Here is a 42372-nt window from a genome sequence, read left to right as displayed (position 1 = left end):
AAAAGCAACAATCTAAAATCTGGATGAAAAACTACTATTCTGAAATTGCAGCATAAAAAAAGAGACCGCCTTTTTGGACAGCCTCTTTTTTTATTATAGGCGCTAAGCGGTTCGAAACCGCTAAGCGCCTGGGCCTCTTCGGTCTGCGAGCAACGTAAAACTTGCGTCATCAGCGTTCCATCCTCTTTCGCTTACTAAAATGCTTCGAATCGCCCCACTCGTTGTAACCAATTTCGGAGCCGGCCATATGAATTCGTGCCTCCAGACAATTACGGCACAACTCAGCATCCTCATCCAGGCAGGGTTTATTTTCGTAAAGCTGATACTCTTCGCGGTAAGCCGTTGGCGTCAGGTTCGGCATAATTACATTGGCGCCAACAGCCAGCGCTTTTTCGCGGCCGGCCGGATCGATGGCTTGTAAAGCTGTTGCAGCGGCAATATTGATATCGGGCATTAACAGGCGCAAAACGGCAATCATATTCAGTGCCAGATCAAAACGTTCCTGCTTTGTTTTTAGCAAATGCCGGTGCTGGTATAAGGGCGTGTCTTCGTGCTCGATATAAGGCCCCATTCCACACATGTCGATATCCAGTTTTTTGAAAAACAACAGATCGTCGGCAAGGTGTTCATAGGTTTGAAACGGCAAGCCAATCATTACTCCGGTACCAACCTGGTAGCCTGCAGTTTTTAAGCTGCCCAGTGCTTCAATTCGATTTTCGAATGAATGGCTAGCATTCTCAGGATGAATTTTGTAGTAAAGCTCGCGTGTTGCCGATTCGATGCGCAATAAATAACGATGCGCCCCACTCTCGAACCAACGACGATAGGTATCCAGACTTTGCTCGCCACAACTGAGTGTGACTCCCAGCTCTCCGTTCGACAGCTGTTTGATTTTTTTCAGCAAAGCATCTACCCGGTTTACAAATGCCGGCGACGACAATTCGCCCGATTGCAATACCACCGACGCAAAACGATTTTCCCAGGCAAAACGGCACGATTCCAGTATCTCGTCATCGCTTACATCGTAACGAAGAACTTTGTCGTTTCCTTTCCGGATACCGCAATACAAACAGTCTTTGGCGCAGATATTCGAGAACTCCACCAATCCACGGAAATAAACTTTGTTCCCGGTTTCTTTTACCTTCACCGCCTGCGCACGTTTTAAAAGCGCGGTGCGCTCCTCGCCGGTGGTTTTTAGTAATTGTATGATTTCCTGTTTATCCAAAGCAATCATTTTGAGTCATAAAAATATACTTTTCTCCGCAATAAAGCTCAAGTACAAAACGCTCTGTTATGTTTTAGAGCTACGTTGCATAACATTGTCACTTTACAACAATTCTCATGTTCTGTAACTGAAATTAAAGTTACATTTGTGACACAATCCTGCGGGAAGGCCACGGCTGACTTTAGGGAGAGAACAAGGCAAAAGAACCAGGTAGAAAGGCAAAAGTCTTTCAAATCCTTTATCTCCATTATTTCCCGTAGAATTTATTTGTATAACTTATGTTGATGTTTGTTGACTGAAGAAAACTTCGGTCTTCCAACTGCTGACTACTAACTTTTAAAAATGAAACGACTGGGTTTTGTGGGCATAATAATTGAAAACCGCGAGAAATCATCGGGGAGTGTAAACCAGGTTTTGAGTCAGTTTTCAGAACTCATTCTGGCACGCACCGGTTTGCCCAATGCCAAAGAAAACTATTCCGTTATTACACTGGTTATCGATGCCACCACCGACGAACTGGGCACGCTAACCGGCAAGCTGGGAAATATCCCTGGAGTGACGGTGAAATCAGGACTGGCAAAAAAATAAAGAATAGAAACTGATCTTTCAACTAAAAAAATATGTACAACGTACCTGCCGATTTTATCAACGAAGCCAAAGTTTGGGAAACATTGGAGCAAAACAAAAATCCCGAACCTGCAAAAATTAAAGAAGTACTGTCCAAAGCTGCCGAAATGAAAGGTTTAAACCTCGCTGATGTGGCGGTTTTAACCTCAATCAGCGATCCGGAAATGCTTGCCGAACTCTTCAACATGGCCAACACCGTTAAAGAAACCATTTATGGCAAACGGCTGGTGTTGTTTGCGCCGCTCTACATTTCCAACCTGTGCGCAAACGAATGTTTGTACTGTGCTTTCAGGGCTACCAACAAAGCAATCGACCGCCATGCCCTGTCGCAGGAACATATTGCCCGCGAGGTAGAAGTGCTCATTAACCAGGGGCACAAACGAGTGCTGTTGGTTGCCGGCGAATCGTACCCGAAAAAGGGCTTCGATTATGTGTTGGAATCGATACGCACCATTTACAGCGTAAAAAGCGAGCACGGTGAAATTCGCCGCGTAAACATTAATGTGGCTCCGCTAACCGTCGACGAGTTTAAGCTGGCCAAAGCCGAAGGTATTGGAACGTATCAGATTTTTCAGGAAACCTACCACCGCGAAACCTACAAAAAAGTACACGTTGGCGGCAAAAAGCGCGATTACAACTGGCGTGTTTGGGCTTTGCACCGCGCCATGGAAGCCGGAATCGACGATGTGGGAATTGGCGTTTTGTTTGGCCTGTTCGATTATCGTTTCGAGATAATGGCCATGATGCAGCATATTTTTGAGCTGGAAGATAAATTTGGAGTTGGCCCGCACACCATCAGTGTTCCGCGGATGGAGCCGGCAACCAACAGTGATATAGCATCGCACCCGCCATTCCCGGTTTCTGATATCGATTTTCGAAAAATTGTTGCCATTCTTCGTTTGGCCGTTCCTTACACCGGAATTATTATGTCGACCCGTGAAACCGCCAAAATGCGCCGCGATACTTTTGCCCTGGGCGTGAGCCAGATTTCGGCAGGAAGTAAAACCAACCCGGGAGGTTACGAGGAAGACGACGAAATCTCTGGCCAGTTTAGTTTGGGCGATCACCGTCTGCTGGATGAAGTCATCCGCGATGTGGCATCAATGGGTTATATTCCGTCGTTTTGTACCGCTTGTTATCGTTTGGGCAGAACCGGACAGGATTTTATGGATCTGGCAAAACCCGGCGACATAAGGTTACACTGTGGCCCTAACGGACTCAGCTCGTTTAAAGAATATTTGCAAAACTATGCATCGCCGGAAACCCGCGAAATTGGCGACCAGTTAATTCGCGAAACAATTGCAGGATTAACCGGCGTAGCCAAACAACGTGCCGAAAAACTGGTAAAACGCGTGGAAGCCGGTCGGGATGATGTTTATTGTTAAAATGACAGCACCTTGATTTCTAGGATTTTTATGATTACCTGATTCCATAATTAATTGTATTTTAGTGGGTAAACTTGTAGCTCAACAAATACAAATATGGAATTTGAAGAATTAACGCACAAAATTACCTGGAAGCTTATCATATGAGAATCGGGTTACTAATAAACTTCGGAAGCAAAAGCCTGACATTTAAACGAATCCACAACAACAAAATCATGATTACCTGATTCCATAATTAATTGTATTTTAGTGGGTAAACTTATAGCTCAACAAATACAAATATGGAATTTGAAGAATTAACGCACAAAATTATCGGCTGTGCTATGCAGGTTCACCGAACCTTAGGAAATGGCTTTCAGGAAGTAATCTACCAACGGGCACTGGCGCTTGAATTTGACCATCAGGGAATAGAATATGACAGGGAAAAAGTTATGTCTATTTACTACCGAAATTTAGAAATTGGTAAACGCAGGGTAGATTTTTTTGTTGAAAATAAAATCATGGTAGAATTAAAAGCAGTTATAAAACTTGAAGATGTACATCTGGCTCAGGCAATGAACTACCTGGAAGCGTATCAGATGAAAATTGGTCTTCTTATAAATTTTGGCAGTAAGAGTTTAACATTTAAGCGTGTTCACAATAACAAAATCAAGTAATCCAATAATCAAGCAAATCATGGTCAACACAAGAGAAGAAAGTGACTTTATTGGAAAGAAGCAAATCCCGGCCACTGCACTCTGGGGAATCCATACGGCTCGCGCGGTTGAAAACTTCTCCATCTCCGGGCAGCTGGTTCATCCGGAGCTTATTAAAGCGTACGGCGAAGTAAAACTAGCCTGCGCACAAACCAATAATGCACTTGACTTTTGGGAAGATAAAACAAAAGCTGAAGCCATTGAGAAGGTCGCTTTTGAAATGAGCCAGGGATTACTGAATAAACACATTCTGGTGGACGCTTTACAAGGGGGTGCTGGAACTTCAACCAATATGAATGTGAATGAGGTGCTGGCCAATCGTGCACTTCAAATTCTGGGAAAAGAATTGGGAGATTATAAAGCAGTTTCTCCGCTCGACGACATCAACCTGCACCAAAGCACCAACGACACTTACCCAACAGCACTTAAAGTGGCTGCGATACGTTTGTTACGCGAACTGGAACAACAAGTACTGAACCTTCAAGAGGCTTTTCAGCAAAAAGAAAAGGAATTTGCACACATTGTAAAAATTGGCCGTACGCAATTGCAAGATGCAGTTTTAACAACTTTAGGCCGCGAAATGAGTGCATATGCCGAAGCCCTGAACCGCGACAGATGGCGCATATACAAATGCGAAGAACGATTGCGCGTGGTAAACCTTGGCGGAACAGCAATCGGCACCGGACTGGGAGCACCCAAGCAGTTTATTTTCAGGGTGGTTGATAAACTGCGCGAAAACACAAACATTGGCCTCGCACGCAGCGAAAACCTGATTGACGGCACGCAAAACGCAGATGTGTTTGTGGAAGTGTCGGGCATATTAAAAGCTTGCGCGGTTAATTTGCTAAAAATCAGCAACGACCTCCGCTTGTTATCCAGTGGGCCACATGCCGGTCTGGGAGAAATTAACCTGCCTCAACTACAGGCCGGTTCGTCGATTATGCCGGGAAAAGTAAATCCGGTTATTCCCGAAGCAGTGGTGCAGGCCGCCATGAAAGTTATGGGAAACGATCAGGTAATTGCACAAGCCTGCGGAGCCGGGAATCTGGAGCTGAATCCGTTTATGCCGCTTATTGCCAACAGTCTGCTCGAGTCGATCGATTTACTAAAAAATGCGAGTAAGTTATTCAACGAAAAATGTGTGTCGTACGTAACTGCCAATGCAGATGTTTGCAGAATGCGTGTACACAACTCAACCGCCACCATTACTGCATTGGTTCCTAAAATTGGTTACGAGCGTTGTTCAGAGATTGTAAAAATGGTTGAAAACAGCGGTTTATCCATTAAGGAAGCAGCTTTAAAATCAGGGCATTTAACTGCCTGTGAGTTTGATGAATTGATTACTCCCGAAGCCGTTTGCCGCTTAGGAAACTAAGTCTCAACATTTTTAACAACACATTAACACATTCCTAAAACACTGCCTATGTGAGCATTGCACACTTTGAGTAAAATAAATACTGATTTATCTCATATTCAACTTGCTTTTAATTATTTTAGTTATTAATATTGAGTCTAAATAAACATTGAGACAAAAAATTTCTTTAATAACTAAAATTGTAAATCATGAAAAAAGTATTATTTCTATTAGCATTTGTTGCTGTTTACGGAGTATCATTAGCAATGACTGAAACTACAGTTGTTACCAACGATGAAATCGTGCAGGTTGTAGATAAAGTAGAAAAAGAGAAAAAAGAAGATGGCAAGAAAGCCGCAAAGTCTGAAGCTAAAGGCGAAGGATGTTCAGGAGGTGAAGCAAAAGCAAAAGCTGATGGATGCTCAGGAGAAAAATCAGCAGAAAAGAAAAGCGACTGCAGCAAAACCTGCGGTGGCGAAAAATCAGGCAAATCCTAGTAGATTAACCGAGTATAAAGAGAAGTCGTTCATTAATGAGCGACTTTTTTTCTGAAAGTCCCCACCTTTTTATGTTTATTTCCTTTTGAGTTTCGTCCGGGAGCACCATCTGGCTTCGATCTGCTTTCTTCGCCGGACGATTTCGCTTTGGTCATTTCATCCCAGCGCTACGCACCGGGTTACCTGCCTGTCGGTAGTCTACCTAATATCATCCTCCGGCTTCCTTCGTCAGCCACCTCCTTGAAAAGGAGGATTCACAACAAAACACTACAGTGGCTTAATACGAATTACCCTACGAAGGGGAACAAAAAGGAGATGATAAAAACTCAGATTCTGATTGGTGATCCCGGTGAATAAAGAATGCGCTTTGCTAGCAATGTAAAATGTACCCCACTTTCACCACATTTTCGATAGAAATTGATGGGTCTCCGGCAAAATATTTTCTGAGTTTCGAAATGAATACATCGAGGCTTCTTCCGGCAAAATAATCGTTTTCGCCCCAAATGGCAGTTAAGATCTGCTCGCGCCGAACCACATTCTTTTTCTCCTTGCAAAGCATACGCAACACTTCGGCCTCGCGTGTTGTAAGGCGTTTTATATTTCCATCCAAACTAAGCGAAAGATTTTCATAATCGAATTCGTACGCCCCAACCTGGTAAATGGTTTCGGTTTCTTCCTGGATAAAATCGCTGCGTTTACTAATGGCCACAATTTTACACCACAACTCGTCCTCATCAAATGGTTTGGTAATGTAATCGTCGGCGCCAATCGTATAGCCTTTCATTTTATCCTCTTTCATGGCGCGCGCCGTAAGAAAAACCACGGGAATTTCGGGCTGAACAGCTTTTACCTTTTTGGCCAGCGTAAAGCCATCCATTTTCGGAAGCATCACATCGAAAATGCAAAAGTTAAAACCGCCGTTGGTTTTGAATCCTTCCAGGCCTTCTTCTCCGTCGCGATAAAGCGTAACTCCTACTCCACGGCTTTTCAAAAAATCCTCCAGCAAAAAGCCAAGATTAAGGTCGTCCTCAACCAAAATAATGTTTAAGTTTTTTTCGTCCATCTTTACGATTTTTCCAGTGGTAATTGAATTCTAAAAACAGTCCCTTCATCGCTGGTGCTTTCAACTACAATGGTTCCGTTATGCGCTTCTACAATTTGTTTTACGTAGGCCAGCCCAATTCCGAAACCTTTGGCGTTGTGCACATCGCCCGTTGGCACGCGGTAATACTTATCAAAAATATACTTTTGAAATTTAACCGGAATACCAATTCCGTTATCTTTTACCCAAATTACCAGGCTATGGTTTTCAGTGCGGGTAACGATTTCAACAGCAGGATTGCGCTTTGAGTATTTTATCGCATTTGAAAGTAAGTTAACGAATACATTTATAAAATGCAGGCGATCGATAAAAACCGGCGTACTCCCGGCCTCAAAATCGTAAGTAATTTGTCCGTACCTTTCGTTCAGTAACATTTCGCAGGTTGATGCCGCTTCTTTTACCACATCCTCTATCGCTGTTTCTTCTTTGTTGTAATCAAATTCGTTTCGCTCCACTGCTTCCAGGCGCAATAAACTTTCAACCAGGTTTTGCAGTTTGCGGTTTTCTTTGCTTATCAGCTCGGCGTAACTGGTCAGTTTTTGCTCATCTTCGCCATAGCGCTTTTTACGAATCATATTCGATGCCAGGGCAATCGACGACAACGGCGTTTTAAACTCGTGACTCACGTTATTCAGCAGCTCTTTGGTATGTTTGGCAATACGAATCTCGCGGTTGTAAATGCGCAACAGGTATAAAAGCGAAAGAATAAGCAGGAAAATCAGAATTACCGAACCAAGGAACATCGTTCCGGCCGTGGCAAAGAAAAAGCGGGTTCGCGACGGGAATTCCACTACCAGCTGATAGCCGGTTTGCCCAATTATTCCGCCCATACAACGCGAATAATATAAGCCCTTGTTGTATTCGGCCTTTATTACCTTAAGTTCTTCCGAACCATCTTCCAGAATGTACATTTCAAAATCCAGGTCGATGTCGTACGATTCTAGTTCGTTTTGAATGGCATCGTGAATTTTTTGCCAAACACCTGATGAAGCTAACTGTGCTTTCAGGCGGATGGAGTCACAATCAACACAAGCTTTCACTTTATTACACAATGGTTTATCGGCTGTAAGATTTGTCATGGTCTCGCTCAATGCCAGCTCCACACTTTTCTCAAACACCTTGTCCTGAAAGCGAATAGAGTAAACAATCCATTTTATTTGTGTTGCCAGCAATGCCAGAATAATCAGCAACGCTAACAAAAATGTATATTTTCGGAATACTGTTTTCACGTATAAATTTTCCTGATCCTAAAAGAAGAAATCATTACTACCATAACCCCATTGATAACCAATTGTTTTATGGTGTTTAAAAAACTCAAAAATAACCATTAAATCAACATGGGCTCCGGCCGTTAAATCCATTAACCTCGCATTAACGCATAGTTTAATCAGCAAACAATATATTTGTGTCACGATCACAAAAAAACGAAAAAATCATGAAACGAATTCTTATTGTAATCACTCTTATTGCCACTTACTGTGTTGCTTTAGCAAGCACAAGTGCAAAGGTTAATACCGTAAAAAAATCGGAAGTTACTGTTGTTGCCGACGATAACCATGGCACTGTAATCAGTAACGAGGACGAAAAAAAGAAGAAAACAGAAAAGAAAGCCACAACCGCTAAAAAAGCCGACAAAAAGGCGGCAGGTTGCACCGAGGCACAAAAGAAAAGTTGTGCAGCATCGGGCAAAACCTGTGGTGACGCAAAAGCCACCACTGAGAAAAAAAGTTGTTGTGGTGAAAAGAAGTAAAATCAACTTCAAATAAATCAATTAAAGGGTGCCTTGGCGCCCTTTTTTTATGGCATTAATTGCTGAAATTGGTTTGAATTTGTACTTTCAGTCGCGCAAAACACAATACATGAGAGCACCAAAATCGTTTCGTTTACACATTGGAATTTTTGGCCGCAGAAATGCCGGCAAATCAAGCCTGTTAAATGCACTAACACAGCAAGATGTATCCATCGTTTCGGAGGTTGCCGGAACAACTACCGATCCGGTTGAAAAACCAATGGAACTGCTTCCGTTGGGGCCTGTTCTTTTTATCGACACGGCCGGCATCGACGATGTTGGCGCACTTGGCGAAAAACGAATTGCCAAAACACTTGCCGTATTCGACCGAACAGATTTAGGTGTAATTGTATCGAATTTTAACGATTGGGGAGAATACGAAGAATCACTGATCGGCGAGTTCAACGAACGGGAAATACCCTTTGTGGTAGTGTTTAACAAGTGCGATCTGTACGAAGAAAATTTTGAAATTATCGGCGCTCTCGACGGCAAAAAAATAAAGCTGGTGCAGACTTCGGTAACTGAAAATAAGGGTTTACTTGATCTTCGGCAGTTGTTGTTGAACTCAGCCCCTGCTGATTTTATAAATCGCCCCAGCATTTTGGGCGACCTTGTTGGTGCCGGAGAAGCTGCGGTTTTGGTGGTTCCCATCGATAAGGAAGCGCCAAAGGGCCGACTGATTTTGCCGCAGGTGCAAAGCATCCGCGACTTGCTCGACAACGATGCATTTTGTATGGTCGTAAAAGAACGTGAACTGCGCGAAGCCTTATCGCGGTTTAACAAACCACCCAAACTGGTGGTTACCGATTCGCAGGCCTTTTTAAAAGTGGCTGCCGACACACCACCAGATATTCCGTTAACCTCATTTTCCATTCTGTTTGCCCGCCACCAGGGCGATCTGAACGAAATGGTACGCGGAGCCATGGCCATCGACAAGCTAAAAACCGGCGACAAAGTTTTAATTGCCGAAGCCTGCTCGCACCATCCCATTGGCGAAGATATTGGCACCGTAAAAATTCCGCGCTGGTTAACTCAATATGTGGGTGGTAAATTGCAAATCGACAGTACGCGCGGACACGGTTTCCCGCCAAATATTTCGGAGTATAAACTCATCATTCATTGCGGAGCCTGCATGTGGAACCGCCGCGAAATGCTGAGCCGCATAATGAAAGCCAAACAAGCCGGAGTTCCGATTACCAATTACGGATTGACCATTGCTTATTCGCTGGGAATTTTTGAGCGTGCTTTAGAACCTTTTCCGGGCGCACTGGACATTTTTAAAAATGGCATTGGAAATTAGCGTTTAAAATTTTTACGGCTTTTTCAAACCCGGAACCGGCCAGAGTTGTTGAAAGAATAAAAGAGAGAAATGAGCCGGATACTTTTTATATTTTTGATTTTTGCAGGACTGGCCTGCACCGATAAAGAAAATCCTGTAATTATGAATGTAATACCTGAACCGAGTGAATTTAACGAAAACGACAATCAGGATTCTACCTTTTATTACCTTGCTTTGGGCGATTCGTACACCATTGGCGAAAGCGTAGAGGAAAATGAACGTTTTCCGGTGCAGTTGGTTACACAATTAAAAGCTGCAGGTTTTGGAATGCAACCTGCAAAAATTGTTGCACGTACCGGTTGGACAACCGATGAATTGGCCGCCGCCATCGAAAATGAAAATTTAAAAGAATCATACAACCTGGTAACTTTATTAATCGGCGTAAACAACCAATACCGGGGAAGAGGTGCCGATGACTACCGGGGCGAATTCAGGAATAATTTGCAAACTGCAATTAAATATGCCGGCAACAAAGCTCAAAATGTTATTGTAATTTCAATACCCGATTACGGCGTAACACCTTTTGGACAAAACCTTAATCCAGAGAAGATTGCCAAAGAAATAGATGAATACAACGCGATAAATTTCCAGGAAACGCTGCAGGCAAATGCGCGCTATGTGGAAATAACAGCCATTTCGCGCGAAGCACTTAACGATGAAATGCTGGTAGCTTCCGATGGTCTGCATCCGTCGGGCGAAATGTACCGGCGCTGGGTAGATAAAATTCTTTCTGAAGCCAAAGAAATACTCGAAAACCAAAAATAAATGACAACCGACCAAAACTTTACTTTAGCCGAACAACTTGACAGAGACGATCCGTTGCATAAATTCAGAAGCCGGTTTTACATCGAATCCGAGAATACGATTTACCTCGATGGCAACTCACTTGGCCGCCTTCCATTAAGAACCAAAGAGTTGCTTTCTGAAGTGATAGAAAAAGAATGGGGCACCGAACTGATTGAAAGCTGGAACCGACACTGGTATCAAAAAACCACACAGCTTGGCGATAAAATCGCACCAATGATAGGCGCTTCAAATGGAGAAGTAATTATTTCGGATAGTACATCAATAAATCTATACAAACTGTCGCACGCGGCTTTGAATTTGCAAAAAGGAAAAACGACAATTGTAAGCGATGCACTTAATTTCCCAACCGACCTATATATTTTGCAAGGCCTGTTAAAAGAGTTTGGCCCGGAGTACAAGCTTAATTTGGCGCAAACAAACGACGGTATTTCAATTGAAACGGAAGAGCTAAAATCGAAGATTACAGAAAATACGGCTTTGGTCGTGTTATCATTGGTGGCATTTAAAAGTGCTTTTATGTATCAGTTGGAGGAAATAACGGAATACGCTCACAAAATGGGAGCGCTTGTTCTTTGGGATCTGAGTCATGCTGCCGGTGCCGTTGAAATTGAGCTGAACAAAAGCAATGCCGACCTGGCTGTGGGTTGCACCTACAAATACATGAATGGAGGTCCGGGTTCGCCGGCTTTTTTATACGTTCGGAAAGATTTACAGGATAAATTGTCATCACCAATTCAGGGCTGGTTTGGCGATGCTTTACCTTTTGAATTCGATTTAAACTACCGGCCGGCACAAGGAATTCGCAGATTCCTCGCAGGAACACCTCCGGTACTGAACCTTATGGCCATTGAACCCGGAATTGAAATGATCAACGAAGCCGGGATGGCAACCATTCATCAAAAAAGTATCCGTCTTTCCGAATTCTTTCATTCCATGGTAGCGTCACAATTAAAGAATTATGGTTTTGAGGCTGGCTCTCCAACAGAGCCCGAAAAAAGAGGATCGCACATTTCGTTAAAACACGTTGAAGCTTACCGAATTTGCCAGGCATTGATTCAGCCCAAAACATCAACAATAAAAATCATTCCTGATTTTCGCGAACCTGACAATATTCGTTTTGGCTTTACACCGTTGTACACCACTTACAAAGAAGTTTGGCAAACAGTACACCGGCTTCGGGAAATAATTGAGAACAAAGAATACGAACAATTTTCAACGCAAAGATCAGACGTTACCTAGGATTTTTGTTTTGATGCGTGGAAGAAACCAAAAAACTCGATCTTGCCCAAGGCATCCTTTTTTAGCAATTTCAGATTTCCTTTCTCAAAGGCAAACTGAAACTCGATATTGTTTCTGAAATCCTTCGGGTTGATTAAAGTGATAAAGTTTCGGGCAACGCTCCATTTCCCTTGCGTTGTTTCCTCCAGCAGTTTTACCGGTGCATTGCCGGCCACTGTAAATTCATGATTCTCGAGAAACGACAACACAAACAACACTTTGTCTTTTTTCAGCGCATCTTCATCAAAATGTAACAGCTCTTCCCCCTCATCCTCATAATACTCAAACAAATGCCACGTGCCCGGAATAAGTTTCTTTTTACTGCCAAACACTTCGGGCGATTTTAGCCACTCGATAAATATTGAAAAAATCGATTTTAATTTCATAACGAGCCTGTTACGTTTGGTAAGACCCCAACCCGGGAAAAAAGTTTAATGCTACAAATAATTTTAATCCGAAGCTCTGATCTGAAGAATACAAGTAGTGTTTCAAACGCAACAATAATCGGCTTCCAACGTATTTTGAGGTATGTAAAAAACCGCTAATTCATACCTTAATTCAAATGGATCATGATTTTATTCAAAAGCTCACCCAAATCGTTCAGGACAACCTGGGGAACGAGCATTTTGGCCCTGAGTAATTGGCTGAAATCATTGGAAAAAGTCACTCCACCCTTCACCGACGGGTTAAAGAATATTCAGGGCAATCCACTAGTCAGTTTATACGGGCAATACGATTGAATACTGCCAAAGAACTACTTTTAAACGAAGATGATACAATTGCCGAAATTTCATACAAGGTTGGTTTTGGGAGCCCCGCCTATTTCAATAAATGTTTTCATGATGAATTTGGAATGCCTCCCGGAGAGTTTAAAAAGAAATTCAGGTCGGAAAAAACAAGGAACCGGTACTATCGTCTTATTTACCTTCTGCCTGCTTTGCTGCTTCTCCTTTTTTTTCTAATTCCCAACCACCGTTTTTCGTTATTTGCCAACAAAAGCACCACCGAAAAAACGATTGCCGTATTGCCTTTTTACTACGTAGGAGCGGAAAAAGACAAGGAACACCTCGCCTATGTAATGATGCTTGAAATTACAAGCAAACTCTCGATGGTGGAGAACCTGGTAGTACTTTCAATCCCGTCGGTTACTACTGACAATAAAAAAACTGACAGCCATATGGCGAAAAAACTGGGCGCAAATTATCTACTCGAAGGCAACCTGCATACTGAAGACAATAAAATGAAACTGATTGTTAACCGAACCAATACAAAAAGCGGAGAAATTGAATGGTCGGACACCTTTAACTCCGGCCTTGAGAACATTCTGCAAATGGAAAGCAATATTTCTCAGGCAGTAGCTCAGCAGCTAAACGCTTTTATTACGCCTGGTGAAAAAGCGCGTATGCAAAAGGTACCTACTCTTAGTTCTGAAGCCAACGATTTTTACCAAATGGGGCGGGCTGCACATATGGAATACTGGAAAAACAACACCGATCTTGAATCGCTAAACAAGGCCGAAGATTATTATCAAAAAGCACTAAACAACGACTCTGCTTTTGCGCAGGCCTATGTTGGATTGGCCCAAATTGCTTACGATAAAACCACGTGGTCCGACATTTTTAAAAACACTTATCTCGACACTGTTTTAAGTCTCGCGAACCAAGCTTTGTCGTTCGACAATACGTTATCGGATGCCTATACACTACGAGGCGATTATTACCGCGCTCGCTTTTCGGATAAAGCGGTTGTGCAATACGAAAAGGCTTTGCACTTTAATCCAAATAACTGGCAGGCTTACTATGGCTTAGGCAACTTCTATATATTGAAAAACAGCATCAAATCGGCGCAGAATATTCTTGAAGCAACAAAACGACGCAGAGGACCGGAATACCCCATAATGCTCGACAACCTGGCTTTTATATTTATTCTGAACGGATTATTCGACGAGGGACAAGAACTAATTAACCGAAAACTATCGTGGGACACCGACTCGCTGTACTATTACCGGCGATTAGCGCTCATTGAAGAATATAAAGAGCATTTTGAAAAAGCCGCCGGGTATGCCCTAAAAGCCCGGGCAATCGATTCAACAAACTTAAATACAAATAGCCTGTTGGCTTTCAATTATGTTTTACTGAAAGAGTATAAGAAAGCCACCTATTATAACGAACGAATTGTACAAATCTCCAACAATATCAATTTTAAGCTGAACAACGAACACCATCGGATAGGCTATGTTTACCTGGTAAATGGCGATAAGCAAAACGCAACAAAATACTTTCACCGGCAAATTGATGCCAGCCAAAAGTTAATTGCAATGGGCAATGCCGAAGAAGCGCTTTACGACCTGGCCGCAACTTACGCCATTTTAAACGAAAATGATAAAGCCTTCGAAAACCTGAAAAAAGTACAACAACAAAATACCAACCTATGGTTTATCTATTTCTACATGAAAAATGACCCGCTATTAAATACTATTCGTAATGAACCTGCGTTTCAGGAAATTTTAAACCGGGTAAAAACCAAAGCCGAAACAGAACGTGACAAACTTAAAACCTGGGCCGACCAACAAGAATTATTTCGCCCGCCATTAGCTGACGCATAATCGAAACTTTTGAACTATACATCCAACCTTCCCATATATAGTTGCTATGCCTTGCAACCTTAAATTTCAGAATTTGTAGCCACTATTAACTTTAAAAATTTCACCATGAAACGCATCATCTTTTTATTGATCGGAATATTCATCGTGGCTACTGCTTGCCAGGATGATTTTGTAGAAACAGACGACAATCTTAAAAGTGCCAAATTCGGAAAAACCCAAACGTTTCAAATTAAAGGTTGGGCGGAGGTTATACCTGACTGGGACTCTGGGATGTTCACATGTACCCCGGAAGAATATGAAATTGCATTTTGTACCAGAGGCTGGGTAACCGGACATGAAAACATTTTAGGAACAGTTGTACAGGAAGAAAGCACTTACGAAAAAGTTTCGTGCGATGTAACAATGACATCAGAAGGACCTGTGGCGCATAATGTTGTTAGCGCAGATGTTCTCAGAACAAATGGAAACAGAACCTACGTAATTTGCCATATGTATATTAATGTTGCCACCGGCGATATTTGGGGACACAACGAACTTGTTGGTGGAACAGGCCGGTTTGAAGGAATCACCGGTAGCACACAAATTCTGCAGGCAAGTATGGTTCCTGAAACCGGAGGCATTAGTTGGATTGAAGAAGGCGAAATCACCCTGGTTCTTAAATAAGAAATATACGAACATGGTTATGCTTGAACCACCTCTTGTTTGCGGGGTGGTTTTCTTTTTCCGCAAAAAAGAAAAAGGGCAGCCCAACGACCACCCCCCACATTCGTAATGTATAATGATAAAAAATAAGGGTACAACAAGTTTAAGAATTCAAAACAGGAATGTTCATTTTTTAATTCGCTACTTATCAACACTTTCCCGTGAATAGCGGTCCAATCCATCGTTCTGTTGCGCCAATTTTCTGTAATTTGAAAGTCCTTATCCCTGTTATTAACATATTAAACTTTGGGTGCAAAACTTGTTTTATGTGGCACTTATGCCCTGCTTAACTACTATTAATCAGCAAAAAACACCAAATCTTTGTCAATCAGAAATCTTTTAATTACTTTTGCGGCCAATTAATTTTATGCCGTTTCTATTGAAAGCGATGTTGCGGCGTAAACATTGTATAACAAATAGTTCTTTAAAAAATGTATTTAACATCAGAAAAAAAACAAGAGCTTTTCGCCAAACATGGCCAATCAGCTCAAGACACAGGTAGTGCAGAAGGTCAAATTGCTTTGTTCTCGTTAAGAATTAACCACTTAACTGAACACCTGAAAAAAAACAAGAAAGACCACAGCACTCGTCGTGCATTGATTAAATTAGTAGGTAAGCGTCGTAGCTTACTCGATTACCTCATCAAAAAAGATATCGAACGTTACCGCTCGATCATCAAAGAGTTGAACTTACGTAAGTAAATTATATTGAAAGGCAATGCATTGGTATTGCCTTTCTTTTTTGTAAATTGCAAAACCTCACCACCCATTGTAATTAACAAAGGCCGCATACAGGCCGCAAAAATTATTGATTTAAATTATGGTAAACGCTACAGTTAAAACAATCGAACTTGCCGATGGCAGGACGATTACCATTGAAACCGGAAAATTGGCAAAACAAGCCGATGGCTCGGTAGTGGTTCGAATGGGTGACACCATGTTGCTGGCAACAGTTGTGTCGGCAAAAGAAGCGAAAGAAGATGTAGATTTCATGCCGGTATCAGTTGATTACCGCGAAAAATTTTCAGCCGCAGGACGTTTCCCGGGAGGTTTCCTGAAAAGAGAAGCCCGTCCGAGCGATGAAGAAATTTTGGTTGCACGTTTAGTTGACCGAGCACTTCGTCCACTATTCCCGGAAGATTACCACGCTGAAACCGCGGTAATGATCTCACTGATCTCATCAGGAAAAGATGAAATGCCCGACTGTTTAGCCGGTTTGGCAGCATCAGCAGCAATCGCTGTTTCAGATGTTCCTTTCACTACTCCGATCTCGGAAGTTCGCGTAGCCCGTATTGATGGCGAATTCGTTATCAACCCGTCACTGGAAATGTTAGCACAAGCCGATCTTGACATTATGGTTGGTGCATCGTACGAAAACATTATGATGGTTGAAGGCGAAATGAATGAAGTTTCGGAAGAAGTAATGTTGGAAGCGATCAAAATTGCGCACGAAGAAATTAAAAAGCACTGTAAAGTTCAGGAAGAACTGGCTGCAGAACTGGGAGTTGTAAAACGTGAATATTGCCACGAAAACAACAACGAAGAATTGCGTGCTCAGGTTAAAGCCGATCTTTACGAAAAAGCATACGCTATTGCGAAACAACAAATTACCAACAAAAGCCTGCGTATGGAGTCTTTTGCTGCTGTTGTTGACGAATATGTTGCAGCTTACCTTGAGGCTAATGCCGAAAATGAGGAGATTGACCTTGTGGCCAACGAAAAACTCATTCGCCGTTACTACCACGATGTGGAAAAAGAAGCCATGCGCCGCATGATTCTCGACGATGCAATTCGTTTAGATGGCCGTAAAACGAACGAAATCCGTCCTATCTGGGGCGAGGTTGATTACCTTCCCGGTGCACACGGATCATCAATTTTCACCCGTGGCGAAACTCAATCGTTAACTTCGGTTACATTGGGTACCAAAATGGATGAGAAAATTATCGACCAGGTAACTGTTCAGGGAAAAGAGAAGTTTTTGTTACACTACAACTTCCCTCCATTCTGTGTTGGCGACCCTAAAACGCCACGCGGAACCAGCCGTCGCGAGATCGGTCACGGAAACCTTGCACACCGCGCATTAAAGAAAATGCTTCCTGCCGATTCACCTTATGTAGTTCGTATTGTTTCTGATATTCTGGAATCAAACGGATCATCATCGATGGCAACTGTTTGTGCCGGAACAATGGGATTGATGGACTGCGGATTAAAAATCAAAAAACCGGTATCGGGTATCGCAATGGGATTGATTACCGATAAAGGTGCTGAAAAATACGCCGTTCTTTCTGACATTTTAGGTGACGAAGACCACCTGGGCGACATGGACTTTAAAGTAACCGGTACTGCCGATGGTATTACCGCTACTCAAATGGATATTAAAGTTGACGGACTGCCATACGAAGTGCTTGCACAAGCATTGCAACAGGCAAAAGAAGGCCGTTTACACATTTTGGGCGAAATGCTGAAAGTGATTCCTGAAGTACGCGAAGACTTTAAACCGAATGTTCCACGTATCGAAACCGTTCAGATTCCGAAAGATATGATCGGTGCGGTAATCGGACCTGGTGGAAAAGTGATTCAGGCTATCCAGGAAGAAACTCAAACCGTAATCGTTATCGAAGAAGTTGACGATGCAGGTTTGGTTCAGATTTCAGGAGCCGGACTGGAGCCAATTGAAGCTGCAAAAGCTAAAATTAAGGCAATCACTGCACTTCCTGAAGTGGGTGAAATTTACCAGGGAAAAGTAAAATCGGTAGTTTCTTTCGGAGCATTTATCGAGATTATTCCTGGAAAAGAAGGTCTGTTGCACGTATCGGAAATGGCTTGGGAACGCGTTGAAAACGCAGAAGACTTTGCCAAAGAAGGCGAGATTGTTGAAGTTAAACTGATCGGTGTTGACGAAAAAACCGGCAAACTGAAACTTTCGCGCAAAGTGTTGTTGCCAAAACCTGAAGGTTATGTAGAGCGCCCGCCAAGAGAAAACCGCGGACCTCGTGGAGATAACCGTGGTGGTGATCGTCGACGCGATGATCGCAGAGGTGGAGACAGAAGACGTGATGACCGCAGAGGTGGAGATCGCAGAGAATTCCGTCCTCGTCGCGATAACGACTAAGAGCTGAATAAATTTCAAGCAAAATAATTTAAACGCTCCGCCTTTTGGTGGGGCGTTTTTTCTGAAAGTAAATCAAAGGAAGACAGCAATTTCGCGCCCGAAAGTCCGGGGTTGCTGCAAAAGCATATCAAAGGCGCATTCAACAATGCTATTCAACGCACAATCATTTTATGCGCCTTGCAATCTGTCTATTTTTATGAAATGCTGTCGACAGGCCTCACTTATTCCTAGTGTTGATTTCGGAAAATCATGACTACTTTATTCTTTCTATTACGTTAATTGCTTCTTTCTCATTTTCCCAACATACAGCCGAATATAAAAATATACAATCGTCAGCAAAGCATAACACCCGGCCTGTAAATACAACGTTATCAGCTCTGTTTTTACTTCCGCTATTCCAACGCCCATTGTGCGCAAACGTAAATAGGCAGGCACAGCTGTTGTTCCGGGCAAAATTTTGGATAAGCTTACCAACCAATCGGGCATGGCCGAAACCGGCCACGAAATGCCACTCAGGAATAAGGCTATTGGCGACAAAAACATCATAAATACAATGGCCGACTCGCGGTGCTTAAAGAAAGTTGACAGACCGATTCCAAAGAAGATTACCGCCAGTAAGAACGGAAACAGCAACATCAGCACATCAAGCATATGGCCCTTATCGGGATAGCTGAACCAATCGTGAATTAGTATCAGTGCGAGGCAAATATTAAATGCCGAGATGAGCAAATATGCCCCTACTCTACCAAAAAGCAATGGAATAATTTCGCGCCTGCGTTTATTTTCCGGCAACCTGAACGGAGATTCTTTTGATTCGGAAAAAGTACCTCCCATAATTCCAATGCCAATTAGCAAGGTTTGCTGAATGATAATGATAATCAATCCGGGCATGATAAAACTACCATACGAACCAGCCGGGATGTAAAGCATTTGTGTTTGAATACTCAGCGGACTGACAGCAGCTTTTGCCTGTTTCAGAGATTTCCCTTCGGCCAGGTAATGTTGCACGCCTACTCCTGCACCAAAATAAGCATTCACGGTTTGTGCCGCCGTGTAAAACGTTTTGTATTTTAACAGGTAACTGCCATCGGCGTAAACCGCAACATCGGCCTGTGTTGTTGACAGTACGTTTTTCTGAAATCCTTTCGGGATTAGCAAAACACCATCAATTTTATTGGCCATAAAAAGTTGCTCTGCCTCTTCAAGGCTTTGCGGATTATACGATACTTCGACATCGCGCGATGCATCCAACATGTTCGTGTATTTCCGGCTGGTAGCAGTTTGATCTAAATCAACAACACCAATTGGCAAGTCGGTCAGCACTTCATTAAAGTATCCGAACGAATACAACAATGGATAAATTAACAGTGCCCCCACCAAAATCAACACAGCTCCACTATCCGAAAAAATGGCTTTCAACTCATTCTTGAAATGAATGGCCATTAACTCGAAACTGCTTATTCTATTCTTGTCTTTTGTCATAGTTCCTATTGTTTTCCCCAGTATTTAGGATCGCTCAGGCTCTTCTTATATACTTTAAATACGGCCATCCCCGACAGCATAAACAGGAGGATGTAACACAAATACGGCAAGGCTTCTTTTATTGGTGCGCCTCGTAACGATTGTGAAATAAACAGTTTCTCCCACCAGGTAAAGGGGAAAATAGCTGTGAGTACACGCACAAATGGCATCATTCCTTCTACCGGAAAAGTTAATCCTGAAAATGTTATTCCCATCATTATATATGCACTACCAACCGACAGCGACAAACGCAGGTTTTTGGTTAAGGAAACGAATATTAATCCCAGCATTTGGTAAGCAAGAATTGTAATAAACTGGCCGCAAAAAATAACCATAAAACTGCCATTTAACGGCATTCCTTCAACCTCATAAAGCAGGTAGGCAATTAACATGGCGAACCCGGAGTAAATAACGGTGTAAGGAAACAGTTTCCCGGCAATTGCCATTCGCACGCTGTTGTTTCCGGCTTTCAAAAGACTTAAGCCTGTTCCTCGTTTCAGTTCATTTCCGAAAGTGTAAACCGAACTCATAAAAGCAAACAAAAACAAGGTAAAATACATCATTGCCGAGTTAAGGAAATAAGCATAATTTGTATATGGATTAAACAAGACATGCTTTTGAATTTTCACAGGAACAACACGAGCCATGGCCTTTTGTGCATTATTACCGTTAAGTGCCAGTTTTTTTAGCTGAATTCCGGCCGAAAATGTATTTAGCGTGGTTAAAACCGAACGTTGCACAACACCGGCAACCGTTACATTTGTTCCGTTGATATAAACCGGCACGGGAGCCTCCATTCCCTGAAATACTTTTTTCTCCAGCTCATTGGGCAAAACAACAATGGCCTGAACAAGCCCTTGTTTTAGCCATTCCTGCGCCTGAAACATATCTGGTGCTCCGGCTACAATCTGTACATCAGGTGAAGCGTTTAACGCATTTCCAACTTTTACGGAAAGTGATGAATTATCCTGATCGACCAAAGCAATGGGCAAGCGTTTCGCGGCTCCCTGCTGAAAGATAAAAAAGAGCAGGAGAATACCCATGATTGGCCCGAATAACAACAAAAACCGATAAGCCGGATTTTGCTGAATCCGCCTGGCCTCACGAATCAGCACTTCAAAAATAGGATGTCTCTTTTTCCCGTTCATTTTATTTGGTTTCGGGTAAGGTAACAACAGCTGTCATTCCCGGACGCAATCCTTCGATTTTATTCACCGGACGCGCCTCAATTTCAAACGATTTTAAATCGAACTCTCCCGACGTTTTTGTTGCATTCCAACGGGCAAAATCAGCCGACGGGCTAATGTATTTTACTTTAAAGTCGAACTCCTGCCCATCGAGACCAGGGATTTTTGCTTTAAACACACTTCCCATTTTAAAATGATTCATATAGTCTTCGCGGATGTAGAGCGTTACCCAAATGTCGTTCAAATCGAGTAGGGTTACTACCGGAAAACCTGTTGAAACCAGTTCACCTTCTTCAACATTTACTCCCGACACTTCGCCATCGGCAATGGCATTAATTGTTGTTTCCTGCAGGTAGGCCTCCACCTCGGCAATAGCGGCCTCGGCACGTTTTACCATTGCAGCGGCAGCAGCTTTATCTTCTTCGCGGGCTCCTTTTTCGGCTTTCTGCCAAATGGCTTTTGCTGCATTTGCCGTTTCGCGGGCCGCTTTCATTTGCGTTTCAACCTCATCGCGTTTTTGTGCCGGCACCACTCCTTCATCATATAAATTCTGAACGCGTGCAAATGTTTTTTCAGCAAACTGGGCAGCTGCTTCGGCTTTAACATACGTGCTGTAGGCTGCTGTAATATCCTCTTGTTGTGCTCCGTTTTGTGCTTTTCGGCTTTGTGCGCTTGCTGCCGAACGAGCTGCATTTGCATTGGCCAGTTTTGCATTAATTTCGGGGCTGTCGATAGAAAAAATAAAGTCGTCCTTTTTCACTTTTTGTCCCCTGTCAACAGCAACTTTCTGTATTCTTCCCGGAACTTTCGATGCAATATTGTATTGCTGAGCCTCAACCTCTCCCTGCAGAATTACGGGCTCGGGTTTGGTTACTACAATAAATGTATATACTATAAATGCTACTATAGCTACAAGTACAACTATTGAGCTTAAGGTCTTCTTGTTCATATTCATTGTTTTTTGCTTTTGTTTTTTTTAAAGTGATTCGGTTACGGTATTGTCTCCACTCGAAAATTCGATGTATTGCTCGGGAACGCCCGCTGTTTGAAGGAAATTCGCCAAAGCAACATCGTAATTGTATAAAACGCTTAGTCGTAATGTTTTTACCTGTAATACTTTTGTATTTGCCTCCACCACATCGGTAGAAGTTGCAAATCCTTCGTTAAATGCGTTCTCGGTACTTTGGCGGTATTCGTTCGCCAAAGCGAGCGTCGTTTCCAGTTCGGTTTTTTGCTCCATTTGCATTTGCAGTTCGTTGTAGAGTTTTACCAAATAAGCTTCCAAATCGTTGTTGGCTTTCTGCTCGGCGTATTCAACCTGGTTGTGCAAAGTTTCGCTGGCCAATATGTTGTTCTTACGGCTCATTCCCTGAAACACATTCCACTTCATTCCAATTCCCAACTCCCATTCGGGCATGTATGGCGAAAAGTTTTTATCGGCAATGTTGTAATTACCCATTGCCGCAATAGTTGGTAAATATTCATTTTTTTCTACCCGGTGCTTTATCTCAACAAGCTCCTTTTTGCCTTGTATTTGTTGTAATTGAGGATTTAATTCTTTGGCACGATCTAACCAGGCAGCCAGCCCTGTTAATTCAGTATTGATAAACAAATTGCTGGCCGGAATAACCTTTCCGATCGAATCGGCAGCCAATGTTGCTTTTAATCCGGTTCGTAATATTTCAACAGTTCGCGTGGCCTGCTTCACTTCGCGTTCGGCCTCGTTTTTTGCCACCTCGGCATGTAACAATTCAACTTTTGCAATCATTCCGTTATCGAATAATTTTTTTGCATCGTTGTAGTGGTTCTCCATACTTTTCAGCATTTCCTTTCGGAGTTTTTCCACTTGCAAGCCAAGGGCAAGACCGTAGTAGCGTGTAACCAGTTCGGTTAACAGAACACCTTCGGCATGTCGTAATTCCTGCTGGCTGATACTCAGATTTACTTCGGCAGCCTGGTTGGCACCGTTAATTTTGCTTCCGGCATAAATGGGTAAAGCAAAACTTGCTGTCAGTAAAGCAAAGTTCTTTTCCTGAATAATCTCGTCCCAATCGTGTGACTGAATGGCTTCGCCGCCTTCAAGTAATTGCTGACGTACAATTTGGGTACTCATGTCGTCACTCAAATAAGGATAAAGCGCGTTGCTTGCCGGATCGGGATTTGGAACGCCGCTAAAAACACCATAATTCCCCAGTGTTTCGTACAAGGGACTAATGGCTTCGCCCACAGGAGTTAAATCGAGATGCAAAGGATCGGACATGGTCATTGCCGTTGCATTTAGCGAAACCTGTGGCAAACGCATACCTTTTTTTGATTTTACCTCGAATTCTTTTTGCCTTATCGCTTCTTTTTGACGCAACAGTGCCGGATTTTGCTCCAGCATGATTTGCATCGCCTGATCGAATGACAACAATTTTTCCTGTGATTGTCCGCGAACCGTTATTCCAACTGCCAGAAGCAGCAGCAATAACAAGACTGTTTTCTGTTGTTTAATTGTTTTCATTTCTGTTATTGTAAGCTGTATTTTGTTGTTTTATTAATTTCATGTCTCTGAGTTGTTTACTATTTCAAAAACTTAAAAATCAGTTTTAGCAAATGCTTAATATCTTCTTCTGCAATAATATTCTCATCGTTATATTTATATTTCTGATTGATAAACTGAATGGTGGTTATTATCAATATCAGGTACAAATCACTAACGATTAGCGTCTTGTCCAATTCGTTGCGTGACCGACCCATTTCCATCAATTTCTCAAGCAGCATTTGTGTATTTTCCTGGATATGTTTATCGATTACGAAGTTATAATCGTTGGTAAGCACATACAAAAATTTCACCCGGATTGGCTCCTTGTTTGCCAGTTCAACAAAGTGGCGGATTATATTTTCAATGGTTACATGAAATGGCTCACCCTGCTCGATTAGTTTTTCGAACATGCCGAACACTTCGCTGTAAACCTCTTGTAAAATGGCATTTACCAGTTCGTACTTCCCTTTGTAGTGCATGTAGAAATAGCCCGATGCCACTTGTGCATCTTTTGAAATCAATGCCACCGAAGCACCTCCAAAACCATTATCAACCACCAGTTTCATGGTTGATTGTTTTAATCGTTCAATTTTTGTTTGATCTGTAATCCGTGCCATATCTTCGAATTAATAAATGAACGTTCATTCATTTATGCAAAAGTAATTGCTTTACAGAAATGGCAGATGCTTCTTTTTAAGAAATGGCAAAATTTTAGGATGAAATAACATTTAGAGGTACAAAAAAACCGGATTCAAATGAATCCGGTTTTCTGTCAAGATATTGTTTGTTTAAACTAAAATCTTCGCATTAATATTATCGATACTTGCTTTTACACCTTCAAAAGGTTTGCCGTTACCCTGGTTGTCGTCCTCCACAAAGAAGTATTTCATACCTGCAGTTTCGCGTGCATCCATAATACGTTTGTAATCGGCAACACCGGCACCAACAGAAACAATATCGTCTTTGTCAACGGTGTAAAATGGTTCAACTACCTCGTCGCCCATTCCTTTGAAGTGAAGCAGCTGGAAGCGTCCCGGATATTTATTGAACATTTCAACAGGATCCTGGCCTGCTTTCAATGCCCAGTAACAATCCAGCTCCATAGTAATCAGGTCGGCATCCATTTCTTTCAGGAATACATCGTAATAAGGCACCATTCCGTCGGTTGGTTTAAACTCGAAGTTATGGTTGTGGTAACCAAACTGAATACCTACATTTTTCATGATCTCGCCAACTTTATTCCACTCGGCAATCATCTTTTTATAGGTTTCAATGTTACGGTCTTTTTCTTCAATCCAGGGTTGAACACAATATTCAACACCAATTTCGGCATGTGCATCTGCCATTATCTGGGCACTTGCAGTAGTAATTCCTTCGGCTTCAACACTTGTATGGCTACTAATTACTTTCATTCCATTGTCTTCCACCATTTTCTGGAATTCTTTTGGTGCTACGCCATAAAATTTACCATCGGCATACGAGGCCATTTCAACAAATTTATAGCCCATGTCGGCAATTTTCTTTAACGAACCGGCTGCATCCGCTGTCATTGCATCGCGAATACTGTATAGCTGCAGGCCAACTCCCATTCCGGTTGCGGCTTTAACTGCCTCTGTAGCTTGTTCAACCGTTTTTTTACCACCCGAGCCACAAGCATAGGTTCCCAGTGCCAAAACACCTACTGTACCCGCCGTAGAAATTCTCAGAAATTCTCTTCTATCCTTCATGATTTTTACTTTAGTTAGTTATGCTGTATAAAATTTATTTAAATTAAAAACTCTAAAAATAATGAGTTATTTTTTTGAAAGGCACTAATTTATAAAGATTTTGCAGAAAATAGCCAGAACAGACAAATCTGTTACTTTAACACAAACAAAACATCTCCCTTTTGTATGTAGCCGGCAAATTTATTTTCGCTGAGGATGCCAGGAATTTAAAACGGAAATCCGAGGCTAAAATGAAAACGCGACTCGCGATCCTGGTTATTACCCGAAATTAACAACTGAATCGGCCCCATTAGTGAGTCGTACTTAAACCCGAAACTATACCCCCAAATATTATCGCCAAATGGTTGTGTGGCTATATGATCGAACAAATCTTCGTAAGTATCGGCAGTGGCTCCAACATTAACATTTGCGGTTACGTAAAGTCCCGAAGCTATTTCCCAACTGAGTGATGATTTAGCAAGTGCATAATTGTAAGTGTAAATTTCGGCAAAATTAAAGCCTGCCAAATCTTTAAACTGCAGTTTCCCTGGACCAAATTGCGATCCGCCCAACATATACATCCCGTTAGCCCCCGAATCGTCGGTACTAAATCCTGCCCCCACCTCGAAATTGTAGGTAAGCCTGCGCGCAAAAGTTTTATACCAGTTATGATCGATGGTTAATGCGGCGTAAGGCTCATTAATTTCTCCGATTAAATAATCTCTTGGTTCGCTGCTGCTCAGTTTCATGTCGCTATTGGCCGACAATATGTGTTGAAATTCAATATTCAGTTTTATACCTCTTTTGGGGAAATAAAGATCGTCGGTGGTATTTACCTTGTAATAAAACTGATAACCCCAGTCGTGCGATTTCAGGTAATCAAAATCGGTTTCCGCATAAATCGCTTGCAGATCGACACGCGGTGCTATACGGTTGTATTTATAAAATACATTGCCTCCAAATTGCTGGTTTAATCCAAACAAATACTCCAGGCCGTACCCTCCGCCAAAATAACCACGTTTGTAAGTTCCCAAACGTTTCCCGTCATCGTAAAACGGAAGTTTGTAGCGGTAAGTATTCATAAAGAAATAGTCGGAAAGGCGTTGTTTTTTTCCAACGAACCGATTTAACTTGATTTCCATGCCCGGATTTTCGGCGATATTTAACGAAAGCAACATACGCGTAGCCGGAGAAATTACATTCCGCAAAGTAAAATTAGTGGTAATTCCTACTCCCAGATCATCGTCGTAGCGCGGAGCCAGCTTTACCATTGCCCTTGGTGTTTCTTTTACATGAAAAACCAGGATATAACCTTCGCTGTCCCAATCTCTTCTTAACGAATAAGTTAATTTTCCGAAGTGCATGGAGCCATACATAAAATCGATGGCTTCTTTAATATCTTCTGCACTCACCATATCTCCGGCTTCTATTCCCGATTTCGACAAAACAAAATTCTTGCTCAAATAATTCAGCCCGGTAACTTCCATTCCGGTAATCCTGATCTTTTCGGGTTGAGGAATTCGTTCTACGGCTTCTGATTTTAAATCGTATTTATCGGCAAGTGCTTCTATTTCGCTCCATTTTTCACGGGCGGTATCTTCGCCAACCTGCTGAATTTCCTGTCCTTTTACAAAATCGGCTGCCGAATAATCGTGCAAATCCGGGATGATCAACACATCGCATTTTGCAAACTGTTCTTTGGCGTCAACAATTCCAGCCAATGCAATCGATCGTTGTAGAATATCGGTCATCGATTGAATATCGTCAACCGTTACATCTTCCTGAAAACCAACATAAACGCCAATAATAATATCGGCCCCCATATTTATGGCTTCCTGCACCGGGAAATTCCGTGTAACACCACCATCAACCAAAAGCATCGAATCCATTTGTACCGGCGAAAAAACGGTTGGAATAGACATGCTGGCACGAATTGATTTCACCAGGTCGCCCGAGCTGTGTTCGATTGTTTCTCCCGATATCATATCAACCGACATACAATGGAACGGAACAGGTAACTGATTAAAATCTTCATCTTCGGTAAGCGGCCAGAGCAATTCGGAAAAATAAGCTTCAAGGTGTTGCCCGTCAATAACTCCGGCGGGCAGGTTGATTCTTTTTTCACGTATAGGAATCTCGAAAAGGTATTTCTTGGTTTCTTCCTTTTCGTCCATGGCAACGCTTAACAGCCTTTCTTTGTCGGTTAGCAACAAGTCCCAGTTGGCGTTTTTATTGATAGCTGAAAGTTCGTCGGCCGTATAACCAACAGCATACAAACTGCCCATTATACTGCCCATACTGGTTCCGGTAATTATATCGGGGCGAATTCCGGCTTCTTCAAGCACTTTTAGCACACCAATATGCGCCAGCCCCTTTGCTCCTCCACCGCTTAAAACCAAAGCGGTTTTGGGCTTTTCTGTTTGATTTTCTTCTTGTGAATAAACAGGAAATGCAGCCATTAGAAAAAATACAATGGCTACTAATCGACAAGGTATGAGAATCGATCTTTTCATGCCCGAATGGCTTAGTTAATTTCCGTGTTTTCTGTACAAAAATAATTCAGGCCCCGAAAATAGTCAGTATAATCAGGCCCCGGTTTATTTTAATCGCATGAATTTAAGAAATTAACCAATTCGTGCACATCTTTTTTCGATGAAAAAGGATAACCACCCATGGTTTGAAGTGAGTAAATATTGTGATATAGAATACTCTCCTTATGGGGTGTGGCATCTTCAATCATTGCAATAGCTTCCTGGTATAACTGGTCTCTGTACTTCATTCGATTTTGTGTTTAAATATATTATAATCTAATAGATAGCTTTGGTGTTTTGCTTATTTCCCCACCCATTCTTTAAACTCGGTTGCTTTTAGCCGGCTAATGGTGATGGTTTCGTTGAAAGGCGCAATCAGTTTCAAAATTAACTTTCCACCAAAATGATTTTCGAATTTCCGAATGGCATTAATATGTACAATGGAGCTGCGGTTGGTGCGAAAGAACAAATCCGGGGCGAGCTGCTCTTCCAGCTTTTCAATGGTTAAATCAATTACATGCTCTTTTCCCTGAAAAGTAACCGCAGTGGTTACGCGGTTTTCGGTATAAAACCAGGCCACATCATCTACATCGAGTTTAAAATACGATGTTGCGCCGCTTATAAGAAATCGCTTCCGGTATTTCCTTTCCCCCGATGTAATGGCTTGTAACAGTTCTTTATAATCGGGAGCACTTTCAGGCTTTTCTGTTGCTGCCGTCACCATGTGCTCGAATTTTTCGATAGATAAACGCAGCTTGTCTTGCTTAATTGGCTTTAGCAAATAGTCGATACTGTTTACCTGGAAAGCACGTAAAGCATATTCGTCGTAGGCGGTAGTAAAAATTACCATGCTGGTTACATTCACCTGGTCGAAAATGGAGAAGCTAATACCATCGGTTAGCTGAATGTCCATAAAGATCAGGTCGGGTGCCGGATTACTTTTCAGCCAGGCCACCGTGCTCTTTACACTTTCAAACCAATCAATAATTTGCCAGTCGGGCCGCAGTTTTTCAACCATTCCCCGTAGCAAACGATAGTTATGAAGTTCGTCTTCAACAATAATAACTCTCACACTCTGCTTTTTTAATTATTCATTTAGCTTCGTTTTCCCGATTTTGCGGTACAATATCTAAGTTATAATTCAATTTTTCGGTAACTCAAATCGCACTCACAATAATGGCACTTTCACTTCAAAGCGGTTCTCGTCGTACTGAACCACCATTTCTCTTTCGGTTAAAATCTCATAACGTCGCACCAGGTTTTTTAATCCTGTTTTAGTTGAATAGGATGCCTCTCTACGATTCAGGCTATTGGCAACCACCAAATAATCATCTTCAACATAAACTTTAATAATAAGTGGTGCTTCGCGGCTCGTTATATTGTGTTTTATTGCATTTTCGATAAGCAACTGCCCGGTTAACGGTGCTATCTCTTTGTCGAAAACATTGCCGGGCACCAGCGATTCAACATTAATCCCTTCTCCCAGGCGCTCTTTATGCAAGGCACAATAGGCTTTCATAAAATCGAGTTCCTCGCCTAACTTCACCAGGCGTTTGTCTTTACTTTGCAAAACGTAGCGGTACACATCAGTAAAATTTTCGGTAAACTCCACGGCCACATCCGGATCGTATATAATTAACGATTTTAACACACTCAGGTTATTGAAAAGAAAGTGCGGATTCAACTGATCTTGCAACGAGTTATAATCCATTCGCAACTTTTCGCGTTTCATTTCAGCAATTTGCTCCTGCGAGTCGAGCCATTTTTGAGTAAAGCGCGCTATTGTAAGCGAATTGCCCACCATTTGCACAAACACCAAACCGGTAACCATTCCCATAATAACTCCCGAGCGCGACTCGCCTATACCCAGCTTCGGGTCGATGAAATACATGATTATCCGATGGGCAAAAACCATAAAAAGTATTCCAACACTTATCTGCAGAAAAAGCCGCAATTTTATCTTTTTCGGTATGGGTAGAAAGCGCTCCAAAATATTGTCGAGAACAATCTGTAACTCGGCAGCTACATTAAAAGCAACAATTACCACCACATAAATTACCAATGGAATTTTAATATCTTCCTGTGCAGGAATATGGGTAACATACGAAATAAAATGCAACACAAGCACCGCAATTATGCTAATGATAACAAAGCGCACCAGTACACTAACAGGTTCGTAACTGGGTAACCTGGTAGCCAGGTTTTTCTTTTTATTGCTATGTAAGTCGAGGCATTTCATTTCTGCACAACCATTACTTTATTTTTATTCTTCGGGCATATACAGGTTTCCGGTTACACTTTGCCACCTGGTTTTCAGCACCTCGAAATTGGCGATGGTTTGCGTTAACTGCGCTTTTGCCTGCACCCATTGTGCCTGTGCATTTAACATGTCGGTGGTTGTATTTAAACCTACCTCGAAACTGGCTTTTGTTTCTTCCATGCTTTCCCCAGCCTCGTCAACACTTTTTTGCGCCAGCAGAATAGATTCGTACGCTTCCACCACCTGCACTTTTACCTGCATCACCTCAAGATTAATCAAATCATTTGTATGTTGCAAATCGGTTTCGGCTTGCTCAATTTTTAACTGAGCTGCACGCTGCTTCTTTTTCCCCTGTCCCCACTGGAAAACGGGAATAGAAACCTGTGCTGCCAGCATGGGTTGAAAATCGATTTCTTCGTACAAATCTTTCACCCAGTAACTGGTATATTGTGCGCTAACACCAATGGTTGGCAAATAATCGGCACGTGTAATTTTAGCGTTCAGCTCCGATATTTCTTTTTGTTTTTCAAGTATTTTGAGTTCGTTTCGTTGCTCGCTCGCCTGCACTAATCCATCTTCCAGATTAAATAATTTTACTTCGGTATTGGCCTCGCGGCTAATCTGAATCTCGGTATCCAAAGGCTGGCCCAAAATCTGATTCAGGTACATTTTGGCCACTTTTAATCCGTTTCGGGCTTTTAGCAGATTTAAATCGGCTTCGTTTTTCTGAACGGTTACGCGCAATTTTTCACTGGCCGGCTGCAATCCAACTTCGTACATAGCTGTCATTTGCTCTTCCAGCTCGGTAAGCATTTTTATGTATTCTTCGGCAATCCGAATATTCTCCTCAACGGTTGCCACCTGCCAATACGCCTTATCGGTTTGCTCAATCACCTCCGAATATTTCATGTTCAAAGCCATATCGGCAATAGAAACACCGGCATCGGCCTGTTGGTTGGAATAACGAATTTTCCCGCCGGCATAAATGGCCTGGTTAACTTCGAAACCACTGTTTATAAGCGTTAAACTTCCTAAATCGATATTAATTCCCGGGCTCCAAACATCGCTGGTTCCTGAAAAGTCTCCATTCATAGCAGCCTCTTCGCTATCAGCTGTAGGTAAAAAATAACCCGGCATATTTATGGCATCCATTCCCGGGCGGTGCATTAACGAAGACGAAAAACCCACTGATGGCAAATACGCCGTTCTTGCCACTTCCTGATTTACCTGCGCTTCGCGGTTTTGTAAAGCGGCGTTTTTTAATTCTTTATTGAAAGCAACAGCTTGCTCGCGACAATCTTCCAGTGTCATTACCTTTTGTGCATAGCCATTGCTAAAAACTGCCAGCAAAAAGACAGCTATGCCGCTTATATATTTTATTGATTGATTCATCTGTTCTATCTTTTTAGATTGAATTCATTCGTTAAAAAGAAAAAGTTAGCCCCGATTTGTCTAGCCAAAGTACTAGCAATTGTCGTCCCCCCGACAAAAAACCGAGGCAACTTTTTCTACTCTCTATCTAAACTGCATAATCTGTATTATGCCTCTTTTACTGTGTTTAATTTACTCCCATCAACGCGGTACAACACGGTGTAAAGTACCGGTACAACTACAAGAGTAATAATTGACCCGATTGCTAACCCAAACATAATTACAATAGCAGTTGAGTTAAACATTGAATCGGTAATCAGTGGCGCCATTCCCAAAATAGTAGTTAAGGATGCCATCATTACCGGGCGTAAACGCGATAAAGCCGCGTCGATTGTTGCACTTAACCGATCTTTTCCACTCTTAATATTCTGGTTAATTTCGTCGAGCAGCACCACGGCATTTTTAATCATCATTCCAATCAGCCCTAAAGCTCCGATAATTCCGGCAAATGTGAGGTAAACACCCGTTGTAGCCAAACCAAGTACAATTCCGACGAAAGCGAATGGAACTACAAGGAAAATGATGATTGGCTGTTTAAGGTTATTAAATAAACCGATGATAATAATTGCCATCAGCCCCACTGCCAGTGGTAAGAACATAAACAGCGCACTGTTTGCTTCGCCCGAGCGAGCGGTGGCTCCTTCCCAGGTTAATTCGTAACCTTCGGGTAAGTCAATAGCTTCAACTTTTGCCTGAAACTTTGCCTGCACTTCGGCTGCAGTGAATCCGTCGGCAGCATCGCATTGAGCTTTAATGGCGCGTCTATTATCAAGACGATGCACGAGTTCGTAATCCCATGTTACTTTCATGGTATCAACAATTTGCGAAAGCGGAACACTTGCTCGGCTTTGCTGGCCCCAAACCGGGATATTTAATAGCTGCTCAACATTTTCAGCAACTCTATTATCAGTGCGCAAAATAATTGGCATCATTTTATCGCCTTCGTAAATGGCTCCAATCGGACGGCCGTTGGTAGCCACTAAAATAGAGTTCCCCATGTCGGCGCGCGACAAACCTAATGGTTGAGCACGTTCAACCGAATAAACGGGAACAATTTTTTTCGTCTGATTTTTCCAGTCGTCGGTAACATGAATAGCCGACGGCTCATCTAAAAATATCTTTTTTGCTTTGTTGGCCAATTCTTTTAAAACAGCCGGATCAGGCCCGGTAAACTGTGCTTCAATATCTGCATCAGAGAAAGCTGCTCCGTATTCCATTACCCTGAAAAAAGCATTCGGGTAGTTCGTGCTCAAGTACTTTTCAATTTTAGGAATAACCTCAGCCACCCGATCGGTATTGTCTGTTTCAATAATCAAATCGCCATAATTTGAGCCACCATTATCCATATGACGCATTAAAAGATAACGAGCCGGCGGACGACCTACTGAAGCGGTAATGGAATGCACGCCTTCAATTGCAAGAATGTCTTTCTGAATCTGCTCCAGGTCCCTTTCCACAGCTTCGATATCGGCTCCTTGTGGCAACTTGTACTCTATAAAAAACTGGTCGTAATCAATTTTCGACATAAAGTCAACTTTTACAAAACGGAACGACCAGAAGGCAAAGATTAATACTGCAAACGAACCCAATGCAAACATGTATTTATTGCGCACTGCCCATTTTAAAAATTTCCCGAAAATCTTGTATAACCCTTTGTCGTAGGTTTCGGCATGTTCGCCTTTCGGGCGTTCTTTGCGGTAAAAATATTTGGCGTTAAATGGTGTCTGAATCATTGCAAATATCCAGCTTAAGGTAAGCGAGATGATAAGCACGGTAAACAACGACGCCAGAAACTCACCGGCTTCGTTTGGCGACATACGCAAAGGCAAAAAGGCTAAAATTGCAACAGCCGTTGCACCAAGCAAGGGCAGTGCTGTTTTTTGCGCCGTATTTACAAAAGCCTTGCTTCGCTCCATTCCCGATTTCAGATCAACCAGAATACCATCGGCAACAACAATGGCGTTGTCAACCAACATTCCCATAGCCAGAATAATGGCTGCCAGTGTTACACGATGTAATGGAAGCCCAATGGCCAACATTACAATTAAAGTACCCATTATGGTAAAAATCAACCCGCTCGAGATTAACAACCCGGACCGGTAGCCCATGGCAAACATCAGTACAATAATTACAATACCCACTGACATGGCCAGGTTAAGCATAAAATCTTTTACCGCATCATCTACCCGGTCGGGCTGATAATAAACCTGGTTGATTTCCATTCCAACCGGTAATTCTTTTTGTAATTCGGCAAGTTTTTCATCCAGTCGCTCACCTAATTTTACCACGTTAATTCCACTCTCATTCGACAAACCAAGTGTTAAACCGGCTTTGTCGTTGTAAAACAGGGCTTCGCTTTTGGGTTCGAGAAACGATCGTTCGATTGCTGCAATATCTCCCAAACGGAAGTTTCCTCCGCCGGGAACCTGTATCAGCAGGTTTTCAATTTCGTTAATTGTTGAAATTTTTTGGCCAACCCCTACACGAATCGACTCCGTTCCGGTAACAATTGATCCGGGGTTAATGATTGCCGTCTCGTTTTGGATGGAGGCAGCAATATAAAGCGGATTAACATTTAATCCGGCGAGTTTTTCGGGCGAGAATACGATATCAATGGTTTCGGTTTGTTCGCCAAATATCTGCGAACGGCGTACACCACTAACGCTTAACAATTCGCGCTCGATGTATTCGGTATATTTTACCAGTTCATCATGTGTATATCCTTCGGCAGTAATCGCATACAAAATGCCATACACATCGGCAAAATCATCATTTACAATGGGCTCCATTGCTCCCGATGGCAAACTCCCTTTTGCATCGTTTACTTTACGCCTGAGGTGATCCCAAAGCTGTGGCAACTGCGGTGTTTTTACAGTTGGCTGGATGTTTACGGTTATTAACGACAAGCCCGGTTTTGAAACCGATTTTATATCGTCGATATTTTCGAGTTTTTGAATTGCTTTTTCCAGCACGTCGGTAACTTCCAGCTCAACTTCGTGTGCTGTTGCTCCGGGGTAAACTGTAACAACTGTTGCAGCTTTAATCGGAATTTCGGCATCTTCGAGTTTCCCGATCTTATTGTACGCAATTACTCCTCCAAGCAACACGGCCACCAAAATGGTGGAAATCATTGCTTTCTGATTCAGTAGTTTTTCCAGCATTACAATAATCCTCCAATATTAGTTTCCGAAGGAGTTTTTATCGGTTTTACTTTTTGCCCTTCCACCAGGTAGTGCACTCCGGCAGTAACTACCTGTTCGCCACTGTTTACTCCCGATTCAATATTTACACGCCCCAATGTTCCGTCGAGGTTCGTTGTAACTTCGCGTTTTTCAACTTTATGAGTCGACGAATTGTAGATCCAAACGTAAGTATTTGTTTCTTCGTGAAAAATTGCAGATGACGCTACCGAAAGCTGATTTTCGTTTACTTTGCAATACACTTTAATTTCGGCTGTCATTCCGGGCGCTACTTCCAAATCATTTTTATTATCGAACGCGTATTTTGCTTCGTACAAACCATCGTGCATGGCTTTTTCGCTAACGCTAAACAATTTTACGGGCAGGTTACTAATTCCGGCATTCGCTACGGTCAGGTAACTTTCCATATCGTTTTTTACACGCTGAAGTTGACTTTCGGAAACCGAAACAACCGCTTCAAGATGTGAATTGTCGATAATTGAAACAATTGGTGTTCCGGCTCCAACGGTTTGAAAATTCTCTACAAATTTCTCGTAGATATAGCCTGAAAACGGGGCTTTCAGCTCGGTGTCGCGCAATTGGTTTTGTGCGTTTTCGTAAGCTGTTTTTGTCATCAGGTACCCCGACTTGATTTTTTCGAAAGTATTTTCCGGAATTTTGTTTTGCTCGATTAACTGTTTGTACCGCTTGTACTCACTTTCGGTTTGCTCGAACTGCGCTTTGGTGGTTTCTACCTGAAGTTTGTAATCGCGTTTGTCGATTTCGGCAATAACCTGGCCTTGCTTAACGTAGTCGCCTTGTTTTACATTCAGTTTCAATAACGGTCCCCCAACACGAAACGAAAGCGAGGTAAGGCTTTTCTCCTTTATTTTCCCGTTCAGTGTAATTGTGTTCTGAGTTACACCATCGGTAACGGTTTCAATCTTTACATTTTTAATTGTTTCGGCCTGAGGCTCTTCTCCGGTGCTGTTTTTGCACCCTGTGAAAGCAGCCAGGGCAGCTGCCAGTACGAACAAAATGTTTCTGAAATTCATATAATGTTTTATTTTATTATCCAATTACGCAGCAAAATTAGTTTGACTGATTATTAAAGATTTAGATTTTTGTTCTGAATGACAAAATACACGCCTGAAATGTTACTAAACCGCTTCTATACTTGTAATGCTTTCCCTCAAATGCTTCATATACTTATTTAATTGCAACTGAACACTTGAAATCGTTGACTGGGTATAATTTTGTGTGTTCTGAATGTTATTCTGCACACGCTTCATCATTAAGTCGAAATTAGAGATTAGCGCATTGGCAATTTTTTTTTCGTCCTCGTGCGGCACCATAATTTTTTGGCAGCTTGATATGCGGTCCGCCCGCTGCAAACCATTCAATGCCTGAAAGCTAATCCTTTTACCCAAAGCCTGATAATAAATAGAAAAGAAGGCCTCAACTCCAAAAAGGATCTCTTTCATGTCTTTTAAAATGGGGAGCAAATCGGCTCTAAGCATGGCTTTTTCGCCCATCGCCGTTTCATACGGATTGGCGGCATAATTAATCGTAAAACTTGCAGGATTACCAATAACCATATCAGCTTGTTGATTTTGTATCGGGGCTAACATGGCTGTAAAATGCTCCTTCCGCAAATGCACCATATTGGCGTTGATAAACAGCACAATTTCGTTGCTGGCATACTCAACGCCACAGGCCATTGCGTAACTCTTTCCATGGTTTTCAGGCAGCTTTAAATACTCGAAGTGAAAGTGAGTGGCCAGCGTTTTCAAAACATTTTCTGTTCCATCGGTCGATCCGTCGTCAACCACAATCACCTCGGCGTCAGGATTGTGTTTACAACACGAGGCAAGTACATTAAAAATGGTTTGCTCTTCGTTGTAGGTACAAACAATAATGCTTGTTTTCATCTGTTTTCTGTTTTCAGGCACGAATATAAAACGGAAAAAGGAAGCAGTGCAAAAGGAAATTCGTGAAATGCTAAAACGAACTCTTGGAATGAAACGACTTAATTCTCAGCTGGATGTACCTCGTAAATTTTTATGGAGTTTTTCTTACCAAAAAATTTGATCAGGTCAACGTATTCAATTTGGTATTCGTTGGTGTTTTTTATCAGTTCCATGGCAAATTCGCTGGTCACCAAAATCTTCTTTTTGTAGCGTTTACACTGTTTTTGAATACGTGCTGCCGTATTTAAAACATCGCCGTGGAAAGCCAGCTCGCGCTTACTTAAGGCTTTCTCGTACAGGTAACAAAAATCGACGCGGCAATTTTCGATGGAAAAACGAGGCTGGCAGGAGGTTCAAAATAACGGCAAAAAAACCTGGTTGCTACCATTTTAAGAAAATAATTGAATCAAATGTACGATATTAGGCTTGTGAAATATTTTTTAGCATTCATACTCATTTTTATATCGGTGGCAGGATTTGCGCAGGACACCCTATCGCGCGAAGACTGGACACCCTATTTTGAAAGTAATTTGCCCACTCGTTTTCTGTACCTGAAAATGGAAGGCCCGTTTCAGTACAATATTTCATCCACCTCGGAGATACCTGAAATTGGAGATGGATCGGCTGAAATTACAGGAAACAGAACGGTAACGGCGCGTTTAAAATTTCCTATTCTTAATAAACAAAGGGTGAAACTAGCTGGCGGTTTTCGCTATGTAAACGAACAATTTTATTTTGAAGACATAAAGCCCGGCGACTACCCCATGTACGTTGGATTAAACGACCGCAACCTGCGGCGGCTGGGCCTTGATATGAAAGGCTTGTTTCACCTGCGCGACAATCATTCGATAGTGATGCAAACAAGCTGGAGCCTGGCGGGCGATTTTCATATTCACGACGATAAATATTTTTCATTTGGCGACTTGCTGAAATCATCTCTTGCCATTGGTTATGCCACCCGAAAAGACAGGCATACCTATTATGCTTTTGGGGCTTATTTTGGTTATACTTTTGGCGATCCGGCAATTTACCCGGTTATAAATTACTGCAAACGATTTTCCAACGGAATTGGGCTGGATTTGCTGCTACCTCAAGGATTTAAAGCCTGGAAACAACTCAACAAAAACTTTTATGTGATTTGCGATGCCGAAATTTCGGGAACCAGTTACACCGTGCGTGTTAACAATACTGTGCTAAGCGAAATGGAAAGTATTCAGTTGCGCCAATCGACCGTTGATGCAACGGCAGGCATTATCGCACAAATAAACAAATGGGTAGGTTTGGAGGCAAAATTTGGCTACTCCAACAACATTAATTTTAATGTTACCGAATCGAACTTTAAAATTGGAAGCACCTTGTTAAAGCCCGATACCGATTACCTTATAAAATCGAAAGTTTCAGGCGCACCATACGCGAGTATTTCACTGTTTTTATCGGTTCCGAAAGATTTAATGAACCACTATGTTGACTAGTAAAACAGCACCGCCTGCTTGTTAAAATGACTCATCTATTTTCCTGACAGCATCCTCCATAGCTTTAATCGCCGAATCGCCAATTTCAGTTGCGCCATCAATTATTTTATCCAGATCTTCGTCCAGGTCTTCATCAACGTATTTCTCTATTTTATCGCCAATTTTATTGACGTCGTCTTTGAAAAGATCGCGCAGCATATCGCCAACACTCGTTTTATTTTTAAGTGCGTGGTATTTAATAATCAGCCCTTTAATTTTCAGCTGATCTTCAATCGTAAAATCATCGCGATATTCGAGGTACCATTCCCAATTGTATTTTTCAAATTTCTCATCGGCCCACTCCCAGTCTTTCTTTCCATATTTTTTATGGTTATTCTCCACCCGCTCAACAAAACGTTCAAAACGGTCGAGGTAATCCTCCTTCGATATTGGAGCTGAACAGGCAAACAGCCATAACAAACAACACACTATCAAATATTTTGAGTACTTCATTTTCAATTCTTATTTTAAACAAATTAAGGTTTCCATGGCCATTTTACACAGTCTTTAATTTCGGGAAAGAGCACATAATCGGCTCTCCCTTTCATGGCGCAGGTTTTTACGTGTAAGCCTTTTAGCTGCTGAAGTGCAGCTTCCATGGTTTTGCCGGATACAGAAACATCATCGACCAACAAAATACGTTTCCCTTCCAAATCCCAGCTGGCTTTTTCCAGCACTTTGGGCTCGTTGTAGCGCGGATTATTTTCTTCATCGCGGTAATTTAGTGTCATCACCAACAATTCGGCATCAAGATGATAAGCCACCATTGTAGCTGCCGGAACACCTCCGGTGCCAATGCCAATTACCACATCAATTTTTGGGAAATCAATTATTCGGAGTCGTTCGGTTATTGTTTTAAACGATAATGGAACCATAGTTGCTTATTTTTAATTTTTCACTGTTTCGTGGTACACCGGAATTTCGAGGTAAAAAGTTGTGCCTTTTCCCATCTCGGTTTCGAACCAGATTTTACCGGCAAAATTCTCAACAATATTTTTTACAATCGAAAGACCCAACCCCATTCCACTGGTTTTGGTGGTAAAACTCGGGCTAAACAATTTATCGCGTAACTCGGCATCAATACCCGAACCGTTGTCTTTTACCGAAATTACGGCCATGTGCTGGCGTCGGTCGAGCTTCATTTTAATTTCTCCTTTCCTGCCCTCAGGAATAGCCTGAATGGCGTTTCGAATCAGGTTTATAATGGCCCGCGACAACTGTTCTCTGTCGGCATTTACTTGAATATTTTCGTAACCGTTCGAATCAAATTTAATGTCGATTTCGCTGTGCGTTTCGTACAAATCGATTGATTTTTTCAGCTGCTCGGACAAACAGAATACCTGGTTGCGGGCCGTTGGTATTTTGGCAAAGTTCGAGAACTCGGTAGCAATATTCGAGAGGTTGTCGATTTGCTCGATTAGTGTTGAGGTTACCCGGTCGAGAAACTCGTTGTACTCTTCGTTTTTTCCTTTGGCACGTTGCAAATACTGAATGTTCAGCTTCATCGGTGTTAACGGATTTTTAATCTCGTGCGCAATTTGCTTGGCCATTTCGCGCCATGCCGATTCCCTTTCCGAACGTGCCAGCAAATCGGCACTCACTGCCAGTTCATCAACTTTTTTGTTGTATTCGCGAACCAAACTCCCGATTTCGTCTTTCCGGTTATACTGAATGGGCTCGTTGCGTTTACCCAGCTGCATTTTCTGCAGGTTCTCCTGGATAACAACCAACGGACGGGTAATTTGGTTGGCAATAAAAACGGCCGCAATAATACTGGCTAAAAACAGCAGCACATATAAGTTAATAAACGCTACAATAAAGGTCGAAATCTCCTGGCTGTAGTTATCTTGCCTGATAAAATAGGGCAAATTAATAACCCCCAGGTAGTCGCCATTATTATTAATGATAGGCCGGTATGCCGACAAGTAAGATAACCGGCCAATATTCTCGGGCTGGAAATAACTGATGGAATAATTCTGATACACCTCGTAGTTGGCACGGGCATTTATTCGCGACGATACCAGTCCGCGATCAAAAATTTCGAAACGCGATGAAGCGATAAGTCGCCCTTCGGTTCCGTAAATATTAATATCGGTGCGGAAAATATTGGAGAGTTTTGCCAGTTCCTCGCGCAACCATTCTTCCAGTTCGGGTGTAATCTCGCGTTTATCAGTCAGGCGCATGTCAATTTCTTCTGAAATCGACTTCATTTTCTCGTTCAAATCATCCTGGTGTTTCTGCCGGTATTCTTTTACATTGTAAAAAAGTGTAACCCCGGCAACAACCATTAGCGAAACAAAAACGATGGAAATAATAGCCGCCTGTATCTTAAATTTCAGATCGAAAAATACCCTTCTTCCCCGGATTGACCGATTTGCAATTATTAAAACGACCAGCAATGTAAGAAAATAGAATACAAACAAATACGGAAAAGAAATGAGGTAATCGATAGGTGTTAACAACTCTCTTGACACCACCACATAATTCTGCTGGCTGGTGCGATAAACCAGGTGCTCGTATTTGCCCTGGCGGATGTATGAAAACTCGTCATCAGATTTCAGGTAAACGTGCCCGTTGTAATTGTAGTTGTATTCGCCATACTTATCGGCAAGTTCTCCGGCGTAATATTTTGCATAGTTGAATTTGCGGTATTTCTCCGGGCGAGTCATCGATTTATCGATCAGTAACTCGGGAAAACCAATGCCTTCGAACAATAAATCAGAATCCAGATCGATATAAATGGTTATTCCTTTTCCGCTATCAGCCAGGGGATAACTAAAACGACCGGTATAAGAAATCCTTCCGTTCATATTGTCCATAAAATAAAAGTTCGTTCCGGGAATTTGAATTCCTTCCGATTCTATTTTATCATTCAAATAGGGCCTGCACGACACTTCATAGTCGTCAGGAGGGATGAGCAAATTACTTTCTTCGCGACACACCAATATGTTTAAGAGGTACTTTCTGAAATAGGTATTGAAATACGACTGCCGGATGTATTCAATGGCATCATCGTCTTTGTTCTGAAACAACAAACTCTGAATGGCCGGATCTTTTATAATATGCTGCTGTATTTCGGTCATAAAAACTTCGGCAGCAGGATCGCGCTCGGCAACCAGTGTTACAGCCAGCAATTTCTGCTGTCCTTTATCCATTTTTATGATGGTTCGGTTAATAACAACCAGCGAGTAAACCGAAACCACCGCCACATAAATAATCAGATAACTTAAGGTAAAGGTTTGCAGGTAATGGCGCGTTATCAGCGACGAAAGAATAACACAGATAATAAAAAGCAGCAAGGCGTAAATAGATACATTTTGTACGGCAAGGTATTGTACTGCAGCAAAGAACAAACTAATTACCAGTGTTAAAATAACCAGTTGGTAGAGTTTAAAATTTTTCAGCGTTTTTTCGTTTACCCGAATGGTAAAAAATACAACACCCAGCAATAATAAACTTACTGCAAAAATCCCCAATACACTTTGAGGCGAGATATCGATAATCTTGTTTAGCGCAAACGAAACGGTTGAGTTATAAATGAGCTCCTTTATCAAAGTATCGACCAGCAAATACAAACTGGCGTTAAAAATAAGTAGCAGAATAATTATACCTTTTCGCGGCAAACCCGAGTTTTTCTGCAAATCCCGGATATTCAGGTCGATGGCGAAATTGTATATCCAAAAAAGGAAAAATATGGCCAGAAGAAAATAATCGCCAAGTGATGGTAACCAGTCGTTTATGGCAAAAAAATCGGGACTAAAAAACTTCAGATGAAAGAACACCTTGGGCACCTGAAAAATGAGGTGAATCCAATAAACCACAAACAACGCCACACCCAGCGAAACCAGTTTCAGGAAAAACGGGGCGTCGTTGTCAACAAATTCTTTCCGAAAATAAAACAACAGCAAAATAAGCCCGATAAAATAAATGGCTCCGGGAAAATACAACTGGTTGGTGGTACACCAATAATTTCCGTGCGGCAAAAGCGTAAACAGGTAATCGCCTTTCAGGTCAACAATATCGTAACCGTGGTTAA

General features: G+C 42.1%; 36 protein-coding genes (1 of these 36 cut by a window edge). 14 read left to right on the top strand and 22 right to left on the bottom strand.

All coding sequences use genetic code 11. The features are described 5' to 3' along the window. Positions 1 to 169: 169 nt before the first annotated feature. Positions 170 to 1225 carry a [FeFe] hydrogenase H-cluster radical SAM maturase HydE gene (gene hydE / locus BMW53_RS12550; protein ID WP_245749043.1) on the bottom strand — a complete coding sequence of 352 codons (1056 nt, stop codon included), beginning with the start codon at positions 1223 to 1225 and terminating at the stop codon, positions 170 to 172. 342 nt (positions 1226 to 1567) lie between these two features. On the opposite strand from hydE, the gene BMW53_RS12545 reads away from it, so the two are divergent. From BMW53_RS12545 to BMW53_RS12525, 5 genes are all read left to right on the top strand, one after another. After that, the gene (locus BMW53_RS12545) at positions 1568 to 1813 is read left to right on the top strand and encodes a TM1266 family iron-only hydrogenase system putative regulator (protein ID WP_038556180.1); all 246 of its coding nucleotides are present in this window, start codon (positions 1568 to 1570) and stop codon (positions 1811 to 1813) included. 32 nt (positions 1814 to 1845) lie between these two features. Beyond that, positions 1846 to 3237, top strand: a complete 1392-nt coding sequence (gene hydG, locus BMW53_RS12540; RefSeq protein WP_038556185.1) for a [FeFe] hydrogenase H-cluster radical SAM maturase HydG — start codon at positions 1846 to 1848, stop codon at positions 3235 to 3237. 281 nt (positions 3238 to 3518) lie between these two features. Beyond that, on the top strand, positions 3519 to 3893 hold the full coding sequence (locus tag BMW53_RS12535; protein WP_038556189.1) for a GxxExxY protein: 375 nt from the start codon (positions 3519 to 3521) through the stop codon (positions 3891 to 3893). A gap of 19 nt (positions 3894 to 3912) precedes the next feature. Further along, complete coding sequence (locus BMW53_RS12530) at positions 3913 to 5307, top strand: aspartate ammonia-lyase (protein WP_038563863.1); 1395 nt, start codon at positions 3913 to 3915, stop codon at positions 5305 to 5307. 188 nt (positions 5308 to 5495) lie between these two features. Next, on the top strand, positions 5496 to 5783 hold the full coding sequence (locus tag BMW53_RS12525; RefSeq protein ID WP_038556194.1) for a hypothetical protein: 288 nt from the start codon (positions 5496 to 5498) through the stop codon (positions 5781 to 5783). A gap of 370 nt (positions 5784 to 6153) precedes the next feature. On the opposite strand, the gene BMW53_RS12520 is transcribed toward BMW53_RS12525, so the two are convergent. Both BMW53_RS12520 and BMW53_RS12515 read right to left on the bottom strand, forming a co-directional pair. Next, positions 6154 to 6846: a response regulator transcription factor gene (locus BMW53_RS12520; protein ID WP_038556199.1), complete on the bottom strand. Its 693-nt coding sequence runs from the start codon at positions 6844 to 6846 to the stop codon at positions 6154 to 6156. 2 nt (positions 6847 to 6848) lie between these two features. Next, the gene (locus tag BMW53_RS12515) at positions 6849 to 8114 is read right to left on the bottom strand and encodes a sensor histidine kinase (RefSeq protein WP_038556203.1); all 1266 of its coding nucleotides are present in this window, start codon (positions 8112 to 8114) and stop codon (positions 6849 to 6851) included. Between the two features lie 206 nt (positions 8115 to 8320). Between BMW53_RS12515 and BMW53_RS12510 the strand changes: the two genes are divergently transcribed. From BMW53_RS12510 to kynU, 4 genes are all read left to right on the top strand, one after another. Next, complete coding sequence (locus tag BMW53_RS12510) at positions 8321 to 8635, top strand: hypothetical protein (protein WP_038556206.1); 315 nt, start codon at positions 8321 to 8323, stop codon at positions 8633 to 8635. A gap of 109 nt (positions 8636 to 8744) precedes the next feature. Continuing rightward, positions 8745 to 9974: a [FeFe] hydrogenase H-cluster maturation GTPase HydF gene (gene hydF, locus BMW53_RS12505; RefSeq protein ID WP_038563865.1), complete on the top strand. Its 1230-nt coding sequence runs from the start codon at positions 8745 to 8747 to the stop codon at positions 9972 to 9974. Between the two features lie 69 nt (positions 9975 to 10043). After that, positions 10044 to 10778, top strand: a complete 735-nt coding sequence (locus BMW53_RS12500) for an SGNH/GDSL hydrolase family protein (protein WP_217642945.1) — start codon at positions 10044 to 10046, stop codon at positions 10776 to 10778. Beyond that, complete coding sequence (gene kynU, locus BMW53_RS12495; protein ID WP_038556208.1) at positions 10779 to 12059, top strand: kynureninase; 1281 nt, start codon at positions 10779 to 10781, stop codon at positions 12057 to 12059. On the opposite strand, the gene BMW53_RS12490 is transcribed toward kynU, so the two are convergent. Then, the gene (locus BMW53_RS12490) at positions 12056 to 12484 is read right to left on the bottom strand and encodes a hypothetical protein (RefSeq protein WP_038556210.1); all 429 of its coding nucleotides are present in this window, start codon (positions 12482 to 12484) and stop codon (positions 12056 to 12058) included. The two genes, kynU and BMW53_RS12490, sit on opposite strands and share 4 nt — an antisense overlap. 254 nt (positions 12485 to 12738) lie before the next feature. Between BMW53_RS12490 and BMW53_RS12485 the strand changes: the two genes are divergently transcribed. From BMW53_RS12485 to pnp, 4 genes are all read left to right on the top strand, one after another. After that, positions 12739 to 14703 (top strand): helix-turn-helix domain-containing protein, encoded by a 1965-nt coding sequence (locus BMW53_RS12485; protein ID WP_074780724.1) that lies wholly within the window; start codon positions 12739 to 12741, stop codon positions 14701 to 14703. Positions 14704 to 14808: 105 nt separating this feature from the next. Further along, complete coding sequence (locus BMW53_RS12480; RefSeq protein WP_038556213.1) at positions 14809 to 15366, top strand: hypothetical protein; 558 nt, start codon at positions 14809 to 14811, stop codon at positions 15364 to 15366. A 470-nt stretch (positions 15367 to 15836) separates the two neighbouring features. Continuing rightward, positions 15837 to 16106 (top strand): 30S ribosomal protein S15, encoded by a 270-nt coding sequence (gene rpsO / locus BMW53_RS12475; protein ID WP_038556215.1) that lies wholly within the window; start codon positions 15837 to 15839, stop codon positions 16104 to 16106. A 118-nt stretch (positions 16107 to 16224) separates the two neighbouring features. Further along, positions 16225 to 18516 (top strand): polyribonucleotide nucleotidyltransferase, encoded by a 2292-nt coding sequence (pnp, locus tag BMW53_RS12470; RefSeq protein ID WP_038556218.1) that lies wholly within the window; start codon positions 16225 to 16227, stop codon positions 18514 to 18516. Positions 18517 to 18786: 270 nt separating this feature from the next. Here the strand turns inward: pnp and BMW53_RS12465 are convergent, their stop codons facing one another. The 15 genes from BMW53_RS12465 to BMW53_RS21400 all read right to left on the bottom strand — a co-directional run bounded on the left by BMW53_RS12465 (position 18787) and on the right by BMW53_RS21400 (position 37016). Further along, complete coding sequence (locus BMW53_RS12465) at positions 18787 to 19998, bottom strand: ABC transporter permease (protein WP_081804763.1); 1212 nt, start codon at positions 19996 to 19998, stop codon at positions 18787 to 18789. A 5-nt stretch (positions 19999 to 20003) separates the two neighbouring features. Further along, positions 20004 to 21185: an ABC transporter permease gene (locus BMW53_RS12460; protein WP_038556222.1), complete on the bottom strand. Its 1182-nt coding sequence runs from the start codon at positions 21183 to 21185 to the stop codon at positions 20004 to 20006. Position 21186: 1 nt separating this feature from the next. Beyond that, positions 21187 to 22173, bottom strand: a complete 987-nt coding sequence (locus BMW53_RS12455) for an HlyD family secretion protein (RefSeq protein ID WP_051568147.1) — start codon at positions 22171 to 22173, stop codon at positions 21187 to 21189. A gap of 27 nt (positions 22174 to 22200) precedes the next feature. Beyond that, complete coding sequence (locus BMW53_RS12450; protein WP_038556227.1) at positions 22201 to 23727, bottom strand: TolC family protein; 1527 nt, start codon at positions 23725 to 23727, stop codon at positions 22201 to 22203. Between the two features lie 59 nt (positions 23728 to 23786). After that, positions 23787 to 24365 (bottom strand): TetR/AcrR family transcriptional regulator, encoded by a 579-nt coding sequence (locus BMW53_RS12445; protein WP_038556230.1) that lies wholly within the window; start codon positions 24363 to 24365, stop codon positions 23787 to 23789. Positions 24366 to 24536: 171 nt separating this feature from the next. Further along, positions 24537 to 25475 carry a sugar phosphate isomerase/epimerase family protein gene (locus tag BMW53_RS12440; protein ID WP_051567607.1) on the bottom strand — a complete coding sequence of 313 codons (939 nt, stop codon included), beginning with the start codon at positions 25473 to 25475 and terminating at the stop codon, positions 24537 to 24539. A gap of 206 nt (positions 25476 to 25681) precedes the next feature. Next, positions 25682 to 27967 (bottom strand): patatin-like phospholipase family protein, encoded by a 2286-nt coding sequence (locus BMW53_RS12435; RefSeq protein WP_081804764.1) that lies wholly within the window; start codon positions 27965 to 27967, stop codon positions 25682 to 25684. A gap of 89 nt (positions 27968 to 28056) precedes the next feature. After that, positions 28057 to 28233 carry a hypothetical protein gene (locus tag BMW53_RS20965; RefSeq protein ID WP_157470744.1) on the bottom strand — a complete coding sequence of 59 codons (177 nt, stop codon included), beginning with the start codon at positions 28231 to 28233 and terminating at the stop codon, positions 28057 to 28059. A 53-nt stretch (positions 28234 to 28286) separates the two neighbouring features. Further along, a complete protein-coding gene (locus BMW53_RS12430) occupies positions 28287 to 29057 on the bottom strand; it encodes a LytR/AlgR family response regulator transcription factor (protein ID WP_038556236.1) in 771 nt (256 codons plus the stop codon). A 96-nt stretch (positions 29058 to 29153) separates the two neighbouring features. Next, positions 29154 to 30224, bottom strand: coding sequence for a sensor histidine kinase (locus BMW53_RS12425; RefSeq protein WP_038556239.1), 1071 nt, complete (start codon positions 30222 to 30224; stop codon positions 29154 to 29156). 24 nt (positions 30225 to 30248) lie between these two features. Continuing rightward, positions 30249 to 31637, bottom strand: a complete 1389-nt coding sequence (locus tag BMW53_RS12420; protein WP_038556241.1) for a TolC family protein — start codon at positions 31635 to 31637, stop codon at positions 30249 to 30251. A gap of 146 nt (positions 31638 to 31783) precedes the next feature. Further along, complete coding sequence (locus BMW53_RS12415; protein ID WP_038556245.1) at positions 31784 to 34837, bottom strand: efflux RND transporter permease subunit; 3054 nt, start codon at positions 34835 to 34837, stop codon at positions 31784 to 31786. Beyond that, the gene (locus BMW53_RS12410) at positions 34837 to 35910 is read right to left on the bottom strand and encodes an efflux RND transporter periplasmic adaptor subunit (protein WP_038556248.1); all 1074 of its coding nucleotides are present in this window, start codon (positions 35908 to 35910) and stop codon (positions 34837 to 34839) included. The genes BMW53_RS12415 and BMW53_RS12410 overlap by 1 nt, the downstream gene beginning before the upstream one ends. 105 nt (positions 35911 to 36015) lie before the next feature. Beyond that, positions 36016 to 36786: a glycosyltransferase family 2 protein gene (locus BMW53_RS12405; RefSeq protein WP_051567608.1), complete on the bottom strand. Its 771-nt coding sequence runs from the start codon at positions 36784 to 36786 to the stop codon at positions 36016 to 36018. 98 nt (positions 36787 to 36884) lie between these two features. Next, on the bottom strand, positions 36885 to 37016 hold the full coding sequence (locus BMW53_RS21400; protein ID WP_256999105.1) for a hypothetical protein: 132 nt from the start codon (positions 37014 to 37016) through the stop codon (positions 36885 to 36887). 219 nt (positions 37017 to 37235) lie between these two features. On the opposite strand from BMW53_RS21400, the gene BMW53_RS12400 reads away from it, so the two are divergent. Further along, positions 37236 to 38297: a hypothetical protein gene (locus BMW53_RS12400; protein ID WP_038556250.1), complete on the top strand. Its 1062-nt coding sequence runs from the start codon at positions 37236 to 37238 to the stop codon at positions 38295 to 38297. 21 nt (positions 38298 to 38318) lie between these two features. On the opposite strand, the gene BMW53_RS12395 is transcribed toward BMW53_RS12400, so the two are convergent. The 3 genes in view from BMW53_RS12395 to BMW53_RS12385 are tightly spaced (at most 23 nt apart) and all read right to left on the bottom strand, a layout consistent with a single transcriptional unit that may run on beyond the window. After that, positions 38319 to 38789, bottom strand: a complete 471-nt coding sequence (locus BMW53_RS12395; protein ID WP_074780719.1) for a DUF6565 domain-containing protein — start codon at positions 38787 to 38789, stop codon at positions 38319 to 38321. A 23-nt stretch (positions 38790 to 38812) separates the two neighbouring features. Beyond that, a complete protein-coding gene (locus BMW53_RS12390) occupies positions 38813 to 39211 on the bottom strand; it encodes a phosphoribosyltransferase (protein ID WP_038556253.1) in 399 nt (132 codons plus the stop codon). A 12-nt stretch (positions 39212 to 39223) separates the two neighbouring features. Beyond that, positions 39224 to 42372: the 3' portion of a sensor histidine kinase gene (locus BMW53_RS12385; RefSeq protein ID WP_038556255.1), read on the bottom strand. 535 nt of this gene lie beyond the right edge of the window; 3149 of the gene's 3684 nt are visible here — the last part of the coding sequence; the start codon falls outside the window, past its right edge; it ends in the stop codon at positions 39224 to 39226.

It is taken from the genome of Draconibacterium orientale (assembly GCF_900111425.1).
In the GTDB taxonomy this organism is placed as follows: Bacteria; Bacteroidota; Bacteroidia; order Bacteroidales; family Prolixibacteraceae; genus Draconibacterium; species Draconibacterium orientale.
The sequence above is the reverse complement of the archived record's forward strand: the minus strand, read 5'-3'. Positions and strand labels throughout refer to the sequence as shown.

What these genes read in the sequence shown, in the direction of transcription:
- BMW53_RS12450 (WP_038556227.1), bottom strand. Translation starts at nt 23,727, where the DNA reads ATGAAAACAATTAAACAACAGAAAACAGTCTTGTTATTGCTGCTGCTT.
- BMW53_RS12420 (WP_038556241.1), bottom strand. Translation starts at nt 31,637, where the DNA reads ATGAATCAATCAATAAAATATATAAGCGGCATAGCTGTCTTTTTGCTG.
- BMW53_RS12400 (WP_038556250.1), top strand. Translation starts at nt 37,236, where the DNA reads ATGTACGATATTAGGCTTGTGAAATATTTTTTAGCATTCATACTCATT.
- kynU (WP_038556208.1), top strand. Translation starts at nt 10,779, where the DNA reads ATGACAACCGACCAAAACTTTACTTTAGCCGAACAACTTGACAGAGAC.
- BMW53_RS12390 (WP_038556253.1), bottom strand. Translation starts at nt 39,211, where the DNA reads ATGGTTCCATTATCGTTTAAAACAATAACCGAACGACTCCGAATAATT.
- BMW53_RS12525 (WP_038556194.1), top strand. Translation starts at nt 5,496, where the DNA reads ATGAAAAAAGTATTATTTCTATTAGCATTTGTTGCTGTTTACGGAGTA.
- hydF (WP_038563865.1), top strand. Translation starts at nt 8,745, where the DNA reads ATGAGAGCACCAAAATCGTTTCGTTTACACATTGGAATTTTTGGCCGC.
- BMW53_RS12410 (WP_038556248.1), bottom strand. Translation starts at nt 35,910, where the DNA reads ATGAATTTCAGAAACATTTTGTTCGTACTGGCAGCTGCCCTGGCTGCT.
- rpsO (WP_038556215.1), top strand. Translation starts at nt 15,837, where the DNA reads ATGTATTTAACATCAGAAAAAAAACAAGAGCTTTTCGCCAAACATGGC.
- pnp (WP_038556218.1), top strand. Translation starts at nt 16,225, where the DNA reads ATGGTAAACGCTACAGTTAAAACAATCGAACTTGCCGATGGCAGGACG.
- BMW53_RS12405 (WP_051567608.1), bottom strand. Translation starts at nt 36,786, where the DNA reads ATGAAAACAAGCATTATTGTTTGTACCTACAACGAAGAGCAAACCATT.
- BMW53_RS12435 (WP_081804764.1), bottom strand. Translation starts at nt 27,967, where the DNA reads ATGAAAAGATCGATTCTCATACCTTGTCGATTAGTAGCCATTGTATTT.
- hydG (WP_038556185.1), top strand. Translation starts at nt 1,846, where the DNA reads ATGTACAACGTACCTGCCGATTTTATCAACGAAGCCAAAGTTTGGGAA.
- BMW53_RS12520 (WP_038556199.1), bottom strand. Translation starts at nt 6,846, where the DNA reads ATGGACGAAAAAAACTTAAACATTATTTTGGTTGAGGACGACCTTAAT.
- BMW53_RS12460 (WP_038556222.1), bottom strand. Translation starts at nt 21,185, where the DNA reads ATGAACGGGAAAAAGAGACATCCTATTTTTGAAGTGCTGATTCGTGAG.
- BMW53_RS12455 (WP_051568147.1), bottom strand. Translation starts at nt 22,173, where the DNA reads ATGAACAAGAAGACCTTAAGCTCAATAGTTGTACTTGTAGCTATAGTA.
- BMW53_RS12490 (WP_038556210.1), bottom strand. Translation starts at nt 12,484, where the DNA reads ATGAAATTAAAATCGATTTTTTCAATATTTATCGAGTGGCTAAAATCG.
- BMW53_RS12415 (WP_038556245.1), bottom strand. Translation starts at nt 34,837, where the DNA reads ATGCTGGAAAAACTACTGAATCAGAAAGCAATGATTTCCACCATTTTG.
- BMW53_RS12500 (WP_217642945.1), top strand. Translation starts at nt 10,044, where the DNA reads ATGAGCCGGATACTTTTTATATTTTTGATTTTTGCAGGACTGGCCTGC.
- BMW53_RS12440 (WP_051567607.1), bottom strand. Translation starts at nt 25,475, where the DNA reads ATGAAGGATAGAAGAGAATTTCTGAGAATTTCTACGGCGGGTACAGTA.
- BMW53_RS12530 (WP_038563863.1), top strand. Translation starts at nt 3,913, where the DNA reads ATGGTCAACACAAGAGAAGAAAGTGACTTTATTGGAAAGAAGCAAATC.
- BMW53_RS12510 (WP_038556206.1), top strand. Translation starts at nt 8,321, where the DNA reads ATGAAACGAATTCTTATTGTAATCACTCTTATTGCCACTTACTGTGTT.
- BMW53_RS12535 (WP_038556189.1), top strand. Translation starts at nt 3,519, where the DNA reads ATGGAATTTGAAGAATTAACGCACAAAATTATCGGCTGTGCTATGCAG.
- BMW53_RS12445 (WP_038556230.1), bottom strand. Translation starts at nt 24,365, where the DNA reads ATGGCACGGATTACAGATCAAACAAAAATTGAACGATTAAAACAATCA.
- BMW53_RS12545 (WP_038556180.1), top strand. Translation starts at nt 1,568, where the DNA reads ATGAAACGACTGGGTTTTGTGGGCATAATAATTGAAAACCGCGAGAAA.
- BMW53_RS20965 (WP_157470744.1), bottom strand. Translation starts at nt 28,233, where the DNA reads ATGAAGTACAGAGACCAGTTATACCAGGAAGCTATTGCAATGATTGAA.
- BMW53_RS12480 (WP_038556213.1), top strand. Translation starts at nt 14,809, where the DNA reads ATGAAACGCATCATCTTTTTATTGATCGGAATATTCATCGTGGCTACT.
- BMW53_RS12465 (WP_081804763.1), bottom strand. Translation starts at nt 19,998, where the DNA reads ATGACAAAAGACAAGAATAGAATAAGCAGTTTCGAGTTAATGGCCATT.
- BMW53_RS12425 (WP_038556239.1), bottom strand. Translation starts at nt 30,224, where the DNA reads ATGAAATGCCTCGACTTACATAGCAATAAAAAGAAAAACCTGGCTACC.
- BMW53_RS12395 (WP_074780719.1), bottom strand. Translation starts at nt 38,789, where the DNA reads ATGAAGTACTCAAAATATTTGATAGTGTGTTGTTTGTTATGGCTGTTT.